Consider the following 57,671-nt stretch of genomic DNA (forward strand, 5'->3'; position numbering starts at 1 on the left):
GCTGCTCTATTGGTATCACTACTCGCACAACGGCCGCCGCATCGAGGTGGAGACAGACGACGACTCGATCGGCGGCCATTTCCTGCACCTGCTGCACGGCAAAACGCCGTCGAAATCGTGGGTCGAGGCGATGCATACATCGTTGATCCTCTATGCCGAGCACGAATTCAACGCTTCGACGTTTACGGGCCGCGTCATCGCCGGTACGGGTTCGGACATGTACTCGTCGATCACCGGTGCGATCGGCGCGCTGCGCGGACCGAAGCACGGCGGCGCGAACGAAGTCGCGTTCGAGATCCAATCGCGCTACGCCTCGCCCGACGAAGCGGAGGCCGACATCCGCCGCCGCGTCGAGAACAAGGAAGTCGTGATCGGCTTCGGCCATCCCGTCTATACGATTTCCGACCCGCGCAACAAGGTCATCAAGGAAGTCGCTCGCAAGCTGTCCAAGGAAGCCGAAGATACGCGTCTGTTCAATATCGCCGAGCGCCTCGAATCGGTGATGTGGGATGCGAAAAAGATGTTTCCGAATCTGGACTGGTTCAGCGCCGTGTCCTATCACATGATGGGCGTGCCCACGGCGATGTTCACGCCGCTGTTCGTGATCTCGCGTACGTCGGGCTGGAGCGCGCACATCATCGAGCAACGGATCGACAACAAGATCATCCGCCCGAGCGCAAACTACACGGGACCGGAGAATCTGAAGTTCGTGCCGATCGGCAAGCGCTGATCCGATGCGTGAAGCGGGCCCGCGATCGGTTCGGGGGCCCGCGGTGGCGGTATGGCTAAGTGGGGAGACAGATCATGAGCACACATATGTACGAAGCGGCCCTCGAAAAGAACGCCGCGAACTTCGCGGCGCTGACGCCGCTCACGTTCATCGAACGCGCGGCGAGCGTTTATCCGACGCGCCTCGCCGTCGTACACGGGGCGATTCGGCGCACCTGGCGGGAAACCTATGCGCGCACGCGCCGCCTCGCGTCGGCCCTCGCCGCGCGCGGCATCAAGGCGGGCGACACGGTCGCCGTCATGCTGCCCAATACACCGGCGATGGTGGAGACGCATTTCGGCATCCCCATGCTCGGCGCCGTGCTCAACACGCTCAATACACGCCTCGATGCCGCCACGCTGGCCTTCATGCTCAACCACGGCGAAGCGAAAGCCTTGCTCGTCGATCGCGAGTTCTCCGAGTTGATGCGCTCGGTACTGCCGGCGGTAGAGCGCCCGATTCTCGTCGTCGACGTCGACGATCCGCTTTATACGGGCCCGGGCGAGGCGCTCGGCGAAATCGAATACGAAGCGCTGCTCGCGAGCGGCGACCCCGAGTTTGCTTGGCAGCCGCCGGCCGACGAATGGGACGCCATTAGTCTGAACTACACCTCCGGCACGACGGGCAACCCGAAGGGCGTCGTCTATCATCATCGCGGCGCCTATACGGCCGCGATCAGCGCGATTCTCGAATGGGACATGCCCAAGCACGCCGTCTATCTGTGGACACTGCCGATGTTCCACTGCAACGGATGGACGTTCCCGTGGGCCGTGGCCGCCCGCGCGGGCGTGAACGTCTGCCTGCGCAAAGTCGATGCGAAAGCGATCTTCGATCTGATCCGCGGCGAGCGCGTCACCCATTACTGCGGCGCACCGATCGTGCATAACCTGCTCGTAAACGCCCCCGATGAAATGAAGGCCGGCATCACCCATCGCGTCAGCGCGATGGTGGCCGGCGCGGCGCCGCCCGCCGCGCTGATCGAAAGCCTCGAGCGGCTCGGGTTCGACCTGACACATGTCTATGGGCTGACGGAAGTCTACGGACCCGCTTCGGTATGTCCGCAACAAGAGGATTGGGCGGGGCTGGACATCGGCGAACGCGCCCGTCTGAACGCGCGCCAAGGCGTGCGCTATCACCTGCAGGACGGCTGCACAGTGCTCGATCCCGAAACGATGCAGCCGGTGCCGGCCGACGGCGAAACGATCGGCGAAATCATGTTCCGCGGCAATATCACGATGAAGGGCTACCTGAAGAATCCGACCGCGACCGAGGAAGCATTCCGCGGCGGCTGGTTCCACACGGGCGACCTCGGCGTGATTTACCCCGACGGCTATATCCGCATCAAAGACCGCAGCAAAGACATCATCATCTCGGGCGGCGAGAACATCTCCAGCATCGAGATCGAAGACGTGCTCTACCGGCATCCCGCCGTGACGGCCGCCGCCGTCGTGGCTAAGCCCGATCCGCGCTGGGGCGAAACGCCTTGCGCGTTCGTCGAACTGAAGACGGGTGCCTCGGTAACCGCCGCCGATTTGATCGCGCATTGCAAGGCCCACCTTGCGGGCTTCAAAGTGCCGCGCGCGATCGAATTCGTCGAACTGCCGAAGACCTCGACGGGCAAGATTCAAAAATTCGAACTGCGCAAATTGGCCAAGTCCGTCTCCGCCATCGACGTATGACGCGCCCTTTCGCTTCTCACTATCCATTTATCGAAGCCCTGCCCTCCGGCGGGGCCGACCTTCGCTCGACGCAAGATGAACACTGACTATCGCAAAGCATTGCCCGGCACCGGGCTCGACTATTTCGACGCGCGCTCGGCCGTCGAAGCGATCGAGAAGGGCGCCTACGACACACTCCCCTACACCTCGCGCGTGTTCGCGGAGAATCTCGTGCGCCGTTGCGAGCCGTCGCTGCTGACCGATGCGCTCAAGCAGCTAATCGAACGCAAACGGGACCTCGACTTTCCTTGGTTCCCGGCCCGCGTCGTCTGTCACGACATCCTCGGTCAAACCGCTTTCGTCGATCTGGCCGGTCTGCGTGACGCCATCGCCTCGCGCGGCGGCGACCCCGCCCTCGTCAACCCCGTGGTCCCGACGCAACTCGTGGTGGACCACTCGCTCGCCGTCGAATGCGGCGGCTACGACAAGGACGCCTTCTCCAAAAACCGCGCGATCGAAGACCGCCGCAACGAAGACCGCTTTCACTTCATCGATTGGACGAAAAAGGCGTTCAAGAACGTCGATGTGATCCCGCCCGGCAACGGGATCTTGCATCAGATCAACCTCGAACGCATGAGCCCCGTGGTGCAGGTGCAAGACGGCGTGGCGTTTCCGGACACGCTCGTCGGCACCGACTCGCATACGCCGATGGTCGATGCGCTCGGCGTCATTGCCGTCGGCGTCGGCGGCCTCGAAGCCGAGAGCGTCATGCTCGGCCGCGCCTCGTGGATGCGCCTGCCCGATATCGTCGGCGTCGAATTGACGGGCGAACGCCAAAGCGGCATCACGGCGACCGATATCGTGCTCGCGCTGACCGAATTCCTGCGCAAGGAAAAGGTCGTCTCGGCCTACCTCGAATTCTATGGCGAGGGGGCCTCGCGGCTGACGCTGGGCGACCGCGCGACGATCTCCAATATGGCGCCCGAATTCGGCGCGACGGCGGCGATGTTCTACATCGACGAACAAACGATCCGCTATCTGAAGCTGACCGGCCGCGACGATTCGCTCGTCAAGCTCGTCGAGACTTATGCGAAGCAAACCGGTCTGTGGGCCGATACGCTCTCGCGCGCGCAATACGAGCGCGTACTGCGCTTCGATCTGTCCAGCGTCACGCGCAACATCGCGGGCCCCTCGAATCCGCACCGGCGCGTGCCGACGAGCGAACTGGCTGCACGCGGCATCAGCGGCAAGGTCGAGAACGAGCCGGGCAAGATGCCGGACGGCGCCGTCATCATCGCCGCCATCACGAGCTGCACGAACACGAACAATCCGCGCAACATGATCGCGGCGGGCTTGCTCGCACGCAACGCGAACCGAGCCGGATTGTTACGGAAACCTTGGGTCAAGAGTTCGTTGGCCCCCGGCTCGAAGGCGGTCACGCTCTACCTCGAAGCGGCCGGCCTTCTGCCCGAACTCGAGAAACTCGGCTTCGGCGTCGTGGCTTATGCCTGTACGTCGTGCAACGGCATGTCGGGCGCGCTCGATCCCGTGATCCAGAAGGAAATCGTCGAGCGCGATTTGTATGCGACGGCCGTGCTGTCGGGCAACCGCAACTTCGACGGGCGCATCCACCCCTACGCGAAGCAAGGGTTTCTCGCCTCGCCGCCGCTCGTCGTCGCCTACGCGATCGCCGGCACGATCCGTTTCGACATCGAGAAAGACGTGCTCGGCGTCGACGGCAACGGCAAGCCGGTCACGCTGAAAGATCTGTGGCCGACCGATGATGAGATCGACGCCGTCGTCGAAGCGAGCGTGAAGCCCGAGCAGTTCCGGCGCGTGTACGAGCCGATGTTCGCGCTCGCCGCCCAGCAGGGCCCGGCGGCCGATCCCCTCTATCAGTGGCGGCCGCAAAGCACGTACATCCGCCGCCCCCCGTATTGGGAAGGCGCGCTGGCGGGCGAACGCACGCTCAAAGGCATGCGCCCGCTTGCCGTGCTAGGCGATAACATTACGACCGACCACCTCTCGCCGTCGAACGCGATCATGCGCAATAGCGCGGCAGGCGAGTATCTGGAGAAAATGGGTCTGCCCGAGGAAGACTTCAACTCGTACGCGACGCACCGGGGCGATCACCTGACGGCGCAGCGCGCAACCTTCGCCAATCCGACGTTGAAGAACGAAATGGCGCTCGAGAACGGCGAGGTGAAGACGGGCTCGCTCGCGCGGATCGAGCCGGAAGGCAAGGTCACGCGGATGTGGGAAGCCATCGAAACGTACATGGAGCGCAAGCAGCCGCTGATCATTATCGCGGGCGCGGACTACGGGCAAGGCTCATCGCGCGATTGGGCGGCCAAGGGGGTGCGTCTCGCGGGCGTGGAAGCCATCGTCGCCGAAGGGTTCGAGCGGATCCACCGGACCAACCTCGTCGGCATGGGCGTGCTGCCGCTTGAGTTCAAGCAAGGCACGAACCGCCGAACGCTCGGCATCGACGGCACCGAAACGTTCGATGTGATCGGCGAGCGCACGCCGCGTGCCGACCTCACGCTCGTGATCCAACGCAAGAACGGCGAGCGCGTGAGCGTGCCCGTGACTTGCCGTCTCGATACGGCCGAGGAGGTCTCGATCTACGAAGCGGGCGGCGTCTTGCAACGCTTTGCGCAAGATTTTCTGGAATCGACCACTGCGGCATAACGTAAGGACCACTCAAGAATGGCTCATTTACCGCAAATCAAGGTGCCCGCTGTCTATATGCGCGGCGGCACGAGCAAAGGCGTGTTCTTCCGGCTGCAAGACTTGCCCGAAGCCGCTCAGGTGCCGGGCAGCGCGCGCGACGCATTGCTCATGCGCGTGATCGGCAGCCCCGATCCCTACGGGAAACAGATCGACGGCATGGGCAACGGCACCTCGAGCACGAGCAAGACCGTCATCCTCTCGAAGAGCGCCCGCCCCGATCACGACATCGACTATCTATTCGGGCAAGTCTCCATCGATAAGCCGTTCATCGACTGGAGCGGCAACTGCGGCAACCTCTCGGCCGCCGTCGGTCCGTTCGCTATTGCGAACGGGTTGATCGATCCCGCTCGCATCCCGCGCGACGGCATCGCCACGGTGCGGATCTGGCAAGCCAACATCGGCAAGACGATCGTCGCTCATGTGCCGATGACCGACGGCGCCGTGCAGGAGACGGGAGACTTCGAACTCGATGGCGTGACGTTCCCCGCCGCCGAAGTGGCGCTTGAATTCATGGATCCTGCCGCCGACGAAGACGGCGCGGGCGGCGCCATGTTCCCCACGGGCAATCTCATCGATGAACTCGAAGTGCCGGGCGTCGGCACCTTGAGGGCGACGATGATCAACGCGGGGATTCCGACGATTTTCGTGGAGGCCGAGGCGATCGGCTACACGGGTACCGAGTTGCAAGACGCGATCAATAGTGACGAAAAGGCCTTGGCGAAGTTCGAGACGATTCGGGCGCACGGCGCGCTGCGCATGGGTCTCATCGAACGGCTCGAAGATATCGCCAAGCGGCAGCACACGCCGAAGGTCGCTTTCGTCGCGAAGCCGGCCGACTATGTCGCATCGAGCGGCAAGCGCATCGGCGCCGGTGATGTGGATCTGCTCGTACGCGCGATGTCGATGGGCAAGCTGCACCACGCGATGATGGGCACCGCTGCCGTGGCCATCGGTACGGCGGCGGCGATTCCGGGGACGCTCGTCAATCTCGCGGCGGGCGGCGGCGAGAAGGAAGCCGTGCGATTCGGCCATCCTTCGGGGACGCTGCGCGTCGGCGCGCAAGCCGCGCTCGCCGACGGGCAATGGGTCGTCAAAAAGGCACTGATGAGCCGCAGCGCGCGCGTGTTGATGGAAGGCTGGGTGCGCGTGCCGGGTTGAACACCCATTAGCGCGGGACTAGGCGAGCCTCATCGCAATGGTTGAGGCTCGCCGCCACCGAACGTCGAATTCAACGCCCCCGCAAGATATCCGAACGCGACATCGTATAGACGTGCCCCGATGCATCGAAGTGCACATTGAAAAATGCATCGCCCGACGGCCCGCCTTCCTGCCACTTCCAACTCCAGACGGTTTCCGGCTTCAACCGGTAAACAGCGACCTCGCCCGGCTTGCCGAGCAGTTCCCGTACTTCCGGTTGCGTCATGCCGATGCGCACCTTTGCGAAGTTCTCCGCGGTCAGCACTTGGGTGACGGCCATAAGCCTGCCGTTCGGATCGATATCGACCATATACGTCGTCGTCCCTTGCGGACCGCGCGGGTATTCGAGGCGCTTCGAGCCGTCCGGGTGCGTACGCTCGGTCTCAGGCTGCCCCATCTGATCGACGATCTGCGCGTCCGTCGTCACGCCGGGGGTGAGCCCTCGCAACAACAACGCATCCGGCTTGATCGCGTTCAGGAACGCCTTGAGCTTACCCATTGCTTGTTCCCCTTCGCGATCGTCGCATGCCGTGAGCGAGAGGGATGCGCCTAGGCACGCGATCATCAGCAGTCCGATTGTTTTGTTCATCTGTCGTCAAGGAATTCGCCGCTCGCGCCGCCGCGCTCGCGGCCGATGCGTGAAGCATAGCGCACTATGCGTAAGCGATTCGTCACACGGCTTACGTTTTGTCACCAGAGCAGCGTCAACTCGCGTCGCCGGCCTAGCGTTAAACCGGCAGCGCTGAACTTTCTCAGCCGCCCCACAAGGAGTTCACACATGAAGACGATGTTCGCTGCTCTCGCTTCCGCCCTGCTCGTTTCGACGGCCTTCGCACAAACGGCCGCACCGGCCCCCACCACCAACGCAACGGCTGGCGCGTCGGCGTCGGCCCCGGCCGGCCAAGCTAACTTGAAGGGCAGCACCGCGGCACAAAAGGACGCCCTGAAGGCCGACACGGCTTCGACCGAAGGCGCCGCGGCAGACGGTAAGGCATCGACGAAGGATCACACCGCGAAGAAGCCGGCCGCTCACGCGAAGAAGCTGCACGCGCACAAGGCAAGCAAGAAGGACGAAGGCGCGGCAGCCGGCGCCGATAAGGAAAGCACCTCGGCGAAGGCCGATACGAAGGCGGACGTGAAGGCGGACAGCAAAGCCGACGCGAAGGCCGACACGACCGCGAAGGCGCAATAAGCCCTTCGGGGTCGGGCTGCTACCGGCGCGCTGCCCTAAAACGCCGGAGAAGCCGTTCGGGGCGAGCCTTCGGGCTCGCCCGATTTTTCTTGCAGGCCTGCACTCAAGCGAGTGTCCTGTCGCACCACATCGAGCAACGCTTCGATCGGATGGCGTAGCCGGCGGCCTCGCATGCGGCTCACCTGGCAGCGGCACGAATATCCGGTGGCCAGCAATTCCGGCGATTCGGCGGTATCGGTTGCATCGTATGGCTCGTTCGGCGAGGACCAAGCGTCCACGTGGCGGGCCCAAGATTGCTCGAAGATCGTCTTCGACGTTTCGAGATTGCGCGCCTCATGCCCATACGTTCCCGACATTCCGCAGCAGCCGCTCGCTACCGTCGTCAACGAGATGCCGGCGCGCGCGAACACGTTCGCCCAAAGCGCAGTCGCCGCCGGCGCGTTCGTTCGCTCCGTGCAATGGGGCAACAAACGAAACGCAATACGCGGTGGCTCCGTTATCCCTTCAGCGCGAATTACGTCATTCAGCCACTCCTGCGGCAAGACGACGTTCGGACAGCTATCGACACCCACAGCCTTTCGATACTCCTGCCGGTAGACGAGCGTCATCGCCGGGTCGAGGCCGACCAGTGGGACATCGAACTTTGCTATCGCGCCAAGGCGAGCCGCGTTTCGTTTCGCCGCGCGTTCGAACGCGCCCAGAAAACCTTGGACATGCAGCGGCTTTCCGTTAGGCATGTAAGGCGCAGCAAACACGCGATACCCGAGCCGCACCGCGAGTTCGACGCACGCGGCGGCCACCTCGGTTTCAAAGAACCGCGTGAACGCATCGGGTACGAATACGACGCTACGGGCGCGTTGCGCATCGCTAAGCCCGCTTAGCCGCTCGACAGTAGCCTGTTCGACGTTCCAATGCTTCGCCACGGCCGTCCACGATAGCGCGCTCAGCAGCGGAGCGTCGACGATCCCCACCAACCGGCGCAACGCCGACTTGACCGGACGGGCTCGCATCAACGCGTTATAGGCTTGGCCAGCGCCGGGCACCGCCGCGATATACGGCACGCTGGATTCGAGCGAGCCGATCAGGTAATCGCGCGGCGAGCGGGCGTAGCGCGTGTAATAGCGTTCGAGAAAGCGCGAGCGGAACTCGGGCACGTTGACCTTCACCGGGCATTGCCCCGCGCACGACTTGCAAGCAAGACAGCCTGCCATCGCGGTATAGACCTGATGAGAGAAGTCGTCCCGCGCGCGATGCCAACGCATGCTATTGAAGATTCGAATCGGCAATGCGGCACGCGTGGGCTCCGCGGTCAGATCCGTTCCCGCGTCGCTCTGCAAGCGCAGCCATTCGCGCATCAACGATGCGCGCCCTTTCGGCGAATGGATCCGCTCGCGCGTCGCTTTCCATGAAGGACACATCGCGTCGTCGGGATCGAAGTTGTAGCAAGCGCCATTACCGTTGCAATGCACCGCATCGGCGTTCTGTTGCCAGACGCGTTCGTCGATATGGCGATCGCCCGCGCCGCGCATCGGCACCTCGTCGATCCGAAGCAACGAAGCGCCGCTGTCGGCTGCCGTCGCGATCTTGCCGGGATTGAGTTGATTGGCCGGATCGAACGCGGCCTTGAGCGCTTGCAAAGCCGGATACAACGGACCGAAGTATTCAGGCACGTACTCGGAGCGCACGCCCTTCCCATGTTCGCCCCAGAGCAAGCCGCCATACTTCATCGTCAGCGCGGTCACCGCATCGGAAATGGGCCGAATCAACCCCACTTGATGCGGATCGCGCATGTCGAGCGCCGGCCTGACGTGCAGCACGCCCGCATCGACATGGCCGAACATGCCGTAGCGCAATCCCATGCCATCGAGCAGCGCGCGAAACTCGGCGATATAGGGCGCGAGATTCTCGGGCGGCACCGCCGTATCTTCGACGAAAGGTTGCGGACGGCGCTCGCCGCTGACATTGCCGAGCAAGCCGACTGCGCGTTTGCGCATGCCATAGACGCGGTTTACCGCCGCCTCGCCGTCGGCGACCGTGACGGCGAGGCGGCGCACGGTACGATCGGACTCGAGGTGCTCGACGAAGGCGGCCACGCGAGCGCGCACTTCGGCGGCATCGTCTGCGCTGAATTCGACCAGGTTGATGCCGCCCGCATCCTGCCCCGAGGTATCGACGTCCGGCAAATACTCGGCCACGTCGCGCCAAACGATGTCGCGGCGGGCAAGCGCGAGCACCGTGGAATCGACGGTTTCGATCGACAGCGGCCGGTGCGCCATCAGCGGCTGGGCATCGCGCAGCGCATCCATGAAACTCGCGTACCGGATATTGACGAGCGCGGCGTGCGCGGGAATCGGCAGCACGTTCAGCGTCGCCTCGACGACGAACCCGAGCGTACCCTCGGAGCCGCACACCACGCTGTTCAGATCGAAGCGGCCGTTGGCATCGCGTAGATGGGCTAGGTCGTAGCCCGTCAAACACCGATTCAATTTCGGGAAGCGCTCCCGGATCAAATCGGCGTGCGTCTCGCTGATGTCCTTTGCCGTGCGGTACACGCGTCCGACGGTGTCGCGCCTTGCGCACAAGCTGGCCAACTCCCTCGCTTCTACCGGCCCGCTGGACAAGCAATCCCCACCGATCAACACGGTGTCGAGCGACTTCACGTGATCGCGCGTTTTCCCATACGTGCAGCTACCTTGCCCGCTCGCGTCCGTGTTGATCATTCCGCCGATCGTCGCGCGATTCGACGTAGAGAGTTCAGGCGCGAAAAACAATCCGTGCGGCCGCAAAGCGGCATTGAGCTGGTCTTTAACGACGCCGGCTTCGACGCGCACCGTCCGGGCTTGGGCATCGATCGAAACGATGCGGTTCATATGACGCGACAAGTCGACGACGATACCGTCCGTCAACGATTGCCCATTCGTGCCTGTGCCGCCGCCGCGCGGCGCGACCGTTACCTCACGAAATTGCGGCCGGCCGAGCAATTCTGCGATCCGTTGCACATCCCGTGTATGCCGAGGAAAGATGGCCCCCTTGGGATAACGCTGGTAGATCGAATTGTCGGTGGAGAGCACCGCGCGCAGCGCTTGGCTGCGATCGATATCGCCCTCGAAGCCCGATGCCTGCAACGCCGCGAAAAAATCCGCGTACGGACGGTCGATCGAATCGTCCGCGGGAAGACGGGAAATCGTCATCGTTTTGCGCTCCGTACCGGGCAATGGATTACAGCGGTCATGTAGACTCTGCATGGGACAAACATACTCGATCGATTTTCCGCGCCCGTTCCCCCGGTCGCAAGCGGAAGTTCTTCGGGATATTCATGAGTTTTATGAATGAACTACCGCAAGCTCACGCCGTCGATGTCGTTGCTGCTGGCCTTCGAGGCTTCGGCCCGCCATCAGAGTTTCACGCGCGCGGCCGAAGAGTTGTCGCTGACGCAAAGCGCCGTTAGCCGGCAGGTCCAAACGCTGGAGGCCATGCTCGGCGTGCCGTTGTTTTTGCGGGAAGGCAAACGGATCGTCCCCACCGACGCGGGCCGCGCCTATATGACCGAATTGAGCGCCGCCTTGACGTCGATCCGCAACGCGACGTTGCAAGTGCTCTCTTCCGGCTCACGCGGCACGCACTTGCGTGTCGCCACGTTGCCCACCTTCGGCGCGAAGTGGCTGCTGCCGCGGTTGCATCGCCTCTATCGCGCCCACGCCGATTTGCAGATCGACCTGCATTCGAGGATCGAGGAAGTCGATTTTTCGACGGAGCCGCTCGATGCGGCGATCGTGGTGGGGGACGGGCGTTGGCCCGATGTGGCGGCGCACCGGCTCTATGCGGAGCAATTGGTGCTGATCGGCAGCCCGGGCGCGTTCGCGGCGAAAAGCAAACCCCGGCGCGGCACGCGTTCGCGCACGCAAGCGCGCGGCGATACGCTTCGCCCTACGCTCGGCATGCTCGAAGGTTTGACGCTGCTGCGCGTGAGCAGCTTCCCCGACGCTTGGCGCGAATGGTGCGCGCATTTCGGCTTGGCGCCTCACGCGTTACGGCTCGGCCCTAGCTTCGAATTGACGTCGCATTTGATTCAAGCCGTCATGGCCGGGATCGGTGTGGGGCTCGTTCCGCGCATGCTCGTCGAAGACGAATTGAACGACGGCCGGCTATGCAGCCCGTTCGCCCCGGTACCTAGTTCGCGCTCCTACTACTTCGTCTACCCCGAACGCATCCGGCATGACGCCGCGCTCACGGCTTTTCGTGAGTGGCTTCTACAAGAACTGGCCGCATCGCAATGACGGGCTAGGCGGGTAAGAGGCCCGCCTTTCGATACCCTTTGATGAGCCCATCATAGAGCGCGATATCCGCGCGGCTCCTGGCGATGAGCTGCGCGCCGGCAATCGCGGCGAAGATCGCGCGTGCTCGTTGTTCGCACTCTCGGGCATCCCCTGTCCCCGCGGCGGACAATACCTTGGCAAGCCAAGCGATGTTGACGTCGGCGAACGTCAGCACTTCCTTCTTCACGACTTCGGGCAGATCGTCGATCTCCGCAGCCATGAAGCTGCATAGGCAAATCCGGTTTCCCGACGCCAACGCGCGGCGGAAAGTCTCCGGGTAATGACGCAAGCAGTTCAACGGATCTTTCGACTTCAGCAGCATCTCGTCGAGCGCCGTCTGCGTGTTTTCCCAATAACGCCGCGCCACCGCCGCCCCAAGGTCGGCCTTGCTTTCGAAATGATGGTAGATGCTGGCGGCCTTGATGCCGACTTCCTCCGCCAGAGCGCGGAAATTCAAGCCGCCATAGCCGTGTGCTTGAGCGATCCGGGTGGCGGCTTCCAAGATGCGCTCCCTCGAGTTCGTGCTCGCGTCTTTCGTCACTGCTCGCGCCTCCGCGGTGTGGACCTGGGTATTGACAGGCGACATTGTACCTTTTATGTTTACCCTAACGAACGTTAGGTAGACTGACAGTTCGAAAGCGGGACCGCCGCCTGATGCGTCGGCTGACTACGCTCGCCCTTCCATTCAATTCACCTGGAGTACCGACGATGAAGATTTACGATTTCCCGAAAGGCCCTTATCCGACGCGGGTGCGCATCGCCCTCGCCGAAAAGAACTTGCTGTCGCATGTCGAGTTCGTGATGGTCGATCTGTATAAGGGCGAGCATAAGCGGCCCGAATTCATTGCCGCGAAGAACTACTCGGGTACGTTGCCGGTATTGGAATTGGACGACGGGACCTGCATCGGCGAATGCACGGCGATCACCGAGTACCTCGACGCGCTCGACGGGGCACCGAAGCTCACGGGCACCACACCGCGCGAGAAAGGCGTCATTCACATGATGAACAAGCGCGCGGAGATCGAGCTACTGGACGCGGTCAGTGTCTATTTCCATCACGGCACGCCCGGTTTGGGGCCGGACGTCGAGGTCTACCAGAACCCCGAATGGGGCTTCCGTCAACGCGATAAGGCGGTGAGAGGGATGCACTACTTCGATTCGGTTCTGCGTCGGCAGCCGTACGTCGCGGGCGAGTCGTTTTCGATGGCCGACATCGCCGTGATCGGCGGGCTGCTTTTTGCATCCCTCGTCGAATTGCCGGTGCCGCGCGAGTGCGAGGCGTTACGGGGTTGGTATGCGGAGATGCTCCAACGCGAGAGTGTGCGGGATCAGCCTGCGTTTTCCCGATCGGTTCACGTTCAACACTGAGAGCGCCCCGGCTCCGGGCGTCCTTCACACTCTTCACAGCGGCGCGCCCCAAGCCTCGGTCACATTGCCGCCGAGGCGCCACTCCTTGAGCGGCCGGCGCGCAGCGATCAGCGCCGGTAATCGAGCGTCCTTGAAGCGCGCGTAATACGGCTCCATCCAGCACAACTCGTCTTCGAAGGTCCAGGGAAACAGCTTCTGTTCGATCGGCGTGATTTTCCTGAAGCTTGCCGGATCTTCCACGGCGTCGATCACGAGATCGGCCAGCCGCCCGATCGCGCCGCCGTTTTCTCGATAGAGATCGATATGGCGCCGCTGAACCAGTTCGGCGGCAAATACAAGCGGAATGAGCGCGAACGTATGGTAGTGCAGCGCCCGATCGCCGCGCTTCACTTCGCGTGCCAGCGCGCCATCGGCGCCGATATCGCGTATCCCTTCGCGAATCCGGATCAAGCCCGAATCGATAAGCGACGCGTTCTCCGTTACGGTGCCGATCGCGATCAAGTCCAGCCCCGCCCAGTAAACCAAATTGTTGTGCAGGTGATTGATTGCTTCGGCATCGCGCGTGGTGATCGCGATTCGCTCGAGCCAAGGATCGATTGCATCGAATCGTGCCCGATTCGCGTCACGGAATTGGCGCGGCATGCGAAGGATGACCATCGCGAAGTCCGTTCCTGCCCACGAGCGTTCGTAGTAGCCTTGGTACCCCGAGATGCGTCCCATCAACGCGTCGGCTTTCGCCCAGCTTTCCAATAAGCTCAGCGCGCACGACCAATCGGCTTTGTCGGCGGCGGTATTGAGTCGCGCGATAAAGTCGCGCATGGGTTTGACGTCGCGCGCGTATCCGGCGGCGTCGTCATAAAAGCCGGGGGGATCGATGGTTGTAACGGGGGCGGGAATCTCACAAGCACGGGCCGCGCGCAGCGCGCCTAAAGCCGCCGCTGCGATCAGCAAAATCGCGAACGGCCTTCGAACGGAGATACGGGGCATGCGTGCCTCGGCGGTGACGATTGGAAATGGGCAATGCGCGGCAACGAAGTTGCGCGCGCAACATTGTACGGTGCGATGCGAGTACGTGTTCGCCCGTTTCCGTAGGCGTGAAGCCGCCTAACGCCCCATTCGGCCGCTTGGCTCAAAAAATGGCGGGCCGCATCGAAAGCGCACCCGCCCAAGTACGACGAGGAGATAACCGGTCAAAACGAATGCCGCATGCCAACGCGAACATCGGCCTGCGTCGAGGTACTCGAAGGCGCAAAGCTATAGCCGATGACGGCATCTACGCCGCTGGACGCTTTCAAATAATCCCCGGAGATATAGACATCGGTGCGCTTCGACAACAGATAGTGCAGCCCCGCCGAAACTTGATTCCAATGGTGTCCTTCGAAGTGCGTGTACTGATAGCCGCCGTCGAAGACGAGCGCCGGGGTCACGCTCCAAGATGCCCCGCCTTCGCCGACTTGCATGTGCGACGACTGTCCGAACCCCTTGATCGTCGTATAGGAGTAATTGCCCATCAGCGTGACGGGCCCAAGCGCGTAGCTCGCACCCACACCGAATGTGCCTTGCTTGTCTACCGGAAATGCTGCGCTCGAATAGAGGTCGGTCACCGCCCCGGTGGCGGGATCGACGCTAACGGTAGCTTGCCCAAGAAAGGTGTGCGCGCCGATCATCGCGTAGGGATCGAACGCATAGATTCCGCTCGGATTGTTCAATTGGGTGTAGGCCGTGCCCACCGTAAAGTTGCCGTGCGCGTAATGCCCGCCGACGCTATACGCGCTGCCTTGGTGGAAATTGCCCGCGACGTTGCCGAACGACCACATGGCGCCGAACTTGAAGCCGTCGATCTCGTTCGAGAGGAATTTCACCGAGTTGGGCAGGCGATCGCCGTTGAACCGATCGAAGTCGCCTTGATGAATCGCATAGCCGCTCGCCCAGGCGGAGACGTTGTATAAGAACACCATCTCGTCCGTCATATCCAACTGATTGCCGAACGACACCGTTCCCCATCGGTTCGATAGACCGACATACGCCTGCCGCCCGAACTCCGAACCACCGAATGCGAGGCGGCCCGTGCCCAACTTGAATCCGCTTTCGAGCGCGAATACAGCCGATAAACCGTTGCCGAGATCCTCCGTGCCTCTGATACCCCAGCGGTTGCCGTACGAAATGCCGTCGTCGAAGCGAACGGTGTGCGATCCACCGGTGTTGCTGACGTACGTCACGCCAGCATCGAGGATGCCGTATAGCGTCACACTGCTTTGCGCGTGACCGACAGCGGGCAAACCGGCGAGCGCCAGCGCCACGCCCGACCGAATCGGGGTGCGGAATACTTTCATGATGGTGGTCTCTGAGGGACTGCGGTGGGTATGAGCTAGGTTTATCGCTCTGTCGGTCGAAATCAGTTGCCAGCAAGCGCACTATTGACTGCTTGCAAGCCGTTCGCCCCGTCGGCGGTCGTCACGCCTTCAAGCCATGGCTCGAGCAATTTCGGATGTGCCTGCAGCGCGCGGCGCGCGGCCGCATTGACGCTCATTTTTTTCTGCAGGACGTCGGCGATGATCTGGTTTTCGAGCCCGACGTCGAACGTCATCTGCTTGAACAAGCGCCCGAGGTTCGCGCATTCGTTTGCGAAGCCCGTTCGGGTCACCGTATTGACCGTCGCCCCGCCGTAATTTGGGCCGAAGTAGGCATCGCCACCCGACAAATAAGTCAAATGAAACTCGGTATTCATCAGATGCGGCTCCCAAGCGAGAAAGACGATCCACCGCTTCTCTCGCACGGCACGCGCCACTTGCGTCAGCATTCCCGTCTCGCTGGAGGCGACCAGTTTCCAATCGCCGAGCCCGAAGGCCTTCTCTCCGATCATCTTCGAGATATTCTGATTGGCCGGCGCGCCGGGCTCGATGCCGTAGATCTTGTCGTCGAATTTGTCGCCGTATTTGGACAAGTCGGCAAACGAATGGACGCCCGCCGCCGCGACGTAATCGGGTACGGCCAGTGTGAACTTGGCGTTCGTCAAATTGGCATGCAACACGTCGATCGCATGACTTTCGACGAACGGCTTCACGAGTGGCCCCTGGGCCGGCATCCAGTTGCCGAGGAATACGTCGATCTGTCCTTTCTTCAAGCCTTCGTAAGTGATCGGCACCGATAGGTTCGCGATGCTTTGGCGGTAGCCGAGCGCCCTGAGCACCCATCCCGCGATCGCATTCGTGGCGTCGATATCGGTCCACCCGGGATCGGCCATCCGAACTTGCGTGCAACTGGGCGGATCGGCGGCCTGCGCGGCAGTCCACGGCAAGACGGCTGCCGCGGCGAAGACGGCGGCGATCAATCGCTTAGCCGTGTGGTGCTTGCTACGTTTCATTGCCCGCTCCTCTGTGGTTGATCTGGCTGTGCTTCGACTTCGATCCGTCAGCGTGACGCCCTACCGGCCCGGTCACTCATGCGCGACCCGTGGGAATCGCGCCATCGCCTCGAGCGTATCGAGGTCGATATGGTTGCGCATGTAACGCTGGCTCGCATCGCTGAACGGCTGCCAATCCCACGCCTGGATGCGGCCTTGCGTGGTCGCCGCGTAGTGGAACCGGCGGCGCCGCTGGCTCGCGAGCACGTCTCGATGCAACGCCTCAAGATCCCAGCGATGCCGTACCTCCGCCAAAAAGCCCTCGACCGTCCGCGCGTAGGCGGGATCGTTTGCGAGGTTGGTCAGCTCGCCCGGATCGGCTTGCAAATCGAACAGTTGATCGGGGTCGGCTGGCGTATGAATGAATTTGTAAGGGCCGCGCCGAATCATCACGATCGGTGCGAGCGCGCCCTCGGCCAAATATTCGCCGAAGGCTTCGTCATGTCCCGCGTCGCCTTGCAAGTGCGGCACGAGGCTGCGTCCATCGATCGGATCGGGCCATGCCATGTCCCGCGTGCCCGTCGCCAGTTCGACGAGCGTCGGCAGCAAATCGATCGTGGAGACGCTGACGCTCACGCGGCGCGCACCGTACGCTTTCGGCACGTGGACGATCAACGGCACGCGAGCCGCGTTTTCGAAGAACGTCATCTTGTACCAGAGCCCGCGCTCGCCCAGCATGTCGCCGTGATCCGAGGTGACGATCACGATCGTATCCTCGCCCAATCCCGTTGCGTCGAGCGTATCGAGGATCGCGCCGAACTGCGCGTCGACATAGGACAGCGCTCCGTAATACGCACGGCGCGCGTTGCGGATGTGCTGCTCGGTCGGCGGCGTGCGATCGTTCTCGCATACGTGGCGCAACCGCCGCGAATGCGGATCGCTCTCGCCGAGCGTAAGCGTCGTGCGCGGCATATCGATTTCGTCGTCGCGGTAGAGATTCCAATAGGCCGCGGGAATCGCATACGGATCATGCGGATGGGTCAGCGAAGCGACGACGCAAAAAGGCCGCGCATCGCTGCCGGCCTGTCGCTCGCGCGCGATGTCGTACAGCTTTTGGCGGACGGTGAACGTGACCTCGTCGTCGAAATCGAGTTGATTGGTCCGCACGCAAGGGCCCGCTTCCAATACCGAACTCATGTTGTGATACCAGCTCGGCCGCACGTCGGGCCGCTCCCAGTCGGGCACCCAGCCGAAATCGGCGGGATAGATATCGGTCGTCAATCGCTCCTCGAAGCCGTGTAATTGGTCCGGCCCGCAAAAATGCATCTTGCCCGACAGGACGGTGCGGTATCCCGCTGCCCTCAAGTAGTGCGCGAAAGTGAGCGTTTGCGCAGCCAATTCCGCGGCGTTATCGTAAGCACCGATCCTCGACGGAAGCTTGCCGGCCATGAGGGCGAAGCGCGACGGCGCGCACAGCGGGCTCGCGCAGTAGGCGGAATCGAACACCACACCTTGCCGCGCCAATGCGTCGATGCGCGGCGTCTTCGACACCGTGTTGCCGTGGATTCGGAGCGACGACGGCGTCATTTGGTCGGCCATCAAGAGGAGGATATTTTTTCCGGTATTGGGCTTCATGAAGTCGATGATTACAATGCGTTGAATGGCTGATGACGCCAATATGTCGACCCACAATTCGCGTGTGAAGACGGCCGCTGTTTATGGCCCTATAAGGCATGCTTATGTCTGACCAAGACCGTTTGCCGCCGCTGCAGATGCTTTCGGTGTTCGAGTGCGCGGCGAGACTGGCCAGTTTCACGGCGGCTGCGCGCGAACTCGGATCCACTCAGCCGGCCGTCAGCCAGCGCATCGTGCAGCTCGAGTCGGATCTCGGGGTGCCGCTGTTCGAGCGAGGGCACCGCGGCGTCACGCTGACCGCCGACGGCCGCCGTCTTTATGAAGCGGTACGCGAAGGCATGGGCACGATGCGCGATGCCGTCTCCGAAATACGCGCGGCGCGAGCCAAGGGCGCGTTGACGATCCTGACCGACGCCGGTTTCGCGACCTACTGGCTCGTGCCCCGGCTCATGGACCTCAGGCGGCTATTGCCCGACATCAACGTCAAGGTGGTGACTTCGCAACTGGCATTCGACCCGCGCCGAGATCACGCGGACGTGGCCATCGCATTCGGCGACGGCGATTGGGCGCCCTGCACGGCGACACGGTTGTTTCCCGAGGAAGTCGTCCCGGTCTGTTCGCTCAAGTTTCGCGAAGCGCATCCTCAAATCGCCGAGCCGGCCGATTTGTACGAGGCGCACCTATTGCACGTGCAGCCCACCGAACCCGAGCGCTGGTTAGGCTGGAATGGCTGGTTCGCGACGCACGGATTGAGCGCGCCGTCGGACCGGCACGGATCGACGTTCAACAGCTACGCGCTCGTCATGAACGCGGCATTGGCGCATCAGGGGGTTGCGCTCGGATGGCTACCGCTCGTCGACGAACTCATCGCGAGCGGGCAGTTGGTCGCGCTGTTCGACGAGCCCGTGAGCACCGCGCGCGGATATTTCTTGGTTTGCCCGCCGGCGCGGCCGGAGACGCCCGCTGCGCCGGCTTTCCGGCGATGGCTGTTCGCGGCGTGCGCGGCAAGCGTCGCCGCGGCGGCGCCGTAGAAAGGCGTATCGTTACCGCCCGGCCCCGACCCTACTGCTTGCGCCGTCGAACCCACTCCGCGAACGCTTCATCCTCGATGCGGTAATCCCCCAGGCCGAGCCGCGTCACGACGTTATTGGCCTGCAAACGCCGCAATGCATGCGCGACGGTATTTTTCGTCGCGCTCTTTCCGACCGATGCCGATAGCGTGGCGATGCTCGCCGCCCCGTGAATATCGGTATCGCCGCGCGCGAGCAGCGTGACGACCGCTCGATCCGCCGGGTTCATTTCCGCCCATTGTTTCGAAAAATGCTCGTCCGAAAACACGGAAGCCTTCGTGTGCGCCAGAGCGGCTTGCACGCCCTGCGGCTGATAGAGCACATAGCGCTCGACGAATCGTTTGAAAAATTCGGGCGTCCGATGCAACTCCTCGAATGCCTGCCTGCCCTCGGCCAGCGTGAGCTTGTTCTTGATCATGCTGTTCATGAGCTTGACCGTGAAATTCACGAATTCATCTCCCAATAGCGGGAACGGCTCCAGCGTCGCCCAGTTGTAGAACGGCTCCGACGCTCGCGCAAACATCTCGCGCAGCGTGGTTTCGGAACTGCCCGCGAAGATGACCTTGATACTGAGCTTACGGATGTCGAGCGCGGCGCGCAGCGAATGAGCAAAGTCGCTATGCGTGGCGCGCGCCAGTACCTGCGCCTCGTCGATCGCGAGCAGCAGCGGCTTTCCTTGACGATCGATCTGTTTGAGGATTTCCCGCAGCGCGGTGGCGCCGTCCGTCTTGTGTGCGGCCAATTCGGCTTCGAACGTGCCTTCGATACCCGAGACGGCGGCCGTTGCCTTCACTTTCTTCACGGGCCTGCCAAGTTTGGCGAACACGGCTTTCAGGCCCTGCGGCTCGAGTGCTTCGGAAAGCGCGGCTAGCAAGGCCGTCTCCGGTGCCGAGCGGCTGTCCCATAGGTTCGTATAAGCAACGAGGTAGCCGCGTGCGACGGCGGCGGGCAGCAAATCGCGCAGCAAAAATTCCGTCTTACCCATACGCCGTCGCGCGAACAGTCCACGGGCGGACGACAACTTCAGATCGAACGCATCCAGATACGCCGCCGCCAGGTCGGAACGCGCAAAATGCCACGGATCCGGTTCGGGAGTTTCATGAAGCATCATCAAGTTTGATAGGTATCAAAATGCGTGATACTTCATGATACCAGTCAATCACGGATGGTGAGTATCACCAAGTATCACTAGTTTTGAGAAGTATCAAAATAGATGATACTTCATGATACCAATCCGGCAGCAGCGCGTCAGAGGGCTTCGATAAGATCGCGCCGCTTGGTGCGGCAATAGGCCGTGCAAGCGATATGCGCGGCGCTCGCGGCTGCGTTGACCATCGCGCTGGCATTGGCCGGCTTGCACACGGAAACCACGATCGGCGGTGGGACCGGCTTCAACGGCAATTCGACGAACTCGCCCGTGCGCAACTCCTCTGTCACGAATAGGCTGGGAATACAGGCCACGCCGTAACCATCGCGCACGAGCTGAACGATCGCGGCGACCGAAGGGGAGCACGTCACGCGCGTGTGCTCGGGCCGGACGTTCTCTTGGCGCGCGAGCGTGAGCACGATGCTTTGCAAGGCAACCTGGGGAGCGGTACCGCGGCCGAAGGTCAAGATCGGACGCTGAAGCACGCGCGCGGCTAGGCCCGCCGTGCGCCGCGACAGTAAGCCGCGCTTCGCGATCCACCGCACGGGATAGCTTGCGATCGCACTCGAGGCGATCTTCGTGCTGTCGATTCCCTCCACGCGGATAACCAAATCGAGTTCGCCCGCCAGCAATCGTTGCTGCAAAACCGCGCTCGAATCGACGGTCAGGTCGACGTCAAGTTGCGGAAATTTGGCATTGAGATGCGTGACATAGTGAGCAAGCCAAGAATGCACGAGCGTCTCGATGACGCCCAAGCGTAGTTTTCCGCCGACGACGACCTCCTCTCCGGCGGCCTCGCGCAGCGCGCGCGCCGCATCGACCACGTTGCGCGCGAGCCCGAGCAAGCTCTCGCCCGCCGGCGTCAGGCGAAATTGGTTCGTCGACCGGTCGACGAGTTCGGTGCGCAGCTCGTCTTCGAGCGATTTGATCCGTAACGAAATCGTCGCCGGCGTGGCGTGCAGCACGCGCGCCGTGGCGCGAAAGCTTTCGAGCTCCGCCAGCGTAACGAAAGTTTCGACGAATCGCGTATTCATCGCCTAGCGCGCAACGCCCCCTCTTCGGCAACGCGAAACGCTTGCATCGCCTCGCCAAGTTGCTGGGCTTGCTCGTTGAGCGAAACCGCCGCCGCGGCCGCCTGTTCCACGAGCGCCGCGTTTTGTTGCGTCGCGCCGTCCATCTGCGAGATCGCTCGATTGACTTCGTCGATACCGATGCTCTGTTGGCTCGATGCCGTGGCAATCTCATCGACGATCGTCGTTACGCGCTTGACGGCCGCAACGATGCTCTCCATCGCATCACCCGCGCTTTCCGCGAGCGCCGCCCCGCTCTCGACTTGTGCCAGCGACGTATCCACCAGCACCCGGATCTCCTTCGCGGCCGCCGCACTGCGCTGCGCCAAGCTACGAACCTCGCTCGCAACCACCGCGAAGCCGCGCCCGTGCTCGCCCGCCCGCGCGGCCTCGACGGCCGCGTTCAGTGCCAGGATGTTGGTTTGGAACGCGATGCTGTCGATGACCGACGTGATATCCGCCACCTTTTTCGAACTCTCGGCGATCGCCCTGACCTTGCTCACGACATCGCCGACCACACCGCCGCCGCGCTCCGCCTCCGATGACGCGCTAGCCGCCACCTCCGTCGCCCGCGACGCGTTTTCCGCGTTTTGCTTGACCGTCGAGGTAAGCTCGTCCATGGCCGCCGCGGTTTGTTCGAGCGATGCCGCTTGCTGCTCGGTACGGCTCGACAAATCGCCGTTGCCTGTGGCGATCTCGGCAGCCGCACCCCGGATCGTCTCCGCCGCGGACTTCACGCGCGATACGGTGCCCGCGAGCGTATCGCGTGTGTATGCAATGGCGGAGACGATACTGTCGTCGTCCCCTTGCGCGACATCGATGCGTCCCGTCAAATCGCCCGACGCGATTTGGCGCGCCAATTCGGCGGCCTTCGCCGGCTCGCCGCCCACCGAGCGGCGCACGCTCTTCACGGCGAGCGAGGTCAGAATCGAAATCGCCACGCCAAGTACGATCAGGACCGCGAACGAGGTACCGAGCGTGCGATAGAAAGCCGCTTGGATATCGTCCTGGTACACGCCCGCAATAAAATCCCAATTCCACGGCTTATAGCGTTTGACGAATCCTAGCTTCGAACTCGGCGCCGTCTCGCCCGGCTTCGGCCACCAGTATTCGACGTAACCCATCCCGTCCGGCGATGCGCCGGCCGCCGCGATGTCCCGATAGAGCAAGTTGCCCTTCGAGTCTTTCCACTGCGACATGTCCTTGCCATTGAGCTTCGGCGCCATCGGGTGCATGACCACGACCGAATCCGCTCCGACGACGGTCACATAGCCATTGCCGCTATAACGAAGGTCGGCAATACGCGCGAGCGCTTGCTGCTTGGCGGCATCCGCGGGAAGTTTGCCCGCTTGCGCGTCGCGATCGAGGCCGGCGGCGATCGAATACGCCGCCTCCGTGACATCGGCAAGCGCGTGCTTGCGCTCGGTCAGTTGCATTTCGCGCATCTGCATGGCGTGCCAGACCGTGAGCGTAAGCAACCCCACCCAAGTCAGGAGCAGCGGGATCCAAAGCTTTTGTCGCAGGGATAAGCGGGACATGATGTTTTCTTTCTTCAGACGAAATAGGCGATTCAGACGGTGGGCACGGCGCGGCGCACACCACTCGCGGCCCTTCTGCATAACGGCATCCATGCGCGAATGTTAAGTGAATCGAAGACCTATCCCCTCTCGCTTCGATGCGTCGATTCCATCCCCAAGCATGAACTAAGTCAATCCGGCCGACCGCCTATAACGCCGCGCGTATCGCCTTGAAACCCTTCTCCCGCTTGATTTTTATCTCAATCCAATGCCGATTCTGCGCGCGCCGCTTTGGGGAAAACCCGGATAAAACCGTTAAGAGAAACTTGACAGCAGCGCGCGGAATAACTTGCTGGCGCGTCATTTTTTTCAAACCTAATCTGCTCATCAAGCCATCTCATCGAGGAATGCCGTCATGCCGTATCGATTCCGCCAACTCGTTCGCCACAAGGACTTCAAGGGGCCGACCGCCGGCCAATGCGGCGAGTACGCGCAAGCCAATCTCGTGATCGTCCCGAGCGCCTACGCCGAGGATTTCCTCCGGTTCTGCGTAAGAAACCCTAAGGCGTGCCCGCTCTTGGGCGTCGGCGAGCGCGGCCAATGGAACGTGCCCTCGCTAGGAGAGGATCTCGATCTGCGCACCGACGTCCCGGGCTACAACGTCTATCGCAACGGCGAATTGAGCGAACAGCCCGACGACATCGTCTCTCTTTGGAACGACGATCTCGTGGCGTTCGCGATCGGCTGCTCGTTCTCGTTCGAGCAGATGCTGGCGAACGAACGCATCGGACTACGCCACGTGGAAGAAGGCGTCAACGTGCCGATGTTCCGCACCGATATCGACAACGTGCCAGCCGGTCCGTTCGGCGGGAAACTCGTCGTATCGATGCGGCCGATGACGGGCGCGAACGCCATCCGCGCGGTGCAGGTCACGAGCCGCTTTCCTTCCGTGCACGGCGCCCCCGTCCATTTGGGCAGCCCGCGTGCGATCGGTATCGCCGATCTGTCGCGCCCCGACTACGGGGACGCCGTAACGATCCATGAAAACGAACTGCCTGTGTTCTGGGCCTGCGGCGTCACACCGCAAAGCGCGTTGGAAGCCGCGCGGCTGCCGTTTGCCATTGCTCATCGCCCGGGCCACATGCTCGTAACCGACATCCCCAACGCATCGCTCGCCGTCCTTTGACGCGGCCTGCCGGTGCATGCACGTCGTAGTGAGGAGACTGTAATGAATTCCGAAGCACGCTACCCCGAGATCGAACACGCCGACGATGCCGGAGGCAACGCCGCCGGACACGGCGGTCATGCACTGTTCGCTTGGTACGGCCATTTGCGCGCGAACGAACGCCGCGCATTTTGGAGTTGCAAAGCGGGCTACGCCCTCGATGCGATGGATACGCAATTCTTAAGCTTCGTCATCCCCACGCTGATCGCAACGTGGGGATTGACCTCCGGCCAAGCGGGCCTCATCGGCACCGTCACACTCTTGATGTCCGCGCTCGGCGGCTGGATCGCGGGCATCCTGTCCGATCGGATCGGGCGCGTACGCACGCTGCAGATCACGATCGTCTGGTTCGCGCTCTTCACGCTCGCCTGCGCATTCGCGCAGAACTTCACGCAACTGCTCGTCGCACGCGGGTTGATGGGCTTGGGATTCGGCGGCGAATGGACGGCCGGCGCCGTATTGATGGGAGAAGTGATCCGCGCCCGCGACCGCGGCAAGGCGGTCGGCATGGTTCAAGCGGGCTGGGCGATCGGCTGGGCCGTCTCCGCCGGACTCTATACGCTCGTCTTTTCGCTACTGCCCGCCGAAACCGCTTGGCGCGCACTGTTCGCCCTCGGCATCGCGCCCGCGCCGTTCGTGATCTTCATCCGCCGCTTGGTGGAAGAGCCCGAGGTGCACCGGCTGGCCAAAGCGCAAGAGCGCGAGACGAACACCGCGCACTCGTTCATGGAGATATTCGGCGCCGACATGTGGTTCACGACACTGCGCACAGCCCTGCTCGCCACCGGCGCGCAAGGCGGCTACTACGCCATCACGACGTGGCTCCCGACTTACCTTAAGACGGAACAGCACCTGAGCGTCATCGGTACCGGCGGATATCTGGCCGTCATCATCGCGGGGTCGTACGCGGGCTATCTGTGCGGCGCCTGGCTTTCCGACCGAGCCGGTCGAAAGCTTGCCTTCATCACGTACGCCCTCGCTTCGATGATCATTGCGATTGCCTATACACATCTGTCGCTCGATAACACGCTCTTGCTGATCCTGGGATTCCCGCTCGGGTTTTTCGCATCGGGGATTTTTTCGGGGATGGGCGCGTTCATGTCGGAACTCTTTCCCACGCGCGTCCGTGGATCCGGCCAGGGCTTTTGTTACAACTTCGGCCGTGCCGTAGGCGCAGCGTTTCCGTTCCTCATCGGCTACGTCGCGCAAAAGATGGCGCTCGGCGCCGCGATCGGCACTTTCGCCGCCTGCGCCTACGGCGTCGTCATACTGGCTGCCCTTACGCTGCCCGAAACACGCGGCGCGCAATTGAAGCACTGATCCCCGCATCGCCCTTTATCGAAACCATGAAGTACGACGACATGAAGCACAATCCAGAGACAATTACTTCGGACTCCGAACGATGGCAATTTTGGGTAGACCGCGGCGGCACGTTCACGGATATCGTCGCGCGGCGTCCCGACGGTACGCTGGTCACTCATAAGGTCCTATCGGAAAATCCCGAGCGTTATCGCGACTCCGCCGTGCAGGGCATTCGCGAGTTGCTCGGCGTGCCGGACGGTGCCCCCGTCCCCGCCGAACGGATCGAATGCGTTCGCATGGGCACGACCGTCGCCACGAATGCGCTGCTCGAGCGCAAAGGAGAGCGCACGGTCCTCGCGATCACGAAGGGTTTCGCGGATGCGTTACGTATCGCCTATCAGAACCGGCCCAAGCTGTTCGTGCGCCGGATCGAGCTCCCCACGCTGTCGGCCCAAGCTGTTCGTGCGCCGGATCGAGCTCCCCACGCTGTTATATGAACGCGTCGTGGAGATTGACGAGCGCATCGGGGCGAGAGGCGAACGCGTGCGGGAGCTCGACGAGGCCGCTGCTCGCGCCGCGCTTGAGCAGGCCTACGATGACGGCATCCGGTCCTGCGCCATCGTCTTGATGCACGCCTATCGTCACCCGGAGCATGAGCGGCGGCTCAAGGCCATCGCGCAAGACATCGGATTCACGCAAATCTCCGTCAGTCACGAAGTCAGCCCGCTCATGAAGCTAGTCTCGCGCGGCGATACGACCGTCGTAGATGCCTACCTCTCGCCGGTGTTGCGTCACTACGTGCGGCAAGTGGAGAGCGAACTCGGCGCGGTGCCGCTGCAATTCATGCAAAGCAACGGGGGTTTGACCGACGCTCATCGCTTCCAAGGCAAGGACGCGATCCTCTCGGGCCCCGCGGGCGGCATCGTCGGAGCAGCGCAAGTGGCTGCGCTCGCGGGCTTCGATCGCATTATCGGCTTCGATATGGGCGGCACCTCGACCGACGTCACGCACTATGCGGGAGAATACGAGCGCGACTTCGTCACGGAGGTGGCGGGCGTACGCATTCGCGCGCCGATGATGAAGATCCATACCGTCGCCGCCGGTGGCGGCTCGATCTGCACCTTCGATGGAACGCGTTTGCGCGTAGGTCCGGAAAGCGCCGGGGCCAATCCGGGCCCGGCGGCCTACCGGCGCGGCGGCCCGTTGACCGTCACCGATTGCAACGTCATGACCGGTAAGCTCGATCCGCGGTGGTTTCCGAGCGTGTTCGGTCCGCACGGGGACGAACCGCTCGACGACGCGATCGTCGAGCAACGGTTCGCGCAATTGGCCGCCGCCGTTTCAGCCTCGACGGGGATCGAGCGCACGCCGGAGGAGGTCGCCGAAGGATTTTTGAAAATCGCGGTCGAAAACATGGCCAACGCGATCAAACAGATTTCGGTCCAGCGCGGCTACGACGTCACGCAATATACGCTCGCCTGCTTCGGCGGCGCCGGCGGACAGCACGCCTGCCTCGTGGCGGACGCGCTCGGCATGACGCGCGTATTCATTCATCCGCTCGCGGGTGTGCTGTCGGCATACGGCATGGGCCTCGCCGATGTCCGCGCGCTGCGCCAGCGAGCGATGGAAGTGCCGCTGAACGAACGCGCGCTGGCCGATTGCCGGGCCGCCTTCGCCGAGCTGGCCGAAGCCGCGCGCGACGAAGTCGCCGCGCAACGGATCGACGACAGCCGCATCGCGCTGCGCCATAAACTGCACGTCAAATACGACGGCACCGATACGGCGCTCGAAGTCGATTTCGGCGACGACGTCGCGGCGGTCATCACGCAATTCGAAACGCTTTACCGCACGCGCTATGGCTTTCTGATGCCCAATCGCGAATTGGTCGTCGAGGCCGTGGCCGTCGAGGCGATCGGCAGCACCCGTCAAGCGGCGGAAGAGCACTGGCCGCTCGCCGAAACAGCGTCGATGCAGCCGAACCCCATGATTTCAGCACGCGTGTTTACAGGCGGACAATGGCGCGAGGCACCTGTCTACGATCGCGATTCGATGGCGCCGGGCGCGCGGATCGACGGCCCTGCGATCATCAAGGAACGCACGGGTACGACGATCGTCGAGCCGGGTTGGCAACTGGCCGTGACGCGCCACAATCATATGGTCGTAGAGCGCACGACTCCGCTGGAAGCGCGTCACGCAGCGGGCACCCAGGCCGATCCGGTACTGCTCGAAGTGTTCAATAACCTGTTCATGTCGATCGCCGAGCAAATGGGCGTGACGCTCGCGAACACCTCGTACTCGGTCAACATCAAGGAGCGGCTGGACTTCTCTTGCGCCCTATTCGATGCCGGCGGCAACTTGATCGCCAACGCACCGCACATGCCCGTCCATCTCGGCTCGATGGGCGAAAGCGTGCGCACCGTCATCGAACGCCGGGGGGGAACCATGCGGCCCGGCGATGCATTCGCCCTCAACGCGCCGTATGCGGGCGGCACGCACTTGCCCGATGTCACCGTCATCATGCCCGTATTCGCTTCGGACTCGAACGAGCCGGAGTTTTACGTGGCGGCACGCGGGCATCATGCCGATATCGGCGGCGTGACGCCGGGATCGATGCCGCCCGATTCGGTTCACGTCGACGAGGAGGGTGTGCTGCTCGATAACGTCCAACTCGTCGCCGAGGGCCGCTTCCTCGAGGCTCGCCTGCGCGACAAGCTCCTATCGGGCCGCTGGCCCGTGCGCAACGTCGAGCAAAATCTGGCCGACCTGCGGGCGCAAGTGGCCGCCTGCACGAAGGGCGCGCAGGAACTCGAGCGGATGTGCGCGCAATTCGGCATCGATACGGTGCGGGCCTATATGCAGCACGTGCAGGACAACGCCGAGGAAGTCGTGCGACGGACCCTCTCGGTGCTCAAAGACGGACGCTTCGAGTACGCCTTCGACGACGGCGCAAAAATCGTCGTCAGCGTCTCGATCGACAAAGTCCAGCGTTCGGCCGTCATCGATTTTACCGGCACGAGCGAACAGCAGCCCAATAACTTCAACGCGCCGTCCGCGATTTGCAAAGCGGCCGTGCTCTATGTCTTCCGTACGCTGGTGGATGAGGATATACCGCTGAACGCAGGCTGCCTAAAGCCGCTCGAGATCCGCATTCCCGAAGGCTCGATGCTCAATCCGCGCTATCCGGCGGCCGTCGTCGCCGGCAACGTCGAGACGTCGCAAGTCGTGACCGATGCGCTTTACGGCGCGCTCGGCGTCATGGCGGGCGCCCAGGGCACGATGAATAACTTTACGTTCGGTAACGACCGTCACCAGTACTATGAGACGATCTGCGGCGGATCGGGCGCGGGCCCTACGTTCGATGGATGCAGCGCCGTGCAGACCCATATGACGAACTCGCGTTTGACCGATCCGGAAGTGCTCGAATGGCGCTTCCCCGTGCGGCTCGATGCGTTCGGCGTGCGGCTAGGGAGCGGCGGAGCCGGCCGGCATCGCGGCGGCGACGGAACCGAAAGGCGTGTGCGCTTCCTCGAACCGATGACGGCCGTCATGCTTGCAAACCGGCGTCTCGTGCCGCCGTTCGGACTGGAGGGAGGCGGCCCGGGCGCCGTGGGCGCGAACTGGATCGAGCGCAACGACGGCACGCGCGAGTACTTCGGCGCACGGCATCGCATGCAGGTACGGGAGGACGATGTCGTCGTGATTCAAACGCCGGGCGGTGGCGGCTACGGCCCGGCTGAGGGTTACAACGCAAAACGCTCGTCCTGAGCGACGGAGGCAACGCGCGGCTCGCCCGCGCGTTGTCTCATTCAGCCGAACAGCGCGACCGCGTCCTCGCCCGCCGGGATGCGATTGGGACACGACGGATCGGTTGCCGCGCGCCATACCGCTTCGGCCACATCGATCGAGCGCGTGACGGCCGTCGATTGCTCCCACTGTTTGAAGATGCCCTGCGCCATTTCGGCATACGGCTCCGGGAAGCCGTCGCGCATCCGCGGTTGGGCGTTCTCGCCGAAGCGCGTATCGGGCGCGCGGCCGGGCAGCACCAAAGTTGCACGCACGTTGAACGGCGCCAACTCGAGCGCAAGCGATTCCGTAAATGCATTGACCGCTGCCTTGCTCGCCGTATAGACGGACAGCAAGGGGAGCGACCTCAGCGTGACAGTGGAGGTCACGTTGACGATGACGCCCGCGCGCCGCTGCCTGAACTGAGGGAGAAAGGCCTGCGTCATCGCGATGGTTCCGAGCGTATTCGTTTCGAACACTTCACGCGCGATATCCATCGACGTGCCTTCCAGCGCATTGAGCACGCCAATGCCTGCGTTGTTGACGAGGACATCGATGGGACCGGCCGTCTGCACCGCGCGCCGGATACTCTCGGGGTCCGTGACGTCGAGCTCCAGTAGTTGCAAGTGTTCGGCGCGCGGCAACACGTCTTCGCGCGGGGTCCGCATGGTGGCGATCACTCGCCAGTCGCGCGCGAGAAAGTGGCGGGCGATTTCAAGGCCGAAACCAGATGAGCAGCCGGTGATCAGAACGGTTTTCATAAAAGCGGGCACTCCTATCGAGCGTTAGCGGTACGCAAACGATAGGCCTCCAAAGCCGGATTCGCTACAATTCAAAGTCCAAGTTTCGTTCGCGAGAGTCCGGTCATGGTTGATCCGTTGTCCGAAGTGGTTCTGCTGCTCCAACCGAGCGCATCGGTCTCCAAGGTCGTGAACTGCGCGGGTCGATGGCGCGTTCGGCGGTACGATGCGAACGAGCCGCTGTATTGCGTCATCCTCGATGGCGTTTGCACCTTGACCGTCGATGGTCAAGCACCGATCACGCTCCAAGCGGATGATTTCATTCTCATCCCCTCGTCATCGAGCCTGACGATGTCGAGTCTCACGCCGCCGATATCGGACGCCGCCGATAGTCCCCCCGTGGTGCTGCCGAACGGCGAATTCAGTCTCGGCACACGAGGGGTATCCCCCGAAGTTCGTTTTTTGGTGGGCCATTGCATCTTCGGTTCGCCCGATGCGGCATTGCTCGTATCGCTGCTGCCTAGCCTCGTTCATATACGCGGCGAGCGCCGCTTGAGGACGCTCGTGCAACTCGTGGTCGACGAATTCCGTTCGGCGCGACCCGCGCGCGACATCGTACTGGCGCGGTTATTGGAAGTGCTGTTTATCGAGGCGTTTCGCTCGACCTCCGGCACCGCGCTATCGCCCGGCCTGTTGCGCGGGCTCGGCGACGAGCGCCTGGCCGTTGCGATCCGTTGCATGCACGAGAGCCCGACGCGAGCGTGGACTGTCGCGCAGCTCGCCAAGCACGCCGCGCTGTCGCGCTCGGCATTTTTCGATCGATTCAATCGCGCGGTAGGAATGGCGCCGATGGAATATCTGCATGCCTGGCGCATGGCATTGGCCAAGAAAATGCTATTGCGCAACGAGGGAAGCGTCGCGGAAGTGGCGCAACGCGTCGGCTACGGCTCCGCGAGCGCATTCAGCGTCGCGTTCGCTCGATTCGTCGGACTGCCGCCCTCGCAATACGCGCAAGCGCAGATGCAAATGCCGGCGGAACATTGATCGCGGCAACCCGAGCTCGGCCGTTGTGTTCCACCTTAGTCCGCGTAGATGAGCGACCGATGAGCGGCGACGCCGGCCATCACGCCGGACGCCGACGCGAACGTCGCATTCGTCATAGCCGTCGACGCATCGCCCGCCGCATAGACGCCGGCCACGCTCGTTTCCTTCCATTCGTCCACGCGAATGACAGGACCCAGCGGACCTTCGTCGATCGCGCAGCCCAGTTGCTCGGGAAGATCGCAGGTCATTTCCGTCCGAGCACCGATGAAGAGCGCATCGATCTGAATTTCTCGTCCGTCGATTAGGCGCAACGCGCTTATCGCCGGCGCCTCGCCCAATATCTCCGCCACGGGCGTACGTTCGATCTCCACGCCGCGCGCCCGCAGCCGCGCCGCTTCACGCTCATCCGGCTCGACGATTCCTTGCGTAAACCAGGTCGTCGGCCCCCAATCCGGGATCAGCATCGCTTGATGAATCGAGAGCGGATGCGTGGCGAGCACGCCGAGTCGCCGGTCGCCTACCTCGTACCCGTGACAGTAGGGACAGTGCAGCACGCTAATGCCCCACCGCTCGGCAAGCCCAGACAATGCCGGCGGGAGTATGTCCCGGATGCCCGTGGCCAAGATCAATCGGCTGGCTTGCGAGCACGAGCCATCGGCAAGCTCGATTCGAAAGCCGCCCGCCACGCGATGGGCTCGCTTCGCTTCACCGGTTACGAGCGATACCGTGGGGTACTTCAGCAATTGGCGCGTAGCGGCGGCGACGACGTCCGGTGGCGGCACGCCGTCCTGCCCGAAAAAGCCATGGGCATGCGACGCGAAGCGGTTTCGCGGCTTGCCCGCGTCGATCAATAGCACGCGGCGGCGCGCACGCGCCAATTGCATCGCTGCCGAAAGCCCCGCGAAACTACCGCCGACGATGAGGACGTCGTACTGTTCTTCCATGTCTGCTGTCCGAATGAAGTGAGACGTGTGTGCCGCCCGAGGTCCGGTTCGTCTCGTGATTTTTTCGATCTCATGAAACATCACAAGTTACATGATAGGACGGATGATATCATCACGCAACTTTTGATGTTTCGAGAGAACTGTTGCCAGATGAGAACCGATAGCCGGTTGTCCCGCCTACTGCATGCGCTCTTGCATATGGAGCATGCCGAGCGGCCTTTGACTTCCGATGCGATGGCCGAGATGCTCTGCACCAACCCGGTCGTCGTACGCCGGCTGCTCTCGGGTCTGCGCGAGAGCGGCTATGTCCGATCGGAAAAGGGGCATGGCGGCGGCTGGGTGCTGACCGTATCGCTCGATGACATCACCCTGCTCGATGTCTATCGCAGCGCGGGAGAACCCGCGCTGTTTTCCACACTCGTCACGGAAGACGATCCGCAATGCCTCGTCGAGCAGGCCGTCAACGCGCACCTCGCGGCAACCGTTCAGGAAGCCGAAAAAGCGTTGCTCGCGAAGCTCGGCAAGGTGACCTTGGGCGACTTATCGCGCGAGATCAAGAAGAAGGGAAAGCGAATGAATCCGCCGCGCGGATGAGGCGGCCGATAATGCTTCGAGCGAGATCAATCGTGCGGGGCCGATTGCGCCGGCGCGGCGGAGCCACAGACGGCGGTGTCGCCGTAGATGAGTGTCATGCTGAGTGTCATGCCGGGCTCGAGTTTTAGACCCTGCGCCGCCGGCAGATTCATCGTCAGTAGCACTTCGTCGTTCTTTGGGCGCCAGGCGTACTTGACTTCCTTCACGACGAAATCGGTGAACGAGTGAATGGTGTTTTCATCGGCGGACACCTGCGGCGCTCCATACCGCCCGATCAGGTCGGATAGCTCGTTCACCGCACCGGCCGGCGTAAACGATTCGACTTTCGTCACGCCGCCCAATCGATCATTGCAATAGCGCAGGTGGTATGTTTCGAATGCACCGGTATCCGGGCTCCGCCTATTCACCACGGTTAAACCTTCGATCTGTCGCAGCTCATCGCCGTGCTCTTTCGCGGCACGTTCCACAGCGGCACGATCCTCGCCGCTCGTAAAGCCCCATACATCGAATGCCATGCACCGATTCGCCAGCACCAGCAGAAGGATCGGAATCAGGCGTACCGCTTTCATTGCGTATCCGTCCTCGTCTCGCTCAGTCCTGCGCGGGGCGATCGGCGGACATGCCCAGTTCGGCGGCCATCCGCTCGACCAGTGCGCGCAATTGAGCGACCTCGCCCGCCAGGCGCTGCTGCTCCGCTCTCAAAGCCTCGAACTCGGTCGTCGCGATCGGCTCTTGCGAGGACGCGCGCGCGGCGGCAACGACGTCGATGCTGACTTCGCCGCACATCAAATGCATCCAGCGGTTTTCCCGCTCGCCGGGCGCGCACGGCAGTTTCACGACGAGCGCCGGAGTGCGCGCGGCAAGCTCCTCGAGGAAAGCCTCGACCGACGAGTTGTCGGCGAAACCGTGCAGACGTGCCGCGTTCAGGCGCAGTTCGGCCGCCGTCTGCGGGCCGCGCAATAGCAGCACCGTCAGCAACGCGGCCGACTGGCTCGGAATCCCGAGCACACGATTCATGTTGTGTTCGAAGCGCGTAACGCGGCTGCTGCTTGCCTCCATCACGAGGCTAAGGCGCTTCAAACCATCGACAGCGGTCTGGACCTCGGGCTCGGTCACGCTCATGACAGGCGAGCGAGCCGTTTTCTGATTGCAGCCCGCCGTCAGCGCGTTCAGCGACAGCGGATAGGTATCGGGGACGGTGTGCTGCTTTTCGACCAGCACGCCGAGGACACGGGCTTCGAGGGGAGAGAGCTCACGCAAGGGTTGAGTCATGACGCGACGGCATACGGTGAAGGCGGACCGATATGATATCGCGGCTGCAAGAGACACCCGTACTTCGAGCAGCCCGATCGCGCTGGCTACCGCAGCTCGGAGCGCCGCCGAGACGGAAGCGCCATTGCCGCAAGGCCGGTCAGCGCATGCAATCCGGCAAGCAGCAAAAAGGCCCACATCCAAGCGTTGGCACCCGCGCCCGTCTCGCCGCGCCCGAGCATCGCAGCAAGAAAGACCGCGCACAGCGTAGTCAGTGTCGGCCCGCCTAGCCGCTGCGCGATATTCATCGTGGTAGTGGCCATCGACAGCCGGCGCCGTTCCACCGACGCATAGGCGACGGACATCGTCGGCAGGCCCACCGCGCCCTGCCCCATTCCGCGAACGAACAACGCGCACGGGAGCACCCAGGAGTCGCCCCGGTAATAGGCCAATGCGGCTAAACCGAGCGTCGCGCACACGGCGAGCGCGGCGCCCGCGCAAGCCACCGTACGTGCCCCGAAACGCTCCGTCAAAAATCCGAGCGACGGATAGGTCAGCATCATCCCGAGCCCCAACGGCGCAAGCATCCATCCCATCGCCGCGGGCGAGCGGCCGCACGCCTCGATCAGATAAAGCGGGATAAGCATCTGTCCCGAGAACGACACGCCGTTCGAGAGAAATTGAGCGACCGACGCGGCCGCAAATACTTTGCTGCGAAACTGAGCGAGATCGATCAGTGCCCGCTCCCCTTTTCGCCGCTGAACGTAGATGAACGCGGCAAGCAGCGTGCAGCCCGCTATTGTCGCGGCCGCCCCCGCGCGTTGTTCGGCGCCGAACAAGACCAACGCCAGCCCGGGAGACAGTAAAACGAGGCCCAGCCAATCGAGTTCGCGCGACGCGCGCTCATCTTTGTCATCCGGCAAGAAGCGCACGGCCAGCAAGACGGCAACGATGCCGACGGGAAGGTTGACGACGAAAAGCCAACGCCATGATCCATAGTGCAGAATCGCGCCAGCAATAACGGGCCCCAAGAGCGGCCCGAGCAAAATCGGAAACGCCGCATAGCCGGCGATACGCGTGAACTGACTGCCGGCCGCCCGCTTCATCATCAATTGCGCCATCGGTGCGAGCAGGCCGCCGCTCACGCCTTGCAGGAGACGAAAGCCAATCAATGAGGAAACCGACCACGCGAGGCCGCACAATCCCGAACTGACCGTGAAGAGCGAGAAGCACCAGAGATACAGCGCCTTCCCGCCGATGCGTTCAACGAGCCAGCCATTCAACGGCAAGACGAACGTCAGCGCGAGCAGATAGCCGCTCGTGACCCATTGAATGGCCGGCAGCGAAGCGTGCAAGTCGAGCGCGAGACTCGACAACGATACGTTGACGATCGTCGCATCCAATTGCGCGAGCAGCGAGCCGAGCGCCACGACGATCGTGATTTTCCAGACCGACGGATCGAGCGCCTCGCGAGGTCGCGCATCGAGCCGCACGTCTTTTTCATTGTCGTAGTCCATCCGCTGTTTCCCGGTCGATTGACCCGCTCGATGCAGCGGGCGACGCGCGCTGCTCGTCGTCAGGACCCGCCGAGCCGGCGAATAATCGGCAACGCCGCCGCTAACGTCCGCAATTCAGTCGGATCGAGTTTCGCCAGCGCTTCGACGAGCCAATCGCGTTTGGCCATGCTGCGCTGCCGCCGTGCCTCGAGACCCTTCGAAGTCAGCACGAACAGAATTTGACGGCCGTCGGTTGGATGAGGCTTGCGCTCGACGCATCCCTGCTCTTCGAGAATCGACAGGATCGATTTCATCGATTGAGGCCTCATCGATTCGGCGCGAGCGAGATCCGCGGTCGTCATCGGCCCGTCGCGTTCAAGCCGCCCAAGCACACTCGCCTCGGAAAGATTGAACTCGCTGGAATGGGCTTCCGAGCGAAGCTTGCGGACGAGCTGGCCGATCGCCGGCATCAACTCGGCAACGATGAGATCCAACGAGAGATCGGGGGGGCGTGTGGGCGTCATAGGTATCGAAGATATAACACGACAGATTAACTTGCAAGTTAATCTTACTATCTGTCGGTTCGATTTGTCGACACCGATACGATGCACCCGTGCAACGGCGCGACTACTTTGCCGCCCACACCACGTCGCCGTCGACCGAATAAACGCGACAACCCGTATGCCCGTTCGCGCACTGGGCCAAGGCGTCGTTGACCGGATCGACACCGGACGCCGCACCCCACGCACCGTCGGGCGCAATCGCAAATGCCCGGGGCCGGCGCGAGGCGAGATAGCGCGTATAAGCGAGCCGTCCGTCCGCGCGCAAATACGGTACCGCCTTGAGGTCCTGAAGGGCCGCAAAGTGCGTGGCGGGTGGCGCCGACTCCTGACGCGGCCATACGACCGTGTCGTCGACCGCATAGAGTTGGCAGTACTTCGAACGCGCCCAGCATTGCCGCATCGCGCTGCGCATCGGATCGAAACTGCCCGAGACCCAGGCGCCGTTAGTACTGCCGATGGCCAGTGCCTTGGGCGTCGGCGCAGCGAGATAGCTCTCGTACAGCGTTACCTTCTGCGCTTCGCTGAGATAGGGCACTGCCAACGCATCGCCGATCGTTGCATAGCCGCTGGCTTTCGGCGCGGGACGCGGCAGGTATTCCTGATTGATTTCGCGATTTGGCATGCCGATGCGCGCCAAAAACGCATCGGCGTTGGCCACCCACAGCGGCAGGCCAGCGCCCGAAGCCGTCATGGCGTGAGCGTCTTTCTGAAAGGCCCCGTAGTCCACCAGCTCGGCGTGCGCGCCGGCTCCCGAGTAGCGGGCGTACATTGCGCGCCATGTGGCTACCGAGAAAATCTGATCGTTGTCACCGTAGAACCAGATCGAAGGCAACCGCGTGCGGGCGCCCAGGTCGGCGGAAGCCGAAATCAGGCTCTCGTCGGGCGTTTTGCAATCGGATTCTTTGACGCCTCCCGCGAAATTGAGCAAGCCTTTCACGTCCGAAGGGTTGCTCGCGCCGAATACTAGCGTGTTCCACCCACCCATGCTCTTGCCGGCGACTACGATCTTCGACGTATCGATGCCCGGAAGCTCTTTGATCGAATCGAGAACCTTGCGAATATCCTTGGCGGCGTCCCCACCGATGGCCAGCACGTCGCACCCGTGCGGCATCGTATGACCGTAGGAGTGCGCATAGCCGCGCATCATCGGCATCGCAACGGCATAACCGCGCGAGAGGAAATACCACGGAATGAATTGATCGCCCACGCGCGGCGCATTAGCCGGGTCGTGCGATGCCCCATGATTGACAAGCGCAAGCGGAAAAAAGCCGTCGCTCGCGGAGTGCGCCGGCATATAGACCGTCACCTCCAAGCTAATCGGCGGCGATGCTTGAACCGGCACGCGAACGATTCGTTCGTTCAGCGGGGCCTCGGGTTCGATCACATCCGCGCTCGACGCCGATGCGACCGCCGGTAGCGCGGCAAGCAAAGCTAACGCGCCCCAGATCAAAGAGGCTCTAAACCGACAGCGTTGCGCCATGTATCCGTTATCTGTTCATTGGGGGAGTTGCCGAGCGTCGCTCTCTCGACGTCGCATCGGCACGCCGTGGTCAACGGCATCCGCGCGCAAAACTTTAGCGACGGCGGCCGCCTCACGCTAAGGACACGTTAGTGCCTCGCCTTTTTCACGCCGGCAGCGATGTCGGAAAGACGCGTGGCTTCCAGTGTTCGCAGCAACGTGTCCTGCGCGCGCCCGAGCGCGTCCTCGAGAAATCCGTTGACGGCGGATTCGACGGGGCAAGCAGGATTGTCGTCCGCTGGACCCAATGCAAACACCCCCTTGTAGGCGATCGCGGTGTAAATATCGCGCACCGTCACGTCGGCAAGCGCGCAAGACAACGCCCACCCTCCGCCCGGTCCGGCGACTGATTCCACATAACCCGCCTCGCGCAACGCCGCCATCGTCCGCCGCACCAGCGAGGGATTGGTGTGCAGCATTTTCGCGATCGTATCGGATGTCGTCGTGCCGCCGCGCAAGTGCATATGAATGAGCACGTGTAAAAGCCTGGCTAGCCGGGTGTCCAGTTGCATATCGGTCGAGGTCGCTTAATCGTTACTTTTGATGTTACGATATATTCATCGAAATGGAATATCCGACGGAGGGCAACCGTGCAAACATTCACGCAATCGTTCATCGAAGCCAACGGCGTTCGCCTCCACCTGGCCGAGCAAGGCGAAGGTCCGTTGGTGCTGTTGCTTCATGGATTTCCCGAGACTTCGTATTCGTGGCGCCATCAACTCGTCGCGCTATCGGCAGCGGGTTTCCGCGCGATTGCACCGGATCTGCGCGGCTTCGGCCTCAGCAGTTGCCCGGCGCAAGCCGATCATTACACGACACTCGACATCGTCGGCGACCTGCTCGGGATTTTAGATGCTCTCGGCGAGCGACATGCCGTCGTCGTAGGGAGCGATTGGGGAGCCACCCTCGCATGGCAAGCGGCGCTGCTGCGGCCCGACCGTTTCCGCGCGGTCGTAGCGCTCGGGGTCCCCATGATGGGACGGGCGCCGATAGCGCCGAGCCGGCTTTTTCCGCAAACCGAGCAAGCTTGGTTCTATACGCACTACTTTGCGCAGCCCGGGTTGGCCGAGCGCGAGTTCGAGCGCGACGTGACCAGCACGCTGCGCAAAATCTATTTCGCCGCATCGGGCGATGCGGGCCCCCGGGACGGGAATTCACCCAACCCCTTTGGCGTCCTCGCTAGGAACCAAGGGCTCCTTGATGCCTTGCCGGACCCCTCGTCGCCGCTTGCATGGCTTGCGCCATCCGATTTGAATGTATTCGTCGAAGCCTTTGAAACGTCGGGGTTCCGCGGCGGGCTCAATTACTACCGCAACCTCGACCGGAATTGGGAATTGCAGGCCGCATTCGATGGCTTGCTCGTGCAAGTGCCCGCCTTGTATCTCGTGGGCGAGCGCGATACGGGGCTCGCGCTGCCGGGCATGCGTGAAATCATCGACGCCATGCCGAAGTACGTACCGAACCTTCAAGGTTCCCACGTGATTCCCAACGCGGGCCACTGGCTGGCGCAGGAAGCCGCGGAACGCATCAGCTCGGAAATCGTCTCGTTTCTTCGCGCGCTTTAGGTTTCGGTCGAGATTAGCCTACGCGCCGCCCATGTTCATTCGAACGTGGGCAAAACGTAATGTGGCTGCGATAAGTTGCGGGCTTACTTTATTGCCGATCCTCACGGCATGGGGATGCAACGTGACGGTATTCGAAAACGACCTCCCGCGGAGGCTAGACGGCGTCCTCCGCGCACCGAGCCGGGTCGGCAGAAACGCCGGACTCGATGCATTGCGCGCCTTTACGACGCTCTTGGTCGTGTTTCATCATTGCGCCATTACCTATGGCGCGATTGGAGGATGGTACTACCACGAGATCGCACCGGCTCGCACTGTCGAATCCATTTGCCTTGTCCTCTTTTGCACGATCAACCAGGCCTTTTTCATGGGCCTGTTCTTTCTCTTGGCGGGCTATTACACACGGCCGTCGCTCGAGGCAAAGGGCTCGGCCCGCTTCCTCGCGGACCGCTTTGCCAGGCTCGGGCTACCGTTGCTCTTTTATGGATGGATTCTCGGCCCCTCTACGATCGCATTGGTACGAACACACGACGGAGCTACTTTCGGACCGGCGTTCAAAGCACTCATTCTGGGAACGTTCGATAGCGGGCCGATGTGGTTCGCGCAAGCATTGCTGATTTTCACGCTGTTGCTCACGGGTTTCCTAATGCTTAGGCGCCGCATGAATCAGCGCGCGCCCTCGCGAATCTTCGCGTTTCCCACGAATGCGACGCTCGCCGGCGCCGCGCTGCTGACGGGCGGCGCAGCGTTGCTCTTGAGAATGCGGTGGCCGGTCGGCGTGAATGTCTCGGGCTTGCAACTCGGCTACTTCGCGAGCTACGTCGTCCTCTTCGTCGCCGGCTTCCTAGCCGCGAACGAGCGGATGCTCGAATCCTTGCCGCGACGGGAAACAAGGCTTTGGTGGTGCATCGCGCTTCTTACCGTGCCGATATTGCCGATTGCTTACTTCCTTCCTTGGCTCCCGCCCAGCATGCACCGCGGCATCCTGCAAGTCATCTACGCGCTATGGGAGCCGTTCGTCGCCTGGGGCGTGATCCTGTTCTTGCTCCAACGGTTTCAAACCGCATTCCTCCAACTAACCGGCTTCGGCCAACGCCTAGCTAGGCGCGCCTATACGATTTATATCGTGCATCCGCCCGTTTTGGTGGGGGTCGCCCTTCTATGGAGCCACGCGCACGTGAATCCGTTGATCAAGTTCGCGGTGACCGGTTCGCTAAGCTGCGTCGCTTGCTATTGGATCGCCGGAATCGTCCTCGCCATTCCCGGGGTAAAACGTGTTCTTTGAGCCGCCGCACTCCGTAAGCCGACCTGGCTGCATGCGAAAAAGCCGTCTAGTACCATACGATAGCGTTATTTAACCCGCCCAAACATGTCTCGTCATCCCTTTCCGATCTGACCCAATGAATGTGACCTTGGCGTACATCGAAGAACCGCCGTTCGGCTGGACCAGCGAGCGCCAGATGGCGATCGGGGCCGACATTGAATTGGCGGAGGCCGTCCTCGAAGCGATCGGCGTGACTCGAATCCAATACCGGCTAACGACGTTCAGCGAACTGCTTCCCGGTGTTCGCGAAGGGCGTTGGGACATGAATGTTCCGCTCTTCGTCACCGCCGAACGATCGAAAGAGGTGGCATTCAGTCTTCCCGTTTGGGGCATCGGAGATGGACTGCTCGTTCGAGCGGGAAATCCTAAAGCGCTGGATAGCTACGCCGCCGTGGCTGCGCGCGACGATGCCCGCCTTGGCATCATCGCTGGTCAGGTGCAGCATGATTCCGCCAAGGCGGCAGGCGTACGCGACGATCAACTGCTTGTCTTCACCGAACAACGGGAGGCGATCGATGCCTTGCGCTCCGGAGCGATCGACGCATACGCGAGCACCGCGCTCGGCAATCGCATCGTCTCGGACCGCATCGGCCTCGAGCAATTCGAAGCCGTTGCCTGCCGGCCGGCAATGGGCGCTGCACCAAGCACTCCGCTCGGCGCTTTTTCGTTCGGCAAAGACAATCGCGGCCTGCTCGATGCGGTCAACAAACAACTGCGCGCGTACCTCGGCTCGCCGGATCATATCGCCCGCATGGGGAAGTACGGTCTGGGCAAAGACGAGATCGAGCCTTCCTTGCGCGCGATTCGCACTGATCCGGCCTAGCTGCGCCGTTCAATCCAGAGAGCGTGAGATGTTGACCATACGAAAAGCGAAACGCGTGCGGCCGTCCCATATGGGCCGCGGCATCGGTCGCGAGATGCTGAAATACCTCGAAGCGTTGGCAAGCGAAAACGGCCTCGTCGCGTTGCGCTTGGATGCCACGCCGAACGCAGCACCGTTCTACCGCGAACACGGCTGGAAAGGCGATTCGATCTCGACTTACCGCTCGCCGCGCGGGCTGGAATTGGCCTACATCCCCATGACTAAGCGACTGCCGGACATCGCATAGGCACGCTTCCCCCGCCCCAGATCAGCAATTCGACACGACGTACTGGGCGGCCACGCTTCGCGACAGCACGAGATCCGCATTGAGCAGATCGTTCTCGTCCAGCTTCGCGCGCACGGCCGCTTCGTCCATTCCATAGCCGCGCCAGCGCGCGACAAGACGCTCGATCAGCACTTCGCGCGGCACGTCGAGCATGACGGTCACGTCGAAGTACCGCCTCAACGGCGCCCATACGGGATCGTCGAGCAACAGATAGTTACCCTCGACCAGAATGATCCTCGCCGTTCCGGGGATAATCTGCGCACCCGCGCGCGCGATCTCGAGCGAGCGGTCGAAAACAGGGGCGGCGATATCCTTGCCGTTGTCGGCGCTCAGCCGCTCGAGCATGGCCTCGAGGCCGCCGACATCGAAGGTGTGCGGCGCCCCCTTGCGCGCACGATCGCCGCGTGCCTCCAATACTCGATCGTCAAAATGGTAGCCGTCCATCGGCAGCACGCACGCGAAGCTTGGCCGATCGCGATTGAGGCCATCGCGGAGCGTCTCGACGAACGTACTCTTGCCGGCGCCCGGCGCACCCGCGATCGCGATGAGCTTGCGCCGCTCGACATCCATATCACGCAACCGGTCGATCAACCGCGCGAGATCGATGCGGCGTTGTTCCTGCAATCGGTTATCCAAAATCAGGCACTCCATTCGAAGCTCGCTCGACCGCGACATGCGCCGAGCAAGAGCCGTGTCCAGGTGAAGATTACCTATCTAGGTAGACAGGTATCCCTGCTGTTTCCCGTAGTCTAACAATATGAATAGGGAGGGAGCGACATAACTAAATCGAAGTACCCACACGAGTCGTGAGACTTGCGATATAGGAGATGACCATGTCCCGAGTATTCATCAGCGCCGGCGACCTTGAGGACGGCAGGATTCAGGTCTTTGCCGTGGATAACAACGGTCAGCTTACAAGTAGGTGGAAGGAAACGACCAACCCCGATTCGGGCTGGACCGCATGGCAGCCCTTCCAGACGCCCAACGGAGGAGCGTCGAGCATCGCGGTCGGTTACTTGTCCGATAAACGGATGCAATTGTTTGCAACCGACCGCAACGGAAACACCGTGAGTTGCTGGAAAACGACGCCGAACCCTGACGCGAGCTGGACGCCCTGGTCCGCCTTCTAAGCGAACCCAACTGTAGTCGGCGGCGCGATCTATCGCTTGCCCGCGACGAGGTGACGCCCGCCTCGTCGCGTTGGCCGATGCCCTCACGCAAGGCGGGGGCAGAATCCAACCGATCTTCGACTGAATCGATCGGCCCACCTCTTCCGGCTCAGCAAGCGATGACGCGGCAACTCGCCGTGGAAGGCGCCCCGACGATTCGCGTCAATACGATTTCCCCCGGGTTGGTAATGACGCCGGCCACGCAAAGCGCATTTGCCGACGACAAGACCGCGCGCGAGCGCATGTTGGCACGCATTCCACTTCAGCGCTTCGGAACGCCGGAGGACGTCGCATGGTCTGCGCTCTTTCTCGCCTCCGACGAGTCCGGTTGGATCACAGGGGCAAATTTCGCCGTGGACGGCGGGATCCTGGCATGTTGAATCTCGTCATTCGGGCCGTGCGCGATACCGGCCCGCATCGCGACTAACGAGCGATTAAAGCGTCGATTTCTCGCGGCCGCTGGCGACAGTCGCCCCCGTCTGCGCACCGTGGCCGCCCTGCCCGCGCCAGAGCAACAAGCCGCCCAGCACGCCGGCCGCGGCGGCAAAAATCGCACCGAATAAGAAAGCCAGATGATAGCCGCCGTTGAGCGCTGCGGCAGTGCTTTCGGACGCCTGCAAGGCGCTGGTTCGCGCCGCAGCGAGACTCGCAAGCACCGCCAGACCGAGCGCGCCGCCCATCATGAAGGACGTATTGACGATGCCCGAGGCGAGGCCCGAATCGCTAGCATCGACATCGCTCATCGCCGCAAGCAACAACGGATTGAAGGCGATACCCGCGCCGATGCCGAGCAACACCATGCCCGGCAGCACGTCCGATAGGAAATGGCCGTCCACCGGCGCGCGAGCGAACAGCGCGAGGCCGCATGCCGCTGCGAGCAAGCCGACGGCAAGCGGCGCACGCAAGCCGAAGCGCATCACCACGCGCGCCGACAGCCCCAAGGAAAAAACACCCATGATGAGGTTGGCCGGCAAGAACGCGAGGCCCACTTGCAAAGGCCGATAGCCGAGCACGCGCTGAAGATACAGCGCCGAGATAAAGAACCATGCGAACATCGCCGCCGCCCACAGTACCCCGACCATATTCGCCGTGGCGATATTGCGCATCCGAAACAGACCGAGCGGCATCAACGGATGCCGCGCGCGCGTCTCGATGGCGAGAAACGCGGCCAACAGCACCATTGCAACGAACAGCAAACCGAGCGTCTGCACCGATAGCCACCCCGCTTCGTTGCCGTTGACGACGGCATACACCGCCAACATCAGCGAAGCAGTGACCGTTATGGCGCCGGCCACATCGAGCCGCTCGCCGTGCGCGTGGCCCGGCGCCGACGGCAAAAGGGCGACGCACAATAAGTACACGGCAACGCCGATCGGCAAATTGACTAGGAAAATCCAGTGCCAGCTCAAGAGGTTCGTCAACAGGCCGCCGAGCAACACCCCGATGCTGCCTCCCGCCGAACAGACAAACCCGTATACGCCCATCGCCTTGGCGCGCTCGCCGGTCTCGGTAAATAAGTTCATGATCAACGACAAGGAAACGGCCGAGACGACGGCGCCGCCCAACCCCTGCACGGCGCGCGCGCAGACCAGCAGGATCTGCGAGTGCGCCGACCCGCATGCGAGCGAAGCCAGCGTGAACAGCGTGATACCGCCCAGGAACAGCTTGCGATGACCGTAAAGATCGCCCAGGCGCCCGCCCAGCAGCAAACAGCCTCCGAATGTCAGCATATAGGCATTGACCACCCACACGAGCGACGTTTCGCTGAAACCGAGGTCGGCCGCGATCGACGGCAACGCGACGTTCACGATCGTCGTATCGAGAACGATCATCAATACGCCGAGACACAGGACGATTAGCGCCAGCCAGCGCTTTCTGCCTTGGATGGAATGCGTCATGCGGGGACCTTTTATTTTTACTCGAACCGACGCAGCAGCATACCGGAACTGCACGCGATTCAAAGCGACTCGACGCGATTGCCCGGCATCCCCCCGGCGCTTTAATCTTGTTTTAAGCCGACGATCCCATAGTTCGGCATTGCTCCCCTACGGGAGCCGCATTCCCTCCCCTAATTGGTTGTTTGAGCCCTATCGATCGATGGAGAGTCGAATATGAGACTTCGTTCGTATATGGCGGCGGGCGCGCTGGCGTTGATCCCGGCACTCGCGCTGGCCGCCGAAGCCGGCACTCGAGCCGCCGCGCAGCCGATTTTCGTCAACGTCGACGGCCAAGCCGTTCCGGTCAAAGCCGAAACGCGCGTCATCCAAACCGCCGCCGGCCCGATGAAGGTCAATACATGGAGTTGGCATAGCCCGCAAGGCGGCGCAAGCTTCGAAATGCAGACGAGTACCGGTGGTATGCCGCCGGCTCTCGCATTGCAGCAAATGCGCGCCATGCAATATCAGATGCAGGCGGCGCAAGCGCAAATGGCGGCTATGCAGCAGCGCATGCTCGCATTGCAACAAGCGGCGTTCGCGAGCATGTTTTCGGTGCCCGCTCAGCAGACGGTCGTGTTCGCCGCACCGATGTGGACGATGCCCGAGCCGGTTGTCGTCGTAGTGCCCGCTCAGCGCGGCGCGCCACCCGCCGCCGCCGCGCCCGCGAAGCCGGCGGGAATCAAAGCCTGAAACTTGCGAAGGGCGTTGTCCGGGGCCGCGATCGGCGCGTAGCGCATCATCGTCATAAATCGCTCGCGCAATGGCCCTCGTCAGGCGGTTGTATGAGCGTTGAGGCGATTAGCTGTCTTATTCGACTCATTTCGTGAGTCGATTCCTGTTCGCTCGGGGCTAAGACGGTGCGCCAACCCCCACCAGTCATCGACGAGGCGGGGGCGCTTCCCTTCTTATTTACGCCTGAGTTGTGAAATATCGCGCACCGCTCCGCGATCGGCCGACGTCGCCAACGCGGCATACGCCTGCAACGCCTGCGACACCACGCGTTCGCGATTCGCCGGTTGCCACGCTTGGTCACCGCGCGCTTCCATCGCCGCCCGGCGGCGCGCCAGTTCTTCGTCGCTCACCACCAGGTGCATCTTGCGCTGCGGAATGTCGATCTCGATTCGGTCGCCTTCTTCCACGAGCCCGATCGTGCCGCCTTCCGCCGCTTCCGGCGAGGCATGCCCGATCACGAGTCCCGACGAGCCGCCCGAGAAGCGGCCGTCGGTGAAGAGCGCGCAGGTCTTACCCAACCCTTTCGACTTCAAGTAGGACGTGGGGTACAGCATTTCCTGCATACCCGGACCGCCCTTCGGCCCTTCATAACGAATCACGACGACGTCGCCGGCCACGATTTGATCGCCCAGGATCGCATCGACCGCCGCGTCTTGGCTCTCGAACACGCGTGCGCGCCCCGAAAACACCCACTGCGATTCATCGACGCCCGCCGTCTTGACGATACACCCCTTCTCGGCCAGGTTGCCGTAAAGCACGGCCAGGCCGCCGTCCTTCGAATAAGCATGCGCCTTGTCGCGAATACAGCCCTTCTCGCGATCGGTGTCGAGCGCGACGTACGTGGCCTCTTGGCTGAACGCGACGGTGGTGGGGACGCCACCCGGCGCGGCGCGGTAGAACTTGTGTGCATCCTCTCCCGCGCCGCCCTTGACGTCCCACTTCGCAAGCGCATCGCCGAGCGTGCCGCTATGCACGTTGCGGCAAGACAAATCGAGCAAATCGGCCCGCGCCAACTCGCCCAGAATGCCCATGATGCCGCCGGCGCGGTGCACGTCCTCGATATGGAATTTGTCGGTCGCGGGCGCGACTTTGCATAGGCACGGGACCTTACGCGAAATCCGATCGATGTCGGCCATCGTAAAATCGGCGCCGGCTTCTTGCGCGGCAGCCAGCAAGTGCAGCACGGTATTCGTCGAGCCGCCCATGGCGACGTCGAGCGCCATCGCGTTTTCGAATGCGCGCTTCGTCGCGATATTACGCGGCAACACCGAGGCGTCTTCTTCCTGATAATACCGGCGGCACAAATCGACGATCAGCCGGCCGGCCTGTTCGAACAAGCCCTTGCGCCAAGCGTGCGTCGCGACGATCGTGCCGTTGCCGGGCAGTGCGAGACCAATCGCCTCGGTCAGGCAGTTCATCGAATTGGCGGTAAACATGCCCGAGCACGAACCGCAGGTCGGGCAGGCACTGCGCTCGACCTCGGCCACTTCGGCGTCGCTGACCTTCGGGTCGGCCGCCTTGATCATGGCGTCGATCAAGTCGATCTTCGCGATCACCTGGCCGTCGCTCGGCGATTTGACCTTGCCCGCTTCCATCGGGCCGCCCGAGACGAATACCACGGGGATGTTCAAGCGCATCGCCGCCATCAGCATCCCCGGCGTGATCTTGTCGCAATTGGAGATGCAAACCATCGCATCGGCACAATGCGCGTTGACCATGTATTCGACCGAATCGGCGATCAATTCACGCGACGGCAACGAATAGAGCATGCCGCCATGGCCCATGGCGATGCCGTCATCGACGGCGATCGTATTGAATTCCTTGGCGACGCCGCCCGCCGCCTCGATTTCCTTCGCCACCAAGGCACCCAGATCGCGCAAGTGAACGTGTCCCGGCACGAACTGCGTGAACGAGTTGACCACGGCGATGATCGGCTTGCCGAAATCGTCGTCTTTCATCCCCGTGGCGCGCCACAAGGCGCGGGCGCCGGCCATGTTGCGGCCGTGCGTCGATGTGCGTGAGCGGTAGTTGGGCATCTGCATCCTCAGGTATCGCGGTCGTCGATGTTTCGAATCGCACCAAGCCCCGCTCGATCGACGTCCGCGGGCAATGGCGGCATCCCTGCGCTGGCCTGAATTCGGCGCTTGCGCGCACGGGATGCATATTGATTGCCGGAATACTGAGAGATAATCGTTAAGACGTCCAATATATTTTTTCTAGTCAATTAAGTCTTTTCACATATCAGGCGGTCACAGGTGCGGCGATGCGCTCGGAACGCATCCAAGCCAGGGCCGCGCCCAGGCCGAGTATCGCGAGACAGACGATCGGCACGATCATCGGACCGAACGGCGACGCGGTCAGCTTGCCCGCCAACGGCATCAGGTTTTGGCCGAAGAAGCCCCCCAAGTTTCCGATCGAATTGATGGCCGCGATGCTCGCCGCGGCGCGCGCGCCCGTAAAGTAGCGCGGGGGCATGGACCAAAAGCACGGGTAAAGCAGAGGAATACACGCGCCGCCGAGGACGAGCGCGGCGAATCGAAGCGGCGTGGACGGCAACACGAGGCTCAACAGGAATCCGGCGACACCGCAAGCCGCGACGATGGCAATCGCCCGCAGGATGCTTTTCGCGCGGCGCAACTTCGCGGGCAGGTACACGAGCAACAGTACCGACAACCCCCAGGGCAGCATGCTCAGCCACCCGTTCGTCGTGCTCGATACGCCGAACGATTTGACCAGCGTGGGAAGCCAATAGGTCACGCCGTACAGTGACGTGGACATCAACATATAAGTCGCGGCGAACAGCATCACGCGCGGATCGAGCAGCGCCTTCCAGGGATGCGCATGTTCCGCGTGCGCCGGCTTCTCGCGTTCGAGCGCCGCGGCGACGAGTTGCTTTTCCTTCTCGTTCAAAAAGCGCGCTTCACGATAGGACGCGGGCAAGACCTTGAATACCGTCACCGCGACCAGCACGGCGGGTAGCCCCGTCGCGATGAAGACCCATTGCCACCCCGCGAGCCCCCAGACGCCGTTCAAGCTCAAGAGCCACCCGCCCACGAGCGAGCCGAGCATGTTCGCCAACGCGCTGCCGAGCGTAAAGATGCCGAGCACGCGCGCGCGATAACTTTGCGGAAACCAAAGCGTGAGGTAATAGATCACCCCGGGATAGAACCCGGCCTCCGCCACTCCGAGCGCGAAGCGCAGGCCGCAAAACACTTGCATCGACGTGGTAAAGCCCATCAGCACGGTAATCGCCCCCCACGTCAGCATGATGCGGGCGAGCCAGAGACGGGCGCCGAACCGATGCAGCGCCAGCGTGCTCGGCACCTCGAACAGCAAGTAGCCGATAAAGAACAGCGAAGACGCAAGGCCGAAGGCCGTTTCGGTCATATGCAAGCTGTGCACCATCTGCAGCTTTGCAAAACCGACGTTCTGCCGGTCGATGAACGCGATCAAGAACATGACGACGACGACGGGCATCAAGCGCCGGGCGATCTTCGACATGACCGCGCGTTCCTGCGCGGATTGCGTTTCAAACGTAGTGCTTTCGTCCATTAGTACTCCTCAGTGTATTTGGTATCCGTATTCGATGTCGATGCCGATTCGGCCAGCCGCGCTGCCTATCATCTACGGCCCATGAAAGTCGCCCAATTGCGCCACGAACATTTCATTCCATGTACGCGGCTTCGCCTTGATCGTCCCGACTCGATATAAAAAATCGACAAAATCCATCAGTTGGCCCGGGTGGATCGAGAAGCGCGTCTGCGGCGCGGCGAGCATTTGCACCACGGCGTCGCGCGACAAGCCAAGGTTCGATGCGGCGACGTAGACCTGCGCCGCTGCCGCGGGATCCTGGGCGATCATGCGGTTGGCCTCGTCGAGCGCTCCGATGAACGCGCGCGCAAGCACCGGCTCGGCATCGACGATACGTTTGGGCGCGAATACGACGTCGAGCGTCAACGGCCCCAGTACATCGAGCGAATCGGCCACGCGATGGATCCCCTGCTCGCGCAATTCGAGCGTAGAAAATGGCGGCGAGCCGAAATGCGCGGTAATGCCGCCCTCGCGGCGAATCAGCGCTTGCATGGCCTGGGGATGGGGCAAGTTGACGGTGATCGAGTCGAGCCGGGCGAAGTGCTGGGCACCGAGCAATCGGCTCGCGAGCATTTGCAGCACGACGGCCGAGAGCGAGGTCCGGATCCCTGGCACCGCGATGCGGTCGGCCGGCGTGAAATCGCCGAGCGTCTTGATGCCGGGCCGATTCGTATTGAGCGAGAGTGAGGTGCTCGACAGGCCGCTGATACCGATGACTTCGACGTTCGGGATGCCGCGCGAACGCGCCCACAATTCGATGAAGCCCGGCGCGCCGGCCGCCGCGAAATCGAGCGAGCCTGCCATCATGGCATCGTCGACCGAATTGCCTCCATCGAGCAGGACCCACTCGACACGCAGCCCAGGCATGCCCAGTTGCGCCGCATGGCGCTCGAAGAGCCGCTGACGCTCCATGACGAGCAACGGCAAATACAGCAAGCCATAGCCCTTCGAGATGCGTATCGCGCGTGCGTTGCCCAGCGCCAATGCCGGCGCTAACAAAGCGCCGAGACCGGCCGCCACCAGCGCGCGGCGGCGAGGCGAAGGCGCGTTCGAGCCGCCTGCGCCGCCCACCTCGTCGTGCATCGTATCGTCTCCTCTAATTTCAACGCGGCGCGTGCGCCGTCGTGCTTGACAAGGTTATCGACCGAGTCTGAGAAAATGCTGACATCGGCTCCCCGGGAAAACCCCTAACTCAGCGCATTCCATCGCGCCGATCGCCGGCACGAGCGAACACATCAGCAGGAACGGCATTATGCGTATTTTGGTCGTAGAGGACGATGCTCAGATCGGCGCGGCGATCCGCGCCCGCCTGACGCGTCTAGGGCATGCGGTCGATCTCGAAGCGGACGGCGCCACGGCGAATACGCTGTTGCGCGTCGAGCGCTTCGATCTGATCGTGCTCGATGTCATGTTGCCGACGATGGACGGTTTGACGATCTTGCGCAACCTGCGCTCGGCGGGCTCCCTGACGCCGGTGCTGCTCGTGACGGCCCGCTCCGCTATCGACGATCGGGTCAGCGGCCTGGGGTTCGGCGCCGACGACTATCTAGTCAAGCCGTTCGACTACCGCGAGCTGGAAGCGCGTGTGCAAACGCTTTTGCGCCGCAACACGGGCCAAGCGAGCAACGTCCTTCATGTCGGCGCGCTCGCGATCGATCGCAGCAGCCGGCTCGTCGAACTCGACGGCAAACCGCTTTCACTGTCCCGGCAGGAATTCGCGCTGCTCGAAATCCTCGCCAGCCGGCCGCAACGCATCTTCTCGAAGGAAGAGTTGCTCAGTCAGCTCTTCAGCTTGGGCAACGAGCCGACGACGAATGCGGTCGAACAATACGTCACGCGTGTCCGCAAAAAGCTGCAAGGCAGTTCGGTGGAGATCCGCACCGCGCGCGGCATGGGGTACCAGATTGCCACGCTTTGATTGGTTTCCGAAAACCTTATTCGGACGCACGCTGCTATTCATCGCGCTGATCGTCGTATCGGGCGCGGTCGCGCTCGCCGTCATCGCCCGCTATTACGCGGGCGTGGCTTCGCAACGCGCGTACGATCAACTGTTGGCGGGCGCCACGATCCAAGTCGCCGAAGATTTGTATGTGCAAGGCGGCGTGCTCGCCCTGAACCTCCCGGTGGCGGCGCTGTCAACGCTGTCGCGTTACGACCTCGTTTATTACAAGGTCGTCGATTCGCGCGGCATCGTCGTGGCGGGCTACGCCGATCTACCGAGTCCCGCGAGCAACGTCGCCGCGCGCAACGGCCCGCAGTTCGCGGACGCGGCCTACCAGGGGCAACCCGTACGCACAGCATCGCTCGCGCGTTACTTGCCCGAGGAACATGTTCCCGGATGGGCGGTCGTCACCGTCGCGCAAACCACGCATGCACGCCGGCAACTAACGAACGACATGAGCTTCAAGGTATGGACGCTCATCTTGCTGATGAGCATCCTCGCGATCGGCGCGAGCGGTCTCGCGATCCGCCGCGGCCTGCGTCCGTTAGCACGCATCGAGACGATCATCGCCGCGCGCGATCCCGCCGACCTGCGGCCCGTGGCCGCCGATACGCCTAGCGAGATCAACGCGATCGTCGGCGCGATCAACGGCTTGATCGGGCGGCTTGCCGAGCGCATGACGGCGATGCAGCGCTTTATCGCCGACGCCGCGCACCAAATGCGCACGCCCCTCGCACGGCTCGACGCGCAGATCGAGCTCCTTGGCGACGAGCACGATCCCGCCCGTCTGGCCACGCGCTTGGATGCGCTGCGCACGACATGTTCCGATGTGGGCCGGCTCACGGGGCAGTTGCTCAATCACGCCATGGTGACGCACCGGACGCAAGCCGTTCCGCTCCAGCCCGTGGACCTCGTTGCGCTCGCCAAGGAAGTGCTAGGGCGTGCGATCCCGCTTGCCGATGAGCGCGACGTGACCGTCGCATTCGATACCGATACGCGCGAGGCCACGATCGCCGGCGATCCGATCGGCTTGCAAGAAGCGTTGTCGAACGTGCTGCATAACGCGCTGCTGCACGGCAAGGCGGACGAGATCGTCGTATCGGTCGCGGCCACCGGCGCCCCGGTCACGCTAACCGTGACAGACAACGGGCCCGGCATCCCGCCCGAGCATTGGGAAGCCGCGCTGCGGCCGTTCGAACGATTGGGGCAAGATGACTCGGCGCGGCGCACGGGGTCCGGGTTGGGCCTGGCCATCGTGCAAGAAGTCGTGAAAGCGCACGGCGGCGCCATCCGCTTCGCGTTCCCGCCGGGAGGCGGCTTCGCCGTCATATTGGCGTTTCCACCCATGAACGAGCGGTGAGCGGCGCATGCGCACGTCGCGCCAGGCGGCTCGAGTTCGAGGGCTGGAACGATCGATCGGCTTGGCCTCAGTTCCTTTGAGGGAATTGGCCGGCCTTTCCCCTTCATCTCACGGCGTGGGCTTCTCACGGGCTTTGATACGCTAGCGGCATCTCCATACCGTCAGCATGACCGCGCGCGATCGCCCGGGCCTGACAGACGCGACCGAACGCCCATGCAGCAGCCGAACGCCTTGAATTTCTCCGCCAGTCCCGGCGCGCTTCCAGCCAGCGTCGTGGCGCAAGCGCGCGACGCCATCGTCGCGTTGCCCGAGACGGGCGTCTCCGTGCTGGCCATGAGCCATCGTTCCGATTGGTTCGTCTCGATCCTCGAAGAGGCCGAGCGCAATATTCGCAGCCTGCTCGGTTTGTCCGACCAATACGCGGTCTCCTTTCTGCAAGGAGGCAGCAGCTTGCTGTTCGCGACGGTGCCGATGAACTTCGCGACGCCTGCGTTCGAGCCGCCCGAGTATGTGGTCTCCGGCTATTGGAGCGCCCGTGCCTCGGCTGAATCGGGCCGTGTCGGGGCGCATCGCATCGTGTGGGACGGGCAACGCAGCGGCTTTCGCGAATTGCCGGCGCTCGAACAACTCGCGGTCGATCCGCGTGCGGCGTATCTGCATTACGTCTCGAACGAAACCATCGAAGGTTTGCAATTCGCGTCGCCGGAGCGCGATTCGACGGTACCGCTCATCGCGGACATGTCGTCCGATTTTTTGTCCAAACCTATCGCCGCACAGCGCTTCGGCATGATCTACGCGCACGCTCAAAAAAACCTCGGCGCGGCCGGGGTAACCGTTGCGGTAATCGATCGGTCGCTTTTGATGCGTATTCCCGGCGGCATGCCGCACATCTTGGATTTCCGCACGCAAGTCGCGCACGGCTCGAAATACAACACGCCGCCCGTATTCTCCATTTACGTTCTGGCATTGATCACTCGATGGCTCCGCGACGAGATCGGCGGTCTGGAACAAATGCGGCGTATCAATGAAGCTAAAGCCGAACGCCTCTATGCGGCGCTAGACGAGATGGGCGATGCCGTGGCGATTCACGCGAAGCGGCCGTGGCGCTCTCGCGTGAACGTAGCCTTCACATTCGGCGATGCACGCCTCGATCGCGCCTTTCTCGATATCGCGCAGGCGCGCGGGATGAGCGGGCTCGAAGGTCACCGCTCGCTGCGCGGCTTGCGTGCGTCGCTGTACAACGCGGTCACGCCGCAAGCCGTCGAGACGCTTTGCGAAACGCTGATGGAATTCGCTTTGCAACGCACTTGAAATTCCGCGTCAAGCATACGAAGTCTCGTAGATTTAAAAATAATCGTTCGCCACGCTACGATCGTTCGTAAGTTATCCTAATCACTTCAACCGCCCTGACATGCCGTCGTCATTTGCGGATGGGACGCTAATCGCTCCCGATCTCTTCGATGAGCGACCATGCAATTGAGAATCGACGGCACCGGCAACACGACGAACACCCCACCGCAACAACCCGCCCCCGCGGCCTCGCCTCAACCGCCTTCGTTCGAACTGAAGGCAGGGCAAAAACTGGCGGCCGGCCAATCGATTCGATCGGCCGACGGCCGGTTCGAACTCACGATGCAGCGCGACGGCAATCTCGTCGAATACGACTTGAAGACGAACGTCGCCGTTTGGTCGAGCAAAAGCGCCAACTCGGGCGCCACCGTCGCATACATGCAGCAAGACGGCAACCTCGTGCTCTACAAGGTCGATCCCGACACGCTGTGCGTCGCCGGTAAGAACGATGTATGGAGCACGAAGACGAACGGGCACGCCGGCGCCGCGTTGACGCTGCAGACGAACGGCGATCTGACTGTCGGCAAGACATCCGGCAGCGCGGACGGCGCCTTCTGGCACTCGGGCGAACCGCTTTACGAAGTGCCCGGCGCGCTGCCGCCACTGACGACGGGCGGCAATCCCGCCACGACCGATCCGCTCTCGCGCGCCGCCGTCGGCTTGTTCGCTCCGGGCGCGAACGAACTCGGCATCAGCCGCTTCAATTTGAGCGCGGGCGGCAGCGCATACGACGTGCTACGCGATCAGCACGTGTTCGATCAACCGAATCTGACTGACGATACGGCGCTGCTCGACGCCAACCTCGCGGCCACGCCGTCGCTCGATCGAAAGCCGTTCGGCGATCGCCCGGCGAACGCACCGGGCGACGTATACCACCTGAGCGTGGGGCAAACGGTGATGGTCCTCGATTCGACGCGTCTCGGCTATCTCGAGCAGCAACGTACGCAGCTCCAAGCCATCGAACAAGGACCGGCGAAGGATCGGGCAAATGCATCGACCGAACTGAAGGCAAGCGTCTACCAGGAACTGCTCTATGCATCGACGCAGCAGTCGGTGCCGAACGTCGATCAACTCGCCTCGACTTTGCGCGCGCGGGCGCCGCAGGATCCGGCCTATCAAAGCGCCATCGCCGACGCTGCCGGCATGCTGCAAAGAACGCTAAGCGCGCAAGGCCGGACAGCCGATCAACTCGGCAAGATCGATGCCGCCGGCGCGGCCGGCGACTGGAACGGCGTACGCCGGCTCGTTCACGATCAGATCGTCGCCACGGCCGGTGCAGATCAAGGCTCGCAAGCGCTCGGCGACATAACCGCGCGCGCCAGCGTGTATCTGACGTATGCGGGCGGCGACCCGCGCTTCGCGGCCGCCGTACAGAGCGGAATCGACGACGCCAAGCACACGGTGCTGATCGACCGTCCCGCGCAAGCCGTCGTCGATACGTACAAACAGCACGGCGCCGCGGCGGCGATGCAAACGCTCGCGAGCATCACCGATCCGCAGACGGCAACGATCGGCCAGGTCGGCGCGATCATGGTCGACGCGCGCGTGCAAAACGTCGTCCAACAGGCGCTGCGCGATACTGCGTCATGGCAAGGCAGCGGCCCGAATCGGCCGGCGGCCGTGTTGATGTCGTTATCGGCCGCATGCCAGCATGCCATCGAGAGCGATCAGGGAACGAACGGCACCGGCAAGGCGGCCGTCGATCGGATCGCGACTTACATCGTCGCGCAAGCCGATGGCGTCCCGCCGGATTCAGGCATGGACGTGTTCCAAAACGTGCAGCTCACGCGCGACGCTTTTGCCGATGCGGGCCGGCAGGGCAACGTTGCGCTCGCGTTCGCCGTGGGTGCGCAGGCCCGTCTTTATCGCAACGATTTCTACGCAAGCTGCGTCATCGACGGCGCCCGCCAGGGACTCGACGGATTCGCAGCGAACGTGAAATCGCTCAAGGACAAACTGTCGAGCGAGGGCGCATTCGCCAGCGAGCCGCTCGCCAACTGGGGCGCGGCGGGCACGCCGGCCGAACAAAGCGTGCTGATCGCAAAATTGTTTGCGGCCAATCCGAAGGCGGCCAAACAGTTCGAAGACGATTCGGCCGGCATCCCCGCCCTGCAGGAAACGGCCGACGGCGTGCAAGCGGCCGTGACCGCCTATGGCGCCGAGCTCAAAGGCGTGCAAGGATTCGATACGGATATACCGAAGTCGATGCAAAGCGGTCAATACATGTGGTCGGTGTCGGATTCGCCGAGCGTCGTCGCGGCGCTGCATTCGGCGGACGGTCTCGGCATCGTCAGCCCCGATGCCAAACAGGAACCCACCAATACGTTGTGGCTCCAGCGTTCGATGCGCAAGGTCTACGAGCAGATCGGCAAGCATTTGATCGGCTCGCTGGCCGCGGACGGGGCCGATAGCGTCCTCTCGCCGAGCGGCGCCAAGATGGCGCTGTCGGTTTGGAAGCGGGCGAACAAGTCGTTGGGCGCCGAGCTTTACTTCCAGAACGCGGCCTATTCGCTCGGCGAAGCATCATCGGGCGGATTGTTCTCGGCGTTGCAAAACGGCGCCTCCGCGATCCGGCAAGAACTCGGCGGCGTCTCGTACGCCCTCGCCGCGGGCATTCCCGCCGGCAAACTTCCGTCGCTGCGGCCCGACTCGGGCGAGACCCCGCTCGCCAAGGCCTATTCGAGCCTATCGAACAGCATCGACAGTCTCGATATCCCGGCCGGCGCGCGCTCCAGCTTGAAGATCTCGACGAAACTGATGCTGCAAGACACGTCGGACTTGGCCTCGGCCATTCTCGGCATCACCGAAGCCGTCGACGACTTCAGCAAAGGCAAGCCGATCCAGGGCGTGGGCGAACTGCTGAATTCGGCGGGCTACGCGACGTTGTTGACGGGCTCGGGCATCGACGCGGCCGAATTGCCCGAAGGCGCCACGGTGCTTGGACTGAGCGGCGAGGCATGGGATCTCATCGGCGGACCGACGGTCGCCGTTGCCGCGCTGCTCGTCACGACGGCCAATGCCTACGAGAACTCACATACGCACGACGGCGACGACAAACAGGCACTGATCTCGATGGGCGTGCACCCCGACGTCGCCGAGCAATTGGCCAAACACGCCACCTCGTTCGACGGCTCGCCGCCGAGCGCCGGCCCGTTCATCACCCAGTACTTCAAATATGGAAACGCGTCGCAAAAAGACATGGTGAACTGGCTCAACTCGCTGACGCCACACCAGGCGGATGCGATCGCCTCCGCGCTCAAGGCCGGCGACGGGCTCTGGCAGAAGGAACCGATGTCCACCGCCGCACGCCAGTTCGACGATGCGTTGCTTCAATACGGCGTCATGCCGCCTGTCAGGTACTGACCCTTACAATAAGCCCACTACGGGGCGGCCGGCCGGTCCCATTACTTGGATTGGCCGGGAATTTCGCTTCATTTCGCCCAATCGAATTTGGCGCCGGCGTCCCATACTGCCATCATCGACTCCCTGATCGGCCCCTCCGGGCCAAGCAGGCACGGGTCGCGATCCTCGACATTTCAGGAGATTGGGATGAGCACGTTGGCCGTCATTGTTTCTATCTGGGCCCTGGTCGCCACCTGCGCCGCTCTGTTCATCCGCGGCGCCAGCCCGCGTCTGGAACGTGCGCCCGTCTTGGCCGAACGCCGTCCGGCACGCGCGCCGATCGCCGAATAAGACTCCCCTCGACTCTCCTGCGCATAGCGCTTATGAAGGCATACGCACGGCGAGCGAGCCGCGCGAAGCATGGCCCATTTCGCGTGGCCGGTTCACGAGCGTCACCATCACGTAGCTCATGATCGTCAGCATGAACCATGAGCCCCACTTGGATACCGATACCATCGCCCAGGCTTTGACCTGGCTCGGATAGAGCCAGGCGTGGCTATACGTTCCCGCGTTTTCGGCGAGCCAAATGAAGCCGGAGATCAGCACGAATGCGAGCAAGAACGGCATCCGATGCGCCGTTTTGCCGATGACGAAATACACCCAACTCCGGCGAAACAGGATCGCCGCGGCGCCGATCAACAGATACCGGCCGTCGGGCAGATAGTGGTGCAGGAAGAA

48 protein-coding genes and 1 pseudogene (1 of these 49 running past the window's edge) are annotated in these 57,671 nt (G+C 62.7%); 25 read left to right on the forward strand and 24 right to left on the reverse strand.

Going from position 1 to position 57,671, the window contains the following annotated elements:
* From DXT59_RS00535 to prpF, 4 genes are all read left to right on the forward strand, one after another.
* Positions 1–730, forward strand: a 730-nt coding sequence (locus DXT59_RS00535) for a citrate/2-methylcitrate synthase (RefSeq protein ID WP_275895750.1), incomplete at its 5' end; no start/stop codon positions are given.
* A gap of 74 nt (positions 731–804) precedes the next feature.
* On the forward strand, positions 805–2,448 hold the full coding sequence (locus tag DXT59_RS00540; protein WP_116134851.1) for an acyl-CoA synthetase: 1,644 nt from the start codon (positions 805–807) through the stop codon (positions 2,446–2,448).
* Positions 2,449–2,523: 75 nt separating this feature from the next.
* The gene (gene acnD, locus DXT59_RS00545; protein WP_116134853.1) at positions 2,524–5,118 is read left to right on the forward strand and encodes a Fe/S-dependent 2-methylisocitrate dehydratase AcnD; all 2,595 of its coding nucleotides are present in this window, start codon (positions 2,524–2,526) and stop codon (positions 5,116–5,118) included.
* Between the two features lie 18 nt (positions 5,119–5,136).
* The gene (gene prpF, locus DXT59_RS00550) at positions 5,137–6,318 is read left to right on the forward strand and encodes a 2-methylaconitate cis-trans isomerase PrpF (protein ID WP_116134855.1); all 1,182 of its coding nucleotides are present in this window, start codon (positions 5,137–5,139) and stop codon (positions 6,316–6,318) included.
* Positions 6,319–6,388: 70 nt separating this feature from the next.
* On the opposite strand, the gene DXT59_RS00555 is transcribed toward prpF, so the two are convergent.
* Positions 6,389–6,946, reverse strand: a complete 558-nt coding sequence (locus tag DXT59_RS00555; protein WP_116134857.1) for a hypothetical protein — start codon at positions 6,944–6,946, stop codon at positions 6,389–6,391.
* A 189-nt stretch (positions 6,947–7,135) separates the two neighbouring features.
* Between DXT59_RS00555 and DXT59_RS00560 the strand changes: the two genes are divergently transcribed.
* The gene (locus tag DXT59_RS00560; protein WP_116134859.1) at positions 7,136–7,549 is read left to right on the forward strand and encodes a hypothetical protein; all 414 of its coding nucleotides are present in this window, start codon (positions 7,136–7,138) and stop codon (positions 7,547–7,549) included.
* A 35-nt stretch (positions 7,550–7,584) separates the two neighbouring features.
* On the opposite strand, the gene ydiJ is transcribed toward DXT59_RS00560, so the two are convergent.
* Positions 7,585–10,740 (reverse strand): D-2-hydroxyglutarate dehydrogenase YdiJ, encoded by a 3,156-nt coding sequence (gene ydiJ, locus DXT59_RS00565; RefSeq protein WP_116134961.1) that lies wholly within the window; start codon positions 10,738–10,740, stop codon positions 7,585–7,587.
* A gap of 138 nt (positions 10,741–10,878) precedes the next feature.
* Here ydiJ and DXT59_RS00570 point away from each other — a divergent pair, with 138 nt between their 5' ends.
* Positions 10,879–11,826, forward strand: a complete 948-nt coding sequence (locus DXT59_RS00570; RefSeq protein WP_116134861.1) for a LysR substrate-binding domain-containing protein — start codon at positions 10,879–10,881, stop codon at positions 11,824–11,826.
* 4 nt (positions 11,827–11,830) lie between these two features.
* On the opposite strand, the gene DXT59_RS00575 is transcribed toward DXT59_RS00570, so the two are convergent.
* Positions 11,831–12,406 carry a TetR/AcrR family transcriptional regulator gene (locus DXT59_RS00575; protein WP_205417353.1) on the reverse strand — a complete coding sequence of 192 codons (576 nt, stop codon included), beginning with the start codon at positions 12,404–12,406 and terminating at the stop codon, positions 11,831–11,833.
* Positions 12,407–12,573: 167 nt separating this feature from the next.
* Between DXT59_RS00575 and DXT59_RS00580 the strand changes: the two genes are divergently transcribed.
* Positions 12,574–13,233, forward strand: coding sequence for a glutathione S-transferase (locus DXT59_RS00580; protein WP_205417354.1), 660 nt, complete (start codon positions 12,574–12,576; stop codon positions 13,231–13,233).
* Between the two features lie 33 nt (positions 13,234–13,266).
* Here the strand turns inward: DXT59_RS00580 and DXT59_RS00585 are convergent, their stop codons facing one another.
* The 4 genes from DXT59_RS00585 to betC form a co-directional block, all read right to left on the reverse strand.
* Positions 13,267–14,220 carry a mannuronate-specific alginate lyase gene (locus DXT59_RS00585; protein WP_116134865.1) on the reverse strand — a complete coding sequence of 318 codons (954 nt, stop codon included), beginning with the start codon at positions 14,218–14,220 and terminating at the stop codon, positions 13,267–13,269.
* A gap of 203 nt (positions 14,221–14,423) precedes the next feature.
* Complete coding sequence (locus DXT59_RS00590) at positions 14,424–15,566, reverse strand: porin (protein WP_116134867.1); 1,143 nt, start codon at positions 15,564–15,566, stop codon at positions 14,424–14,426.
* 62 nt (positions 15,567–15,628) lie between these two features.
* Positions 15,629–16,597, reverse strand: a complete 969-nt coding sequence (gene choX / locus DXT59_RS00595) for a choline ABC transporter substrate-binding protein (RefSeq protein ID WP_116134869.1) — start codon at positions 16,595–16,597, stop codon at positions 15,629–15,631.
* A gap of 72 nt (positions 16,598–16,669) precedes the next feature.
* The gene (gene betC, locus DXT59_RS00600; protein ID WP_116134871.1) at positions 16,670–18,211 is read right to left on the reverse strand and encodes a choline-sulfatase; all 1,542 of its coding nucleotides are present in this window, start codon (positions 18,209–18,211) and stop codon (positions 16,670–16,672) included.
* A 104-nt stretch (positions 18,212–18,315) separates the two neighbouring features.
* On the opposite strand from betC, the gene DXT59_RS00605 reads away from it, so the two are divergent.
* A complete protein-coding gene (locus tag DXT59_RS00605; protein WP_116134965.1) occupies positions 18,316–19,242 on the forward strand; it encodes a choline sulfate utilization transcriptional regulator in 927 nt (308 codons plus the stop codon).
* A gap of 31 nt (positions 19,243–19,273) precedes the next feature.
* Here DXT59_RS00605 and DXT59_RS00610 read toward each other — a convergent pair whose 3' ends face one another.
* The 3 genes from DXT59_RS00610 to DXT59_RS00620 all read right to left on the reverse strand — a co-directional run bounded on the left by DXT59_RS00610 (position 19,274) and on the right by DXT59_RS00620 (position 23,036).
* A complete protein-coding gene (locus DXT59_RS00610) occupies positions 19,274–20,392 on the reverse strand; it encodes an ATP-binding protein (protein WP_240324347.1) in 1,119 nt (372 codons plus the stop codon).
* 137 nt (positions 20,393–20,529) lie between these two features.
* Positions 20,530–21,462, reverse strand: coding sequence for a LysR family transcriptional regulator (locus tag DXT59_RS00615; RefSeq protein WP_116134873.1), 933 nt, complete (start codon positions 21,460–21,462; stop codon positions 20,530–20,532).
* Entirely contained in the window at positions 21,459–23,036 is a 1,578-nt protein-coding gene (locus DXT59_RS00620) for a methyl-accepting chemotaxis protein (RefSeq protein WP_116134969.1), read from the reverse strand. The genes DXT59_RS00615 and DXT59_RS00620 overlap by 4 nt, the downstream gene beginning before the upstream one ends.
* Before the next feature lie 373 nt (positions 23,037–23,409).
* Here DXT59_RS00620 and DXT59_RS00630 point away from each other — a divergent pair, with 373 nt between their 5' ends.
* The 3 genes and pseudogenes from DXT59_RS00630 to DXT59_RS00640 all read left to right on the forward strand — a co-directional run bounded on the left by DXT59_RS00630 (position 23,410) and on the right by DXT59_RS00640 (position 29,307).
* Positions 23,410–24,201 carry a putative hydro-lyase gene (locus DXT59_RS00630; protein ID WP_275895751.1) on the forward strand — a complete coding sequence of 264 codons (792 nt, stop codon included), beginning with the start codon at positions 23,410–23,412 and terminating at the stop codon, positions 24,199–24,201.
* Between the two features lie 42 nt (positions 24,202–24,243).
* Positions 24,244–25,560, forward strand: a complete 1,317-nt coding sequence (locus tag DXT59_RS00635; RefSeq protein ID WP_116134878.1) for an MFS transporter — start codon at positions 24,244–24,246, stop codon at positions 25,558–25,560.
* A gap of 41 nt (positions 25,561–25,601) precedes the next feature.
* A pseudogene (locus DXT59_RS00640) lies at positions 25,602–29,307 on the forward strand (hydantoinase B/oxoprolinase family protein).
* Positions 29,308–29,348: 41 nt separating this feature from the next.
* On the opposite strand, the gene DXT59_RS00645 reads toward DXT59_RS00640, so the two are convergent.
* Positions 29,349–30,086: an SDR family oxidoreductase gene (locus DXT59_RS00645; protein WP_116134880.1), complete on the reverse strand. Its 738-nt coding sequence runs from the start codon at positions 30,084–30,086 to the stop codon at positions 29,349–29,351.
* A 105-nt stretch (positions 30,087–30,191) separates the two neighbouring features.
* Here DXT59_RS00645 and DXT59_RS00650 point away from each other — a divergent pair, with 105 nt between their 5' ends.
* The gene (locus DXT59_RS00650) at positions 30,192–31,109 is read left to right on the forward strand and encodes an AraC family transcriptional regulator (RefSeq protein ID WP_116134882.1); all 918 of its coding nucleotides are present in this window, start codon (positions 30,192–30,194) and stop codon (positions 31,107–31,109) included.
* Positions 31,110–31,144: 35 nt separating this feature from the next.
* On the opposite strand, the gene DXT59_RS00655 is transcribed toward DXT59_RS00650, so the two are convergent.
* A complete protein-coding gene (locus tag DXT59_RS00655; protein WP_116134884.1) occupies positions 31,145–32,053 on the reverse strand; it encodes an NAD(P)/FAD-dependent oxidoreductase in 909 nt (302 codons plus the stop codon).
* A 150-nt stretch (positions 32,054–32,203) separates the two neighbouring features.
* On the opposite strand from DXT59_RS00655, the gene DXT59_RS00660 reads away from it, so the two are divergent.
* Positions 32,204–32,647 (forward strand): RrF2 family transcriptional regulator, encoded by a 444-nt coding sequence (locus DXT59_RS00660; RefSeq protein ID WP_116134972.1) that lies wholly within the window; start codon positions 32,204–32,206, stop codon positions 32,645–32,647.
* A 26-nt stretch (positions 32,648–32,673) separates the two neighbouring features.
* Here the strand turns inward: DXT59_RS00660 and DXT59_RS00665 are convergent, their stop codons facing one another.
* From DXT59_RS00665 to DXT59_RS00690, 6 genes are all read right to left on the reverse strand, one after another.
* Positions 32,674–33,216 carry a hypothetical protein gene (locus DXT59_RS00665; protein ID WP_116134888.1) on the reverse strand — a complete coding sequence of 181 codons (543 nt, stop codon included), beginning with the start codon at positions 33,214–33,216 and terminating at the stop codon, positions 32,674–32,676.
* 22 nt (positions 33,217–33,238) lie between these two features.
* A complete protein-coding gene (locus DXT59_RS00670) occupies positions 33,239–33,919 on the reverse strand; it encodes a YceH family protein (RefSeq protein WP_116134891.1) in 681 nt (226 codons plus the stop codon).
* An 86-nt stretch (positions 33,920–34,005) separates the two neighbouring features.
* A complete protein-coding gene (locus DXT59_RS00675; protein WP_116134894.1) occupies positions 34,006–35,415 on the reverse strand; it encodes a DHA2 family efflux MFS transporter permease subunit in 1,410 nt (469 codons plus the stop codon).
* 59 nt (positions 35,416–35,474) lie between these two features.
* Complete coding sequence (locus DXT59_RS00680; protein WP_116134897.1) at positions 35,475–35,918, reverse strand: MarR family winged helix-turn-helix transcriptional regulator; 444 nt, start codon at positions 35,916–35,918, stop codon at positions 35,475–35,477.
* Between the two features lie 103 nt (positions 35,919–36,021).
* Positions 36,022–37,341, reverse strand: coding sequence for a dienelactone hydrolase family protein (locus DXT59_RS00685; protein ID WP_162877882.1), 1,320 nt, complete (start codon positions 37,339–37,341; stop codon positions 36,022–36,024).
* 224 nt (positions 37,342–37,565) lie between these two features.
* A complete protein-coding gene (locus DXT59_RS00690) occupies positions 37,566–37,988 on the reverse strand; it encodes an Rrf2 family transcriptional regulator (protein WP_116134903.1) in 423 nt (140 codons plus the stop codon).
* 78 nt (positions 37,989–38,066) lie between these two features.
* On the opposite strand from DXT59_RS00690, the gene DXT59_RS00695 reads away from it, so the two are divergent.
* The 4 genes from DXT59_RS00695 to DXT59_RS30915 all read left to right on the forward strand — a co-directional run bounded on the left by DXT59_RS00695 (position 38,067) and on the right by DXT59_RS30915 (position 41,471).
* Positions 38,067–39,041, forward strand: a complete 975-nt coding sequence (locus DXT59_RS00695; RefSeq protein ID WP_116134906.1) for an alpha/beta fold hydrolase — start codon at positions 38,067–38,069, stop codon at positions 39,039–39,041.
* A gap of 31 nt (positions 39,042–39,072) precedes the next feature.
* Positions 39,073–40,323 (forward strand): acyltransferase family protein, encoded by a 1,251-nt coding sequence (locus DXT59_RS00700; RefSeq protein WP_116134909.1) that lies wholly within the window; start codon positions 39,073–39,075, stop codon positions 40,321–40,323.
* A gap of 115 nt (positions 40,324–40,438) precedes the next feature.
* Positions 40,439–41,185: a transporter substrate-binding domain-containing protein gene (locus tag DXT59_RS00705; RefSeq protein ID WP_116134912.1), complete on the forward strand. Its 747-nt coding sequence runs from the start codon at positions 40,439–40,441 to the stop codon at positions 41,183–41,185.
* Between the two features lie 28 nt (positions 41,186–41,213).
* The gene (locus DXT59_RS30915) at positions 41,214–41,471 is read left to right on the forward strand and encodes a GNAT family N-acetyltransferase (protein ID WP_205417355.1); all 258 of its coding nucleotides are present in this window, start codon (positions 41,214–41,216) and stop codon (positions 41,469–41,471) included.
* Between the two features lie 21 nt (positions 41,472–41,492).
* On the opposite strand, the gene DXT59_RS00715 is transcribed toward DXT59_RS30915, so the two are convergent.
* Positions 41,493–42,161 (reverse strand): nucleoside/nucleotide kinase family protein, encoded by a 669-nt coding sequence (locus tag DXT59_RS00715; RefSeq protein ID WP_240324349.1) that lies wholly within the window; start codon positions 42,159–42,161, stop codon positions 41,493–41,495.
* A 182-nt stretch (positions 42,162–42,343) separates the two neighbouring features.
* Here DXT59_RS00715 and DXT59_RS00720 point away from each other — a divergent pair, with 182 nt between their 5' ends.
* Positions 42,344–42,640, forward strand: coding sequence for a DUF8189 domain-containing protein (locus DXT59_RS00720; RefSeq protein ID WP_162877883.1), 297 nt, complete (start codon positions 42,344–42,346; stop codon positions 42,638–42,640).
* Between the two features lie 158 nt (positions 42,641–42,798).
* Complete coding sequence (locus DXT59_RS00725; protein ID WP_240324350.1) at positions 42,799–43,059, forward strand: SDR family NAD(P)-dependent oxidoreductase; 261 nt, start codon at positions 42,799–42,801, stop codon at positions 43,057–43,059.
* A 54-nt stretch (positions 43,060–43,113) separates the two neighbouring features.
* Here DXT59_RS00725 and DXT59_RS00730 read toward each other — a convergent pair whose 3' ends face one another.
* Positions 43,114–44,577 carry a DHA2 family efflux MFS transporter permease subunit gene (locus DXT59_RS00730; RefSeq protein WP_116134919.1) on the reverse strand — a complete coding sequence of 488 codons (1,464 nt, stop codon included), beginning with the start codon at positions 44,575–44,577 and terminating at the stop codon, positions 43,114–43,116.
* A 213-nt stretch (positions 44,578–44,790) separates the two neighbouring features.
* Between DXT59_RS00730 and DXT59_RS00735 the strand changes: the two genes are divergently transcribed.
* Positions 44,791–45,306 (forward strand): hypothetical protein, encoded by a 516-nt coding sequence (locus DXT59_RS00735; protein ID WP_116134921.1) that lies wholly within the window; start codon positions 44,791–44,793, stop codon positions 45,304–45,306.
* A 215-nt stretch (positions 45,307–45,521) separates the two neighbouring features.
* Here the strand turns inward: DXT59_RS00735 and ilvD are convergent, their stop codons facing one another.
* From ilvD to DXT59_RS00750, 3 genes are all read right to left on the reverse strand, one after another.
* Entirely contained in the window at positions 45,522–47,384 is a 1,863-nt protein-coding gene (gene ilvD, locus DXT59_RS00740) for a dihydroxy-acid dehydratase (RefSeq protein WP_116134978.1), read from the reverse strand.
* Positions 47,385–47,589: 205 nt separating this feature from the next.
* On the reverse strand, positions 47,590–48,900 hold the full coding sequence (locus DXT59_RS00745) for an MFS transporter (RefSeq protein WP_116134923.1): 1,311 nt from the start codon (positions 48,898–48,900) through the stop codon (positions 47,590–47,592).
* Between the two features lie 72 nt (positions 48,901–48,972).
* Positions 48,973–50,022 carry an ABC transporter substrate-binding protein gene (locus DXT59_RS00750; RefSeq protein WP_116134925.1) on the reverse strand — a complete coding sequence of 350 codons (1,050 nt, stop codon included), beginning with the start codon at positions 50,020–50,022 and terminating at the stop codon, positions 48,973–48,975.
* Positions 50,023–50,191: 169 nt separating this feature from the next.
* On the opposite strand from DXT59_RS00750, the gene DXT59_RS00755 reads away from it, so the two are divergent.
* The 5 genes from DXT59_RS00755 to DXT59_RS30390 all read left to right on the forward strand — a co-directional run bounded on the left by DXT59_RS00755 (position 50,192) and on the right by DXT59_RS30390 (position 57,284).
* The gene (locus DXT59_RS00755; RefSeq protein WP_116134927.1) at positions 50,192–50,857 is read left to right on the forward strand and encodes a response regulator transcription factor; all 666 of its coding nucleotides are present in this window, start codon (positions 50,192–50,194) and stop codon (positions 50,855–50,857) included.
* A complete protein-coding gene (locus DXT59_RS00760) occupies positions 50,844–52,241 on the forward strand; it encodes a sensor histidine kinase (RefSeq protein ID WP_116134929.1) in 1,398 nt (465 codons plus the stop codon). Before DXT59_RS00755 ends, DXT59_RS00760 begins: the two co-directional genes overlap by 14 nt.
* 213 nt (positions 52,242–52,454) lie before the next feature.
* Entirely contained in the window at positions 52,455–53,552 is a 1,098-nt protein-coding gene (gene serC, locus DXT59_RS00765; RefSeq protein ID WP_116134931.1) for a 3-phosphoserine/phosphohydroxythreonine transaminase, read from the forward strand.
* Positions 53,553–53,711: 159 nt separating this feature from the next.
* Positions 53,712–56,954 (forward strand): hypothetical protein, encoded by a 3,243-nt coding sequence (locus DXT59_RS00770; protein ID WP_116134933.1) that lies wholly within the window; start codon positions 53,712–53,714, stop codon positions 56,952–56,954.
* A gap of 186 nt (positions 56,955–57,140) precedes the next feature.
* Positions 57,141–57,284, forward strand: a complete 144-nt coding sequence (locus DXT59_RS30390) for a hypothetical protein (protein ID WP_162877884.1) — start codon at positions 57,141–57,143, stop codon at positions 57,282–57,284.
* Positions 57,285–57,314: 30 nt separating this feature from the next.
* Here DXT59_RS30390 and DXT59_RS00775 read toward each other — a convergent pair whose 3' ends face one another.
* Positions 57,315–57,671, reverse strand: partial view of a DUF817 domain-containing protein gene (locus DXT59_RS00775; RefSeq protein WP_116134980.1) — the 3' end only. It continues 543 nt past the right edge of the window; only the last 357 of its 900 coding nucleotides appear in the window; its start codon lies beyond the right edge, outside the window; the stop codon is at positions 57,315–57,317.

Origin of the sequence: Trinickia diaoshuihuensis, assembly GCF_003390925.1 — a bacterium.
GTDB lineage: Bacteria > Pseudomonadota > Gammaproteobacteria > Burkholderiales > Burkholderiaceae > Trinickia > Trinickia diaoshuihuensis.

What these genes read in the sequence shown, in the direction of transcription:
- DXT59_RS00540 (WP_116134851.1), top strand. Translation starts at nt 805, where the DNA reads ATGAGCACACATATGTACGAAGCGGCCCTCGAAAAGAACGCCGCGAAC.
- acnD (WP_116134853.1), top strand. Translation starts at nt 2,524, where the DNA reads ATGAACACTGACTATCGCAAAGCATTGCCCGGCACCGGGCTCGACTAT.
- prpF (WP_116134855.1), top strand. Translation starts at nt 5,137, where the DNA reads ATGGCTCATTTACCGCAAATCAAGGTGCCCGCTGTCTATATGCGCGGC.
- DXT59_RS00555 (WP_116134857.1), bottom strand. Translation starts at nt 6,946, where the DNA reads ATGAACAAAACAATCGGACTGCTGATGATCGCGTGCCTAGGCGCATCC.
- DXT59_RS00560 (WP_116134859.1), top strand. Translation starts at nt 7,136, where the DNA reads ATGAAGACGATGTTCGCTGCTCTCGCTTCCGCCCTGCTCGTTTCGACG.
- ydiJ (WP_116134961.1), bottom strand. Translation starts at nt 10,740, where the DNA reads ATGACGATTTCCCGTCTTCCCGCGGACGATTCGATCGACCGTCCGTAC.
- DXT59_RS00570 (WP_116134861.1), top strand. Translation starts at nt 10,879, where the DNA reads ATGAACTACCGCAAGCTCACGCCGTCGATGTCGTTGCTGCTGGCCTTC.
- DXT59_RS00580 (WP_205417354.1), top strand. Translation starts at nt 12,574, where the DNA reads ATGAAGATTTACGATTTCCCGAAAGGCCCTTATCCGACGCGGGTGCGC.
- DXT59_RS00585 (WP_116134865.1), bottom strand. Translation starts at nt 14,220, where the DNA reads ATGCCCCGTATCTCCGTTCGAAGGCCGTTCGCGATTTTGCTGATCGCA.
- DXT59_RS00590 (WP_116134867.1), bottom strand. Translation starts at nt 15,566, where the DNA reads ATGAAAGTATTCCGCACCCCGATTCGGTCGGGCGTGGCGCTGGCGCTC.
- choX (WP_116134869.1), bottom strand. Translation starts at nt 16,597, where the DNA reads ATGAAACGTAGCAAGCACCACACGGCTAAGCGATTGATCGCCGCCGTC.
- betC (WP_116134871.1), bottom strand. Translation starts at nt 18,211, where the DNA reads ATGAAGCCCAATACCGGAAAAAATATCCTCCTCTTGATGGCCGACCAA.
- DXT59_RS00605 (WP_116134965.1), top strand. Translation starts at nt 18,316, where the DNA reads ATGTCTGACCAAGACCGTTTGCCGCCGCTGCAGATGCTTTCGGTGTTC.
- DXT59_RS00610 (WP_240324347.1), bottom strand. Translation starts at nt 20,392, where the DNA reads ATGATGCTTCATGAAACTCCCGAACCGGATCCGTGGCATTTTGCGCGT.
- DXT59_RS00615 (WP_116134873.1), bottom strand. Translation starts at nt 21,462, where the DNA reads ATGAATACGCGATTCGTCGAAACTTTCGTTACGCTGGCGGAGCTCGAA.
- DXT59_RS00620 (WP_116134969.1), bottom strand. Translation starts at nt 23,036, where the DNA reads ATGTCCCGCTTATCCCTGCGACAAAAGCTTTGGATCCCGCTGCTCCTG.
- DXT59_RS00635 (WP_116134878.1), top strand. Translation starts at nt 24,244, where the DNA reads ATGAATTCCGAAGCACGCTACCCCGAGATCGAACACGCCGACGATGCC.
- DXT59_RS00645 (WP_116134880.1), bottom strand. Translation starts at nt 30,086, where the DNA reads ATGAAAACCGTTCTGATCACCGGCTGCTCATCTGGTTTCGGCCTTGAA.
- DXT59_RS00650 (WP_116134882.1), top strand. Translation starts at nt 30,192, where the DNA reads ATGGTTGATCCGTTGTCCGAAGTGGTTCTGCTGCTCCAACCGAGCGCA.
- DXT59_RS00655 (WP_116134884.1), bottom strand. Translation starts at nt 32,053, where the DNA reads ATGGAAGAACAGTACGACGTCCTCATCGTCGGCGGTAGTTTCGCGGGG.
- DXT59_RS00660 (WP_116134972.1), top strand. Translation starts at nt 32,204, where the DNA reads ATGAGAACCGATAGCCGGTTGTCCCGCCTACTGCATGCGCTCTTGCAT.
- DXT59_RS00665 (WP_116134888.1), bottom strand. Translation starts at nt 33,216, where the DNA reads ATGAAAGCGGTACGCCTGATTCCGATCCTTCTGCTGGTGCTGGCGAAT.
- DXT59_RS00670 (WP_116134891.1), bottom strand. Translation starts at nt 33,919, where the DNA reads ATGACTCAACCCTTGCGTGAGCTCTCTCCCCTCGAAGCCCGTGTCCTC.
- DXT59_RS00675 (WP_116134894.1), bottom strand. Translation starts at nt 35,415, where the DNA reads ATGGACTACGACAATGAAAAAGACGTGCGGCTCGATGCGCGACCTCGC.
- DXT59_RS00680 (WP_116134897.1), bottom strand. Translation starts at nt 35,918, where the DNA reads ATGACGCCCACACGCCCCCCCGATCTCTCGTTGGATCTCATCGTTGCC.
- DXT59_RS00690 (WP_116134903.1), bottom strand. Translation starts at nt 37,988, where the DNA reads ATGCAACTGGACACCCGGCTAGCCAGGCTTTTACACGTGCTCATTCAT.
- DXT59_RS00700 (WP_116134909.1), top strand. Translation starts at nt 39,073, where the DNA reads ATGTTCATTCGAACGTGGGCAAAACGTAATGTGGCTGCGATAAGTTGC.
- DXT59_RS00705 (WP_116134912.1), top strand. Translation starts at nt 40,439, where the DNA reads ATGAATGTGACCTTGGCGTACATCGAAGAACCGCCGTTCGGCTGGACC.
- DXT59_RS30915 (WP_205417355.1), top strand. Translation starts at nt 41,214, where the DNA reads ATGTTGACCATACGAAAAGCGAAACGCGTGCGGCCGTCCCATATGGGC.
- DXT59_RS00715 (WP_240324349.1), bottom strand. Translation starts at nt 42,161, where the DNA reads ATGGAGTGCCTGATTTTGGATAACCGATTGCAGGAACAACGCCGCATC.
- DXT59_RS00720 (WP_162877883.1), top strand. Translation starts at nt 42,344, where the DNA reads ATGTCCCGAGTATTCATCAGCGCCGGCGACCTTGAGGACGGCAGGATT.
- DXT59_RS00725 (WP_240324350.1), top strand. Translation starts at nt 42,799, where the DNA reads ATGACGCGGCAACTCGCCGTGGAAGGCGCCCCGACGATTCGCGTCAAT.
- DXT59_RS00730 (WP_116134919.1), bottom strand. Translation starts at nt 44,577, where the DNA reads ATGACGCATTCCATCCAAGGCAGAAAGCGCTGGCTGGCGCTAATCGTC.
- DXT59_RS00735 (WP_116134921.1), top strand. Translation starts at nt 44,791, where the DNA reads ATGAGACTTCGTTCGTATATGGCGGCGGGCGCGCTGGCGTTGATCCCG.
- ilvD (WP_116134978.1), bottom strand. Translation starts at nt 47,384, where the DNA reads ATGCCCAACTACCGCTCACGCACATCGACGCACGGCCGCAACATGGCC.
- DXT59_RS00745 (WP_116134923.1), bottom strand. Translation starts at nt 48,900, where the DNA reads ATGGACGAAAGCACTACGTTTGAAACGCAATCCGCGCAGGAACGCGCG.
- DXT59_RS00750 (WP_116134925.1), bottom strand. Translation starts at nt 50,022, where the DNA reads ATGCACGACGAGGTGGGCGGCGCAGGCGGCTCGAACGCGCCTTCGCCT.
- DXT59_RS00755 (WP_116134927.1), top strand. Translation starts at nt 50,192, where the DNA reads ATGCGTATTTTGGTCGTAGAGGACGATGCTCAGATCGGCGCGGCGATC.
- serC (WP_116134931.1), top strand. Translation starts at nt 52,455, where the DNA reads ATGCAGCAGCCGAACGCCTTGAATTTCTCCGCCAGTCCCGGCGCGCTT.
- DXT59_RS00770 (WP_116134933.1), top strand. Translation starts at nt 53,712, where the DNA reads ATGCAATTGAGAATCGACGGCACCGGCAACACGACGAACACCCCACCG.
- DXT59_RS30390 (WP_162877884.1), top strand. Translation starts at nt 57,141, where the DNA reads ATGAGCACGTTGGCCGTCATTGTTTCTATCTGGGCCCTGGTCGCCACC.